Source organism: Lactobacillus juensis (assembly GCF_036246285.1).
GTDB lineage: Bacteria > Bacillota > Bacilli > Lactobacillales > Lactobacillaceae > Lactobacillus > Lactobacillus juensis.
Genome location: NZ_BTTS01000002.1, coordinates 1 through 57,671, shown reverse-complemented (window position 1 = coordinate 57,671; position 57,671 = coordinate 1). Strand labels below are relative to the sequence as shown.

Genomic DNA, 57,671 nt, shown 5'->3' with positions numbered 1-57,671 from the left:
TAAGCAGATTAACACTAAGCTGAGAACTAAAGTGTTAAAGGGAATGCTGCTAAATAAAGAAGAGGACAGTAACGATCTTGGCTTTTTGACCAACGATTTTAAGTTATTAGAAACTAACCGTTATGAAGCTGAAATTGAAATTCTGATCTATACCTATACCGTTATTTTGGCGCTAGGTTATGCTTTATATTTAAATTGGTTTGTTACCTTGATTTATTTCGTGGGCTCAGCAATCCCTACAATTGTGTCCAACTTTTTCCAAAAACCAATTCAAAAAGCTTCAGGTGATTGGACTAAGGCTAACGACAAGTATGTCAGCCAAACCAAAAATATTTTAGCTGGTACTGGAACTTTTAATTTATACGGCAAGCAAGACAATGCTGTTAAGCAAAATAAGCGTGCCGTTGAACGTCTGGAAGAAAAACTGGCCAAAATGAATGTGCTGAATAATAATACTAATACCTACCTTAATATTATCGCGATTGCCAGTGCATTTTTACTACCATTTGCTTTTGGGACATTATTGGTAGTCAATGGTCAGATAACATTAGGAGCATTATTTGCCATCACTCAGCTTTCTAATTCTTTTGTTAACCCTATCCTGCAAATTTTAAATGAACGAAACAATTTATCTACCACTAAGGGCATCGTTAACAAGATCAATCAGTTTATTGCTAAAGGTGAGCAAAAACCGCAAAACGGTGTTGCTACTGCTGACTTTAAGCAATTAGAAGTGAAAAATCTGACTTTAAAACGGCAGGATAAAGAATTAGCTAGTCAAATTAATTTTGCAGTTGCAAAAGGACAAAAGGTTGCGGTCATTGGACCATCCGGCTCTGGTAAATCCACCATGCTCCAATATTTAATGTATGGCGATTATGGTCAGGCACAAGAAGAGTTGCTTAATCAAAAGGCCGTTAAACCAGGTACTTTTACTAATTTGTTTGCATATTCAAGCCAAAGTGCGGTTATCTTTGCCGACTCATTATGGTTTAACCTTACGTTAGGTGCCGACATCCCGCAAGAAGAAGTTACAGATGTGTGTGAACATTTAGAACTGGGACAGCTGGTTAAAGAAAAAGGTTTTGACTACCAATTAGGTGATAATGCCGACCAATTATCCGGTGGTCAGTTAGCACGAATTGAACTGGCAAGGGCTATCTTAGCCAAACGGCCAATTTTATTACTGGACGAAGTTAATGCCTCATTGGACAAGGCAACTTCTCAGGCGATTCATGATTACTTGTTTGCGTCTAACTTCACTTTCATTGAGGTTATTCACCATTATGAACCAGCAGAATTAAAGCGTTATGATGCTGTAATTGACTTTAATAATTATATTTAAGATATGGTTTCAAATAAATGTATGGTAAATAAAAAGCTTACTTTTTGTAAAAATAAAGTAAGCTTTTTTGTATGTATATAAAATAATTAGCTGAACTTTTTGGCAGCATCTTTATTTAATTTCCTCAATAATCAGACCACTCCGGAAATTAAAAATTAATTCAATAAGCAAAAAGATTAAAAAGATAATAATTGCTGAAACATTTTGTGAAAAAGGGACATAGCTTTTAATCATAGGCGGAATTAATAATAAAGCAGCAATCATAACAGCTATTAGGCCTGCTGATTTTGGATTCGGAATAACTTTATAATGAGCGTCAGTATTATTAATAATCATTTTGGCTGAGCGATTTAGTAGGCCTTGAGTTAGTTGCAGCGTGTCCCCTTTTTTTAAATTTAATTTTAAAGCATAGCCAGCCGCAATACCTCCTACTCTTAAACCGTTAACTATTACAGTTGTGGGTTTACCCATTGAAATATTACTTTTTGATCGTTGAACTGTAATCATACCGTTACACTTTCTTTAATAATAGATGTTTAAGATTAGCTTATTAATAAAACAGGTTAATGTCAATCTTGTTTACTAAAAAAAATTATGTTTACAAAACAAAATATATAAACTATAATTTTGGTGTAAGTAAATGTAAGCGATAACAAGAAGGAGGTAATGAATTGTGCAGTTAGTTAATGTGAGAGTTGATAGCCGTTTGATTCATGGTCAAGTGGCTCGTGTATGGACTGGGCAATTAGGTGCAGAACGCTTAATGGTCGTTGGCGATAAAGTATCTAAGGATGACTTGGAAAAAACAGCTTTAAAATTAGCTCGTCCCACTCAAGCAGCTTTAAGTATTTTGCCACCAGATCGTGCAAGTAACAATATTGTTCAAGGACGCTATGCCGACCAAAAAATATTTATTATTACTCGTGAACCAGAGGCTCTGGTTAAGATGGTCGACGCAGGTGTACCAATTAAAGAAGTTAATGTTGGTAACTTGCCAAGTGGTGAAGGCAGACTGCAATTGTTCAAGAGCGTGGGAGTTAATGACGAAGAAATAAAGGCTTTTAAGGAACTTGATGCTCGGGGAGTAAAGCTTTATCACCAGATGGTGCCAAACGATCCTAGAGAAGACTTTATGTCTGAATTAAATAAACGGATGGAGAAATAATAATGAATTCATTGAGTGTAGTTCAAATAATTTTGCTGTCTTTGTTTGCTTTCTTCCAAATCAATGAAATTATCACAGTTGGTATTGGTTTTGGTAACCCAGTTAACGCTGGATTAATTGCAGGACTAATTGTTGGTGATATGAAATTAGGTTTGGCCGTAGGAGCAACATTGCAGTTAATGATATTAGGTGTCGGTACCTTCGGTGGTGCTTCGATTCCTGATTATGCCACCGGAGCAATCATAGGTACTGCAATTGCGCATATTTCAGGAAAAGGCATTAACTATGGTATTGGTGTTGCTATTCCAGTGGGTCTATTGATGGTGCAACTTGATATTTTGGCTCGTTTTGCTAATACCTATTTTGCACACAGAATAGATAAGGCAATCGATCGTAACGATGATAAAGCTGTTGTACGAAATAGTCTTTATGGGGCTATTCCGTGGGGGCTTTCAAGATCGGTTCCTGTACTGTTAGTGTTGATTTTTGGTGAAGCATTTGTCAAAAATGTATTGAACTATATGCCACAGTGGCTAATGGGTGGATTAAAATCTGCCGGAACTATGTTACCAGCAGTTGGTATTGCTATCTTAATGCATTACTTGCCTATTAAGAAATTTGGTGCATACATGATTTTTGGCTTTGTAGCCGCTGCTTATTTAAACGTACCGATGCTTGGTGTTGCACTTGTCGGAGTCGGCTTTGCCATTAATCATTATAATTCTATCATTCATGACAAAAACCAGTCTGGTAGCGGTAGCAATGGCTTAGATACAGAAAAAGCTGCTGAAATGGGTGTTGATGATAAAGGAGTAATTACCGGTGATGAAGAATAATACTACTGAAAAAACTACGACAACACAGAGTCATAAGTTAACTAAAAAAGATATTCGTAGCGCTAACTTACGCTGGATTTTTACCTCCGCACTAAGCTGGAACTACGAAACTATGATGGCTCCAGGCTATGTTGGTTCACAAATGCCAATTTTACGTAAGTTATATGGTGATAAGCCTGAAGATATGAAGAAAATGATGCGTGTGCAGTCTGAGTACTTTAATACCAGTCCGCATATGGGCTCCATTATCCAAGGTGTCGACATTGCTCTGGAAGAAAAAGAGGGAATTGATTCAGTTGATGGTGTAAGAGGTATTAAAACTGGACTTATGGGACCATTTGCTGCTGTAGGTGACACCTTATTAGGTACCGTTCAATCCACTATTTTTGGTGCGATTGCATCATACATGGCTCTTAAAGGCAACCCGTTTGGTGCTATTTTATGGATGGTTGCATTAGGCGTTATCTACATTTGGGCTTATACTTGGATGCCATTTGCCTATAAACAAGGGGTCAACCTGGTAACTTCAATGAGTTCTAAGCTTAACGCATTGACTGATTCAGCTACCCTTCTAGGAGTGACGGTTGTAGGAGCTTTGATTCCAACTGTTATTACTTTAAAAATCCCGTTTATCTTTAGAGCTGGAAAAGTTTCGATGAAGCTGCAGGATATTTTTAATCAAATTATGCCATCCCTACTGCCAGTTTTACTAGTTGCCTTTATTTATTGGCTGCTTGATCGTAAACATATGAACTCTACTAGAGCAACTTGGTTTGTTCTAATACTGGCTATTATTTTATTCAATTTAAAAGTTGTTGCATAAAACATAGAAATTTAAAAATAATCAGATTATCTGCTGAAAAAAGCCTGTTGCAAAATTAAGCGGGTAAATTGAGAAAACGCGGATGTATTGACAATAATGATACAACCGTATTTTCTTTGATTTACAAAAAATATTTGATAGCATAATTGCAAAAATGCTGTAATAGCAGATTGTGTTTAGATTATCAGGTTCTAAAGTTTATATTTTTAAAACGAATTTTAATAGCACCTGTTATTATAACCAAATATGAAAGATGAGAAAATAAAATGGCTAATATCAGACAGGTAGCTCAGTTAGCAGGTGTTTCGGCTGGTACAGTTTCACGAATCTTAAATAATGACACTTCCCTAAGTGTAACTGATCAAACGCGTTTAAAAGTTTTGGCAGCTACTAAAAAGTTAAATTATCATACAAAAAATAAAAGTAAAAAGAGTCCCGTCATTGGCGTGCTGACAACTATGAATTTAGACCAAGTAGCAGAATATACGTATTATCAGCAAGTAAAGCAGGGGATTATTGAAGAACTTAAAAAAGAGAAAATGACGTTAAGTTCGATCTACTATTTGAATAAATCTTTGGATAATTCATTTTGGGACGGACTATATTATTGGGACGGCGTGATTGTTATCGGTAGTCTGTCCGAATCAGCCATTACTGAATTAAAAAAATTGAACTCTAATATTGTAATTATTGAGGCAAGATATAAAAATAATTCCGTAAAACTAGTCAATGCTAATTTAACTGCCGGGGTAAAAGAAGCTTTAGCACAACTTGAAAAGTTTGCCCAAACTAATATCGTATATGTTGGCGGTCCGCGTTATATGACTAACTTGCAAGGAGAAAAGACTCTGGCAAAAGGTGAGGTTCGCTTAAATTGTTACCGAGAGTGGATGAAGCTGCATGATCAGGATGAGTGCTCAATCAGTACTTCTGGGTGGAGTATTGAAGATGGCGTTCAAGCAGGTAAACAAATTGTCCAATTACCTATTTTTCCTAAGGGAATTTTGGCTGGAAATGACCAAATAGCAATTGGAATAATGAGAGAATTGCACACAAAAGGTTTTCGTGCTCCAGCAGATTATCATATTATTGGATTCGATAATATTCAGATGTCTAAATATTACATTCCAAGACTATCATCAGTTTCAGTTCCGGAAAAGGACCTAGGTACAACTGCTGTCCATTTAATTAGAGAAGATATATTAGAAAATAAGGCGCGTGCTGCTACTACGCTACTGGAAGTTAAACTAATTTTGCGAGAAAGTACTGGTAATTAGTTTGGGAGGAAAAAATGGAAAATTATTATCCTAAGCAGTTAAGTGGAGATCAAACGAAGATTTTACTCACAAACCCTGATCGTGGTTTTCGCTTTGAAGTTTATTTGGATGTAAAAACGGGTAAGAGCATATATGAATATGCAGATGAAGATGCTATTGCTGCGTTAAAAAGAGAAGCATCACTGTATACAGACGATCAGCCACAAATAGTACAAGTCTATTTTTACTTAACAGGTTACCAGCATGATCCACTGGATGCACAAGCTTTTAACCATATGAGTGCATTTTTTGAGGAACTGGCTAAATTAAATTTAAAAGCATTGCTTCGTTTTGCTTATATTTCTGAAGATAAAAGGCCTTATAGACAGGCTCCTAGTGTGCAGAGAGTAGAGCAGCACTTGGAACAGTTATCTGGCTGGCTCTACGAACATCGCAAGCAAATTCATGCCTTACAGGCAGGCATTATTGGACCTTGGGGAGAATGGTCTGCCCATGCTCGTGAAACAACTGATGAATCAGCAATTTTACATAGTTTGTTGTTAAATTCTCCTCAAGATCTAACTGTACAAGTACGTTATTTAAATATAAAAAATCGTAATATAGGTGTTGCTGAAAAAGAGAATGAACAACGAATTGGTTTTCACGATGACTTTTTAATTGGTATTGGACATGAGTGGAATACAGCGGGTAAAAATCATGATTCGAATGAGTATCAACAATTAATAAGAGATTCAAAAACGACAATCGTTGATGGCGAAAGTATCTGGCTATTTGCCAATCCTATGTATTTAAAAACAAAATACGTAGATCCTGAATTGACCACACAAAGAATGGTTGAAAATCATTTTACTACCTTAAGTATTGCGCATAATTACCATGAGATAAAAACTAATTCATATTATAATGTGACCTTAGAAAATGAATTAAAAAGAACTGGCAAACCAGAGGGGCTTAAATTTCCTCAAATGGGCTCATTTGAATATTGGAAGCATGTTCCTGTTACGCCTGATTTATTAGATAAAAAGAATTGGCCGTATCAAAAATCATGGTTTTTGGATCAAAAGAATCAGACAATTGAACGTAATTATTTTGAATATTTGCGTGATTATTTAGGCTACCGTTTAGAAGTTAAACAAATTAGTTATAACTCCACTTTAAATGCTGCCGTTTATCTCACACTGAAGAATACCGGCTTCGCCGCTCCTCTGGCTTTGAAACAAATAGAGTTATTTGCTGTAGATCAACAGCAGAATATTATTGGTAAGGCTTTCGTTGAAAAAAGTGCTTTACAAACTAACCGAGAAATAAATACGGTTATCCCATTAGTAAAACATAATCAACCTGATAAAGTCGGAGTTAGGCTGCAGGCTACTAATAACAGCCCAGCACGTCTTGCCAATGTTTGTCAGTGGGCAGATGGTATTAATTGGTTTAAATTGTAACTGGGGAATAACTCATGAAAAAATATTTAAAAAGCTAACTTTAATAACTGCATTTTTAGGGTTACTTTTATTTCAAAATCAGCAAAATTTGTGTTCAGTTAAAGCTGCAACTATTTCTGAATATGACGAAAAGCCTCTAACAGAGCAGCAAAATCCAAGAAATGGCTAACAATAGCGATCGTGGCTTTCGCTTAGAGTTAAATTTGAATGTTAAAACCGGCATGGGACTATGGGGTAATGCGGATAAAACAGGAATAGCGCAAATGCAAAATGCGATAGCTACATTTGCTGATGATAATCCCCGACTTGCACAGGTATACTTTTATCTGACTGATTATAAAGATAAGCCACTAGATCAAACTGCCTTTAATAATATGGATCAATATTTCCAAAAGTTGAAGCAAAACCATTTACAGGCTGTACTACGTTTTGCCTATATTTGGGATGATGCTCATCCAAAATCTCAGGAACCTACAACTGAGCAAGTGGTTGCACATATTAAGCAACTAGCTCCCTGGATTGCTCAGCATCGTGATCAAATAGCTAATTTACAAGCTGGATTTATTGGAGCTTGGGGAGAATGGGACAGCGGAGCCCGCAACCGTATGAATGAAAAAGCAATTCTGCAGGCATTATTAGCTAATACTCCTAAAGATTTATTTATCCAAGTCAGATATTACAATATCAAGTCACGAAATGTTAATCCCCAGAGTTCTGACTGGCAACGAGTTGGATTTCATGATGATTACTTGATTGGTCGCCCTCATGTGTGGAATACTGCAGGTGCAGATCCTAATTCTGCTGAATGGAAGGCGATGGCAGAACAATCTCAGACTGTACCGGTTGACGGTGAAATGATTTGGGGTTCTGCCAATGCATCAGACAATAACGGTCAGTTAATTTCTGCACCACTGATTGCTCACCGTCTTGCAGTTGATCATTTTACCTCATTGAGTATAGCTCATAATTATAAAGAAGATGGCAAAGATTATTCTTTGAGTGCTTGGAAACGGCAACTAGTAACTCCTGCACTTTTAGACCAATATAAATTACCATATCAAAAATCATGGTTTAAAGATACTAATGATAATGAAATAAGTCGTTCTTGGTATGAATATATTAGGGATTATCTGGGTTACAGGTTAGCGGTTAAAGATATTAGCTATCAAGCAGATGGGCAGAACATTGACTATCAAGTTAATCTAACTAATTATGGCCTGGCTGCTCCTGTCTTGATTAATAAAGCAGAACTGGTATTACTGGATGAATCTAAAAATGTAGTGGCTGCTAAGGATGTAACTGATATTGCTCATTTACAGTCTTTGCAAATTTTACCAATCAAATGGCAGGTAGATAAAACCTTAGTTAGTCAGGCAAAATATTTAGCCTTTAAATTTACTGGTTACAGTAATATGGGAAACCACCTGGCAAACAATATAGCTTTTGATGATGGGTATAATTATTTGCTGACGCTTAAATAAATAGTTGTAAAAAAACAAAAACCAATAAATTACGCTTTAAACGATGATTTATCGGTTTTTTTATTTATGATAAAAATTAAAGGCTAAATTCACTTGTTTTCTTAATTCCAATTATCGTTGATGCAATTGTGCTGAGCTCATTGCAAATATTTTAGTGTTTATAAATATATTGTAATAAATTAGCTTTATTTTAAAAAATAAGCAAACTATATAATTGAAAATATATTTGCAAAGTAATGCAGTTATTGCTTTTAGCTATAATAAAGCTAAATAAAATATGATAAAATCATTGTTAATTACTTTTCATTTTTAATAAATCAGGTAGGCATTTCCATGAAGCGAACTTATTTTAAGGCAAATTTTAATATTGCACGCAAATCAAAGAAAAATATTCTGTTAATGGGCGCTTTGGTTTTATTCATGGTTCTCTTTGTACTAGTGGTTGAAGCTCAAAACTTGGGAGATAACTACCGTCAGTGGCGCTCATACTATGATTCTCTTGAGGTTAATATCAGTTATTTTGACAGCAGTTTATTACGCAAACAAGAATATAAAAAGACTTATGACAATTTAAATGCCCAGGAAGGTTGTATTTTCAGTTTGCAAAATGGGGAAGTTTTAAGTGATCCACAAACTTATCTAGACGGGTCGATCACGTTATTTCAAACCATGTTAGATGGCTACCGCAATAATTATCTGGGAGCCAGTACATTGAACGTTCCGCCCAAATATCAATTGCATCAAAGATTAGTTACGTATAAATATCTTTATCGTCATCATATACCTGCAGTTATGAATTCAAAGGCATCAGCAACTTATTTAATCTATATTCTCAATTTTGTGGCTATTTTTATTTTCTTTTATATTTTGCTTATTTCTAATGATGTGTGGATGGTTAAGTTGGATCATGATACGGTTTTACGCAATATCCCTTATCGTGTAGAAGATGAGGTTAAAGGCAAAACCATGATCAATTTGGCTTTAGCCTTGGGTCCTTTACTTATTGGACTAGTTGGTGCATATCTTTTTGCCGGCTTACGAAATGGCTTTCGCAGTTTAAATTATCCTAACGTTTTTTACTTTAATAAAATAATAGCAATCCCTGTCTGGCTGGATTGTTTGCTCTTTTTATTTTATACCGCAGTATTGGTAGTATTTGTGACCAGTTTAACTTTACTTCTTAACCAGATAACAAAAAATGTATATCTCACTACCTTTATTGGTATTGCTCTATATGTATTAACGTATTTGCCTGCCAAAATGCTTAAATTTATTGCTTGGCTGCCATCTGCATATTTAAATGTTAATGATGTGCTTAATGGCACTGTGGCAAGTAAAACAGGATTTGCAGGGCTAAACTTAGTCACCAGCGGCTGTATCCTATTAGTTTGGTCATTTATTTTGATCATCTGGTTCAGACACCTGGTTAATAAAGGAGGTATTGCACGATGAAATGGCGTTATTTCATCTTTCAGTTGAAGGCTTTTTTGATTAATCCCAAAAATATTGGACTGTTTATTGCTACTGTGATTATGTCTTTATATTTTAGTCTGGTCAGTGTGCCTAACCGCCAGGTAATTGAACAGGCCGATGCCAAACCTATCAGAAAGGAATATATTGATGACACGGCCTTTTTAAAAGTGGCTATGCAAGAGATTGCTTATTCCAAGAAGCCAGGTTATTATTCTATTCCTAGCAAAGGGGCAGTGGACGCTGTCAGTACTTACCCACAGGTCTTATCTTATGATAAAAAAATATTGCTTGCTATAAAGAAAAAAGACTGGGATGCTTATGCTAAATACGCCAGTGCTCGTTATCAATATATTGACGAGTTAATCTTTGTAGAAGGTAACCAAAACTTTTTGTATCCAGCTGCGTACAATCAAAATGATAATTTTAAGCAGGATGGTCATTTTGGCTATCAACGGACGTATCACTTGTATAACGCACTTTTAGCCGGTAAAAAGGATAAGCAAACAGAGCTGAATAAAAACATTTTAGAAGAGCGCACAGCATTACAAGTAATTCAAAACTCACTTTCTGGCTGGGCAGTCTTAATAATGGTAGTGATAGTTTGTTTCTTTGCTGCAGACATTGTGACTAATGACAGGAAATATTATACGGTCTTGGAAAATATTCCTTTAAGTAAACGTACCATTTTATGGTTGAAAACTGGAGTCGTTGAAGTAGGGGTTTTGCTTGACTTTGTAGCAGCTGGAATAATTGCTCTTCTTTGTATAGCACCTAGATATGGTTTGGGATCATTAAGACTAAATACTGTTGATTATTTAGGCAAAATAAACTTCAAAGCAACCTTTAGGACTGAAACATTAGGTATGTATTATTTGCAGTTTATCATTTTTGCAATCATTATTTCATTTATCTTTATCAGGTTGACAATTCTGCTATCAATCGTTTTGCGTAACGAATATGTCGCCGGCATGCTTAGCAGTTTGTTTGCTATCAGTGCGAAGATGCTTTACTTCTCGTTGGGCATGGGCTTTGTTTACCCGTTTTTGGAAAAATGGCCCATGACTTATTTTTCAATTGGTGACAGCACTACAGGCAATTTAGCTTATTTAATGGATACTCCTGGCTGGGGCTTTAACTCAGGACTGGGGCCACTACTTGTAGCTATGCTTGCCATCGAAATATTACTGTTTCTGTTTACCCAAATTAAAAGTATTCCTTTAGTTAGGCGGGGTGATTAAAATGTTAGAACTAAAAGATGTCAGATTGGCTTTTGGAAAAAATGTTGTTTTAGATGACATTAACCTCAAATTTAAACAAGGTGAAATAGTTGGCTTGGTTGCTCCTAATGGAACAGGTAAGTCAACTCTGATTAATGTTATTTTGCATAATTTAACACCGCAAAAAGGGTTTGTTGAGTATGAAGGTACACGTTATCAAAGTCAAAAAGATACGATAAAATTGCACCAGCAAATCTGCTCTTTTCCCGAGCAAAGCGATTTATTTCCTTTCATGACGGGACGGGACCATCTTAATTTATATGCTGATCTTTGGCACAATTCTGCTAAACCTGTTGACCAAATTATTGCTGACTTGCAAATGAAAAGTTATGTTGAGCGGAAAGTGCAGACATATTCTTTGGGAATGAAACAGAGACTTTGCTTTGCCATGGTAGTAGCAGCTGATTCTCCAGTAATGCTGTTAGATGAGGTAATGAATGGACTCGACCCCCAGAATGTTGCTTTAATTTCACAAATACTCCTTAAATTAAAAGAGGAAAAGAAGCTGATCATTATGGCCTCACATCTTTTGTCCAACTTGCAGCAGTATGCTGATAGAGTCTTATTTATGGGTAAGGGACATATCATTGAAGATTTAGACAATAAAAAGCAAAAAAAGCGTTATTTAAAAATGCAGTCTAGTCCTGAAGCTACTAAGCTGCTATCTGATTATCATTATGAGACTCTGCCCAATAATCTGCTACTGGTTCCTTTGGCAGAAATTACCCCAGATAAGTTGACTCAGCTGCTAGCAAACCTAGTGCAAGCCGATATTCAGTACGCGGTTGAAAGAATTGATATCGAAGACTTATTTAACAAATTTTATAATTAGTTTAGAGCTTTAACCCGATTTAATATTTGTAAAAAGTAAGTAGCCGTAGTTTGCATGTTCATACTGGTTAAAAAATGAATGATAGAAACAGCTAGATCATCATTGGCAGTATTGTGAAAGCTGAGAATTGCATTTAAAAATTTGCATCCAACAATTAGCAACATCTCATTATCTGGTAAGTCAATCTGATTTATTTGTGTGAGCAGTTTATCTGCAAATTTAAACTGACTATTTGTAATTAAGCCGATTACACCTTCAAATAGTGCTGCTATACCAAAATGGAATGTACCTTCTCCCGCTTTTTTAATAAAAGAAATATTATTGATAACCTGAACAGAAATTTGGTAAATGATTCTGGGACTAATAATAGGGATAACATTGGCAAATAGTGAGAGAAATTCATGACCCCAAACAGTTATTTTACTTAATTGCTGGTTTAATTCATTTTGCTGGGCTATAGGAAAAATATTGTGCTGTGAAGTTTTATAATACAAACTGCAAGCAATTGCTGCATAATCGAGATCAAAAGGATCTTGGCTTAACTTGTATTTATTTAATGCCGATTGAGCTAGTTTTTCCAAATAGTCTTTATCGTGATTACTCCAGGATTTTTCTAAAATAAGTGCAATATGATCCTGCGGGTCTAGTTTGGCAAGCGCAATATATTCAGTTGCTGATAAACTGATTCTTTCGCATAGTTTTAATACCCGGTTAAAGTCCATATGGCCTTGATCATTTTCCCACCGGGATAGCATCTGAATGGAACAAATACCTTTAGCTGCTTCTTTAAGCGTAATATGCTGTTTTCTTCTTAATTGTTTAAATTCAATTCCTGATTGCATGTTGTTTTGTCCTTTTTGCTATATTATGACACTTTTTTCTCATATATGAGAAAAAATATATTCAAAAATTAGTCATGCTTTAATATAGCTAATCAAAAAATATCTTAACTGTTTTAATAATGAAAAAGGAGTAGAAAAATGCAGTCTTCATTAAAATTTGCGCCTAAATGGAAATTAGGTGCATACACACTTTTAGCAATAGTCAGTGCGTTTGGCAATGTTGTGATTGCTTATGTCACCAAGATCATGTTAAATGCAGCGCAATATCGTCAAGGCGATAGTAGTAATTTAATTAAAATTGCTGGCATTGGCGCTGCAACAATCTTAATTATTATGTTGTCTAATTTTGTATACCGCTATATCAAGTGTTCTATTATTCAAGATGTCAATGTTTATCTTAAAGAGAAAACGATGGGTTATCTGATTGAACAACGCAGTGATTCACAAAAGGACGGCTTAAGCCTGATGACCAACGATCTTAAACAAATTGAAACATCTAAGACTACAAATGAACTAATGATCATTGCAGAATTAGCTTCTTTTCTACTGTCAGTTGTGGTTGGTTTAATCAATTCTTGGATTTTAACATTAATTTTTATGGTAACTACTTTAATTCCCGGACTGGTGCAAAGAGCATTTACCAAAACTATTCAAGCCAAAGCAAAAGTCTGGGAGACAAATAATGTTTCGTATACTCAGAGTGTGAATGACGGGCTAAACGGAGCGCAAACTGTTGGATTGTACGATGCTCAAAGTTCGACTATTAGTAAAGTCGTTAACAGTGCCAAAAGAATGGAAGAGGCATTGAAGTCATTAAACTTCACACAAGCTGCAGCGGGAGAAGTCATTATGGCTTTCGCAGATATTTTCAGCTTTATACTACCATTTTTAGTAGGTGCTATCTTAATGCTGCAAGGACAGATCGGTGTTGGTACCTTAATTATGATAGTGCAACTATCAAATGAATTTATTAATCCGATAGTTAATATTTTTCAGCAATTAAATGCTATTAAGTCTACTAAACCAATGTGGAATAAAGTAGAGCAGGCTCTGTCTTTTTCAGCTGACAGTACTAAAAGTGCGAAAACTGGTCAATTTGCTGGTTTGAAAGTTGAAGATGCCACTTATAGTCAAGGTGGAAGAAAGATTTTTGCTCATCTTAACTTGATGGTAGCACCTAACGAAAAAATTTTACTCATGGCACCTAGTGGCTGGGGTAAAACTACACTGTTAAACTTAATGTTGGGTAAAATTAAGCCCAGCGAGGGGCATGTTTTTATTGATGATAAAGATGTTACCGGTAATTGGGCCGCAGCTCACGATAATTTTAGTTACGTCAACCAAAAGCCATTTATCTTTGATGATACAATCAAATTTAATATTTTACTGGGGCGGAAGGCTTCTCCAGCAAGTTTGGCTAAGGCAATCGAAGCGGCGGGACTAACAGAGCTCATAGATGAAAAAGGCTGGGACTATCAAGTTGGTGAAAAGGGGGCAAATTTATCCGGCGGACAAATCCAAAGAATTGAAATTGCACGTGCTTTTCTCTCTGAACGGCCCGTATTGCTGGCAGATGAGGCTACTAGTGCCCTTGATCCGGAGCTGTCACTTGCAATTCATAAAACGTTATTAAAAAAGCCTAATTTGGCAGTAATTGAAGTGGCTCATAAAATTTCTGCCACTGAAAAATCATTGTTTGATCGGATAATTAATTTAAATGGAGAAAATGAAGAATAAAGAAGTATTAATGCGCTATATTGATGATAATGGAGTTGTTAAAGTATGGCCTGGTAAGGCTAAAAACCGGCTGTTGATTTTACAATATTTGGCAACTAAATTTGAACCAGCTAAAAAATATTCTGAGCAGGAAGTGAACCTGATTTTAATGCACTTTGTGTCAGACTATGTTACTAGAAGACGAGATCTAATTGAAAATCATCTTTTAAAGAGAACGGATGATGGTAGAACTTACTGGTTGAATGAAGAAATTGGGGTAAAGGATTAGGATTTAATTTAATATAATTAAGAACAAGTGGCACATTAACTGCTTGTCCTTTTTGTTTGGGCGAAAAGCTACAGGTTAATTTAGTAGACTTGATGCAGAAAAACAACAAAAAGAATAATTTTTCAGGTTAGCAAGTTTGTTCAAGGTTTTAACTTTGACTTTGATTGATCCCGAAAACGTTATAATGCAGCCTTTTTAGTAAAATTTATTTTGTGTAATGACAACTACAATATCAAATAAACTAGAAAGACTAAAAGGAATATTTTTATAACTTTAAATATCAAAAATATGAAATTTAATTGACTGGCATATAAAAATAACATATAATTTTCATAATTATCGTATAATTATCGTACAGTGAAGACTAAAAAATTGACTGTTGTTGCTAAACTGAGAATCTATTTGAAATGAAAATTAGCTGAATTTTAATTCTTAGTTAAATTTGAGTACACCTTTTAGGCGATAAGTTTAAACTATTTCAAAATATTAGGTAATATTCACGGAGATTTCTATATGAAAAAAAGGTTTTATTCGCTCTACAAGATTTTCCTTATTAATGCTTTTAGCAACAAAATTGCTTTAATGTTTAACATTGTCTTTCCAGTTATATATTTTGCTATATCTAACGCTCCGGTTTTTATTAATAACTATACTGTCAGTAAGAGTAAACTAATTAGCGGCAGTGCATACTATTTTGCCTATATTGCTTTAACAACTGTTCTAAACTCAGTGATTCTGGCAATGGTTGAGTATCGTGACTATGGCTATTATAAAGTTATTTACATGGTAACAAATTCAAAATATCTAGTATTAATTAGTCAATTTTTATCGCAATGGACGTTTTTAATAATAGAATTATTTCTATTTAACTTAATTACCGCACTAATGTTTAAGTCTTTTGCCTATCTAGGTTATTTACTGTTAACCACTATCATAGCTGCGACTGTGTTAGTTTTGCCTTTAACTATGGGCTTGTATTTTTTGCTAACAACAAAATTAAAGTTACAAACTTACAATATTGTTATTACATTGATTATTTTGGCCTCATTCATGGTGTCAGCTGTTGAAGCAAAAAATAAAATATTAAATTTGTTATTGCTATGTACACCTGTTAAATACCTAATGAAGGGGTATGAAGTAATAATGCAAATGATGTTTTCTAGAGTAAATTGGGCAACCCTTGCTAATTTATTGATCGTTATTCTAATTTATGTCCTATTTGGGATGATTTTTATTGCGAAACAAAATATTTCTACAATTTTTGAAAAATAGTTGTAAGGAGACAATATGGAAATTAAGCATTTGAACTTTTCTTATAAAAATAAAGAAATCTTTGCCGATTTTAACGCAAAATTTATTGCCGATCAGTTAAATGTAATAATTGGCGGTAATGGTGCTGGTAAAACGACTTTACTTAATCTAATTTACGGCTTTATTGATCGTCCTGCTACAGCTATGATAGGTTTTCCTTCTATGCCTAATATTATTTATAAATTTCAAAATATGTCTTTCTTTGATGAACTGACGGTAAAACGAGTAATAAATTTTTTTAAAGCAATGAATGATCATACTGTTACAATTACTAATGCGCAAACTCGTTTTTATAATGAGATTATAAAAGGCCTGGTAAATACTAAACTAAGGTCTTTATCTGGTGGAGAATACCAATCTGTTATGGTTTATTGTACTAGCATAATGGAGCGGGAATTATATTTATTCGATGAACCTCTTAGTGGAATTGACAGTTATATTGAAAATTTAATTCTAGACTTAATTGTATCTTTAGTTGTTGAGAAAAAGAAAAAAGTTATTATGACTTTACACCAGCTGGATAAATTAGATTCCATGCAGGCGCATATTGTATTCGTTGGGAACAAAAAATGTGTTTTTCAAGGTAATCTTAGCCAAATGTTACAAGCTGCGGATACAGATGACATTGATATTGCCTTTAAGAAGATGCGATCAGGCAATATCTTGTTAAATCAAGAGTAACTATACTTTGATTTATAAGAGGTAATAAAACTGATTGAACTGAATAGACTATTTTGTTTAGGCTTGCAAGGTGTATTGATCAGCAATGCATTACTATATATTAACAAATAGAACTAAGAAGCTAATAACTACTTGGTTCTTTTTTTGTTAATTAAGAAGAGAAATAAGTCCGTGATAACAACTTTGGTGAATTAACTGTGCTACTTTGGCTGGAGCAACTTCTGGATGTTGGGCCCACCATTTTTGTGTTTCTAATAAACTGACAAAATAGAGATTGGTGAAGTATTCCAGAATATTGGTATCAATTTGTTGTTTTTGTAATATCTGCCTGATTTCTTTTTTAACATTATTTTCGATTTCACGACTAGGATTAAATGTTGCGGTTTTAATGTTAAGTAAAAGTGGCAGAAATTTAATTTGTGGCGCTATATCGCTTAGTGCCGCTATAGTTCTAGTCATGTTGTCTTTAGGTTTAAGTTCAAGTGAGTTGCGCAAACCAGCTACAAACGGAATCATATACCGGTTAATAGAAAAACGTAGTAATTCATCTTTATTGTCAAAACATATGTAAAAGGTTGTTCTGGCCACTTTAGTTTTTCTGGTAATATCTGTGATTGTGATCTGTTCATAATCCTTATCATTCAACAAGCTAAATAATGCGTTACTTAGGCGTAACTCTAAACTGGGATTTTGTTTTTCCATAAAGTAATGCCTTCTTCTGACTCGACAAAATTTAAATATTTGTCATTACACTCTAGCTAAGATATCGTTATGCTAATTTTAGCAAATTTATAAGTGATGGAGGTAAAACTAAATGGTAAATAGAGTAAAAAAAGTATTAGGAATTGAAAAGCCCGTGATTCAGGGTGCAATGGCGTTTACTTCACTTTCTCCTTTAGTGTCTGCAGTCTCAAACGCTGGTGGTTTGGGCGTATTGGGTTTAGGTTATATGCCTAAAGACGCCAGCATTGCAGAAATTAACAAAACTAAAAAATTGACTGAAAAACCGTTTGCCGTTAACGCGATCATGCAAGAGGGAATTGTTCAGCAAGCAGATGAAGTATTGACAGCAACCAAGCCACCAGTAGTTTATGCTGATGCTATGCGGCTTAATGGTGCTTTGTGCCAAAAGTATTTTCCCCGTTGGCATAAACTGGGTATGAGAATAATTGTCAAGGCCAGTTTTTTGGCAGATGCAGTTACTGCAGAGAAAGCAGGAGCTGATTTGGTAGTTGTCAAAGGCTGGGAAGGTGGCGGTCATGTTTCTTTTGAATCTACAATGGCTTTAGTACCACAAGTGGTAGCGGCAGTTAATGTTCCTGTAGTAGCTGCTGGCGGTATTGTAGATGGTCATAGTGGTGCTGCAGCATTTGCTTTGGGAGCCGAAGGGATAGAAATGGGTACAGCTTTTTTAGTAGCAGATGAATTACCGATTAATGATAAAGCAAAACAAGCAATTATTGCTGCAGGAGATATGTCTACTGCCGAAGTTTCTTATGCTAATGATGCGCCCTTTAGAATGATCGCTAATAATCTTTCTGATCAGATCAAAGATATAGAAGCAACTCATTTGAAGGCTGAAGCTGCTCAAAAAGAAGCTGGTCTTGATGCTAAAACTATCAAAATGGGAATGTACCAAGGTGACACGAAAAATGGCGCAATTATGGTTGGTCAGGATTTAAGTCTAATTAAAGAAACAAAATCTGTTAAACAAATTATTGCGGATGTGTTGCAAGATACCAAAAATGTTCTGCACTCATTGCAAAACGTCGAGTTGTAATTTGTATGCTAGTTATCCCCGTAGAATGAGGAAATGATTGCAGCACAGAATGATGATGCTGTTAGGTGCATCGCGTATTTAATAAAGATGACGATTAAGAACTATTGCTTTAAAAATTGGTAATGCTCTTTTTGCGACAATTTTATGCTAGAATATAAGCGTATAAATAGTTTAGCGATTCTACTGGAATCACACAAAAAGCTCTATTCTAATAAATAGAGCTTTTTTGCGTGCTAATTATTAAAGAACCAGTTCTCAGCTAGAATTTAATAAACTATCAAGATTTTTGGTTATTACCTTTATTAAGGCAAAAATAGTTTTATATTTATGTAACTATTATAAACCTAAAACTGACTTTGCTGCACGTCTGCCTTGATGAACGATGCCACCGATGGCTGTACCAGAACCAGGGTAGTATGAGCCAAGCCAGCCACCGGCATTGAGTCCTGCTGCGTACAAACCCGTAATAGGTTGATTATAAACATCAAGTACGTTGCATTTCTTATTAATCTTTAGTCCACCTAAAGCGCCTAAATTGCCTGGTGTATTGCGATATGCGTAGTAAGGTCCGGAAAATGGTCTTACGCCATTTGTTCTGTTGTATTCTGGATCCGCGCCATTAGCGGCATTTTTATTCCAAGTATTAACGCTGTTAACAAGGTTTGCTTTAGGAACATTAATTTTGTCTGCTAATTCTTCAGGTGAATCGGCTTTAACTACCAAACCGCTTTTGACGTCGCTCTCTAATGATTCTGGGTTCCATGGACTAGTTTTTTCATTAATAGAATCTGCACCAAAAATCTGATAAGTTGGTTTGTCTAGTTGCTTTTCCTGGTTGAAAATTGCCCGGAATTCATAAGCATAAGTTGCATCTTCATTAACAAATCTTAAGCCATTGCCATTAACAAAAATTGAAGGGATTGTAGGAACACGGTCATCAGTACCATTGCCAGTTCTGGCATCAAAATCAATTGTTCCGCCAAAGCCGGTAACGGCTGCGCCAATTGCCATGCCCATCACAATGCCATCACCTTGATCTGTTAAGACAGACCAGCAATGATGAGCTTTAACATCTTCATAATGTTGAGGACTCAAGTCCTTAGCTAATGCTACATTTTGGTCAATGGAGGCTGTTGCCAGAATAACTCCACGGCGTGCTTTTAAATATTTAAGTTGATGGTCTTTTCCTTCAGTAACAACACCGATCACCTTGCGTTCGGTACCATCTCCAGCCGTAATTAATCCTATTACGGCAGTATTATATGTAATTTCTGCTCCTTGTTTTAAAGCATATTTGAGGAGATGTTGGGTTAGAATAATACCGTTGCCACTGGCACCGCCATTTTCATAAACATGAATCCGATCCGCAAAATGATCTTTAGCATAAGGAATCTCAGTGTGTCCGTAGACATTTGTCCATTTAATGCCCATATTGGCCAGCCACTCAATATTTTTCGGTGAATTTTGGGTAAAATCATGTACTAAATCTTGGTAAACACGACCTTCACCTGCCTTTAAATATTCCTGCTCATGATTTTCAGGGGTATCGTTTTGATATTTAGTAGATTCTTTTTGTAATTTCGTACCCGCTGCTTGAATGACACCTCCGGAATAGTTAGTTGTACCACCAGCGATGCCTTGTTTTTCAATTACCATCACAGAAGCGTGATTTTCTGCGGCCGTAGCAGCAGCGGCTAGACCGGCACCACCGGAGCCTACAACAATTAAATCATATTCACCGTCATATTCGTCTACATCATAATCGGTAACTGTTTCTTTAAGTAAAGGATAATTTGCAATCTCGGGAATACCGTTTTCTTTTGTGTGAGAATCAGGTTGCGAGGCACCTGATACAGCATCTACATTGGTTTTTGTCTTAATTCCTGCTTCGTTAGCAGCCTTGATAGCAGCCTTTCTTAAAGCACCAGTTGAAATTGAAGCACCTGAAATGGCATCAACTTCAACGGAATTTTCTTCATTGGCTTTTTTCAGCCAAGTTGCAATTCCCGCTGCGCCTACCGTATTGGGCGTAACATTTTCAGCCCAAATCTGCTTGATTTTGTTTTTATTTTCATCAACGTCAATCACAGCTTTAATTATGCCGTGAAAACCTTTTTCTTCTGCACTATATTGACTCATAGTTTTACCTCCTTAAATTTATCTGCTTGTACTTTCCATGCCATTATCGATTCGTACTGCACCGCCATTAATATGACTTGCTTGATCAGATGCTAGAAAGACCGCTACATCAGCCACTTCTTTTGGAGTAGCGTAACGATTGTCAAGATAAGCAGCTGCGTATTTCTTGTATACTTCTTCATGGGTAAGATTAGGAAAAGCCATTTTTTCGATTCTTTTCATCATATCCGTGTCAATAGCACCAGGTGACACTGCATTAACGTTAATGCCATGGGGACCAAGTTCTAACGCAACGCTTTTAACTAGACCAAGTGTTGCATGCTTAGAAGAACAATATTGTGACATTGCCGGCGCTCCAACCATTGATCCGTTTGACGCTATTACAACGATATGTCCTGAATTTTGTTTAATCATTTGTGGTGCTGCATATTTCATACAATACATGACTCCAAAGACATTAACTGCAAAAGTATGCTCAAAATTTTCATAAGTTTGTTTTTCAATTGGCAAGGATTTGCCTTCATCACCAGCATTAGGTACTAAAATATCTAAACTACCATAATGCTTAATTGTTTTTGAAATGAACTGTTTAACCTGATCTTCTTTGGTCACGTCAACTGTTGACGTTAACAAATGATCTGAATCAATATCTAAAGTAGGCAAAAATTTATCTAATTTTTCTTGACTAGTTGAAGAAATGGAAAGTTTTGCCCCTTCTTTTGCAAACTCTTTTACCAGAGATTGACCAACTCCACCCGTTGATCCAGTAATTACAACAACTTTATTCTTTAAACCAAAATCCATAATTATCTATTTCCTTTCGCAAAAAAACTAAAAGTAGCGCTTACAGTATTAATTATATGGAATTAATTCTATAATAGAAATAGAATTCTTTTATGGTAAATAAGGAAAATTGATTATGGATATTAATAAACTGAAAATTTTCGTAAATTTGGTAGAAACTGAAAATTTCACACGAACTGCCCAGAATTTAAATCTCACTCAGCCAAGTGTTAGTTATATTATTAAGTCGATAGAAGATGAAACAGGTCAAAAATTGTTTGTACGAAATAAACGACATGTAGTACCAACAAAAAATGGTCTTATTTTTTATAATCAAGTTAAGCCATTAATAAATAAGTATTATTTAGCCCTTCAAAGTATAAGATCTAATGAAGAAAAAGAAGCAGATATTATTAATATTGGCTGTACAGTAACTCCTTATAATCTAAATAATATCCCAAAATGGATAAAAAAATTTAATATACAATATCCTAAAACCAAATTTAATATAACAATTTTAGATCATAATAAGTTAAAACAATATTTGGAAAATGAAAATATTGACTTGTTTTTGACAAGCAAAGGGGATGCATCGGATCTTAAAAATATACATTTTTACCCTTTACTTGAAGATAAATTTTTTGCTATTGTTCCATATAATAATTCTCTGTCCAATAAATCTGAGCTTTCTATTACAGACTTTACTAAGCAGAATCTGATTTTTGTTGACAATGACTTAACTGGAATTGAAATGATTAATTTACAGAATAAAATTATTAATGCAAATGCAAACCTAAACGTAACATTTACAAATGATTTGGCCGGTGCTCTTATTTTAGTTAGTGCTTTACAAGGAATAACAATAGGTTTGAAATTTATTTATACAGATTTTGATGAACAACTAAGAAAGGTGTCATTGGCCTTAAGCCCAACTATTAGTTATGGAGCTGTCGTTAAAAAAAATAATAAAAGGCAGGTGGTAAAACAATTTATTGATTTCCTGCAAAATGAATTATAGAAAAAATCCTCTAATATTATATTGGAGGATTTAATAATTTATGCTTGCATTGAAGCTCCAGAATCAGCATCTGTAGCTTTTTTATTCTCGTCAGGTACTAATTTTTGACCTGTTTGCTTTAAATACCAATTAATGATTGGCAGTAAATCAACAATCCATTCAGTAACACCAGCATATTGATCATTTTTATCAGTCATATTTTTAAAGGAAGCAACCATGTACTCATCAGCACTTGGCTTGATAAGCTTATATGTTTTACCAGTCTTGGCGTAATCCATTATTTCTTGAACATGAGGCATTGAAGTTTTTTTGTGAACTTCTGATAAAGTTTGTCCCAATTTTTCTGGCCACCGTGGTGAAAGCAGCATTTTTTTAGGAATTTCGTTATTGCAATATACATAGCGATCATCTTTGTCAATAGTAATCAATTCAAGTGGCAGGCAATTGAGCAGCGCATCTAATTGATCAACTGTTAGCAGCCCTTGATCCAATTCTACATAATCTGAACCTTTAGCAGCCTTAACTTTTGTAGCAGTTTCTGTAATCCATGAACTTGTAGCTTCTTCTGTATGTTTAACCATTTTAATCTCCTTATTTGTTATATAAGCCATTTACAAAAATAGTATATTTTATTTATACTTATAAGTGAAATTAATATCAGTTATTAATAATAGAAATAGATTATAAGAGATACATATGGATATTAAAAAATTAGTTACTTTTGTTAATTTAGTAGAAACAAAAAATTTTACTAAAACGGCTAAAGCAATTCATGCTACGCAACCAACCGTTACGCATGATATAAATGCTATTGAAGATGAGATCGGTGTTAAGCTGTTTAACCGCAATAAGCGCTACGTTAATGTGACGAAAAATGGTAAAGACTTTTATCATAAAATTAGGCCATTAATTAATAGCTATTATTCTGCCGTGCAGGATATTCAAGAAAAGGATAAAAAAGAAAGCTTAAAAATAAATTTTGGCTATTCATATAATCCGTTTAATGATAAATATATTCCCCTGTGGATAAAACAATTTCAAATAACCTTTCCACAAGTTAAATTTGAATTGGTAAATTTAAACCGCAATGAATTAAAACAGCAATTAGTATCTAATGATTTGGATATTATGTTGACAACCGGGTTAGAAGCAACAGACTTAAGTAATATTAAAATTTATCCAATAGAATCAGAGTTCTTTAAAGCAATCGTACCTCGAAATAACCCTTTGAGTAAAAGAGCAATGATCAAGCTGACTGATTTACAAAATGAAAGACTGTTATTTTTAGATAACAGATGGGCAGCACAGGATATTATTAATCTTCAAAACAAAATTATTCATTCGAATAAAAATCTGACCATTACTTATGCGGATGAAATATCTTCATTAAATGTTTTAATTAGGGCTCAACAAGGAATAGGATTAGGACTATATTGTATTTATCCTGAACTTGATAGCAGCTTGATTTATGTTCCTCTTGATTGGGAGCCGCAAGTTGATTTAGTAGCCATTACGCAGAAAAATAATGAAAAAAGAATTGTTTATCAGTTTATCAAGTTTATTCAAGAATTCGAATTTGATTTTAACTAGTACAGAAAATATAAAAAGAAAGGCTGACAGGTCAGTCTTTCTTTTTGTATTAAGCTATATTAATAAAGCCAGTGATTCATATGGTTGTAAAGCTAAAGTTTTAGGCACTTCTTGTAAATTTTTATTATAGTTGCTAATTAAAGTTTGTGCTTTTTGCCCTTGATAAGAAGCGGGTAAACTGTAAGTTACTTTTTGTCCATAAAAATTGTTAATTACTAGTAAGGTTTGTCCCTGGTAAAGTCTGCAATAAGCAAAAATTTGTGGGTGATTCAAGTCAATGGGTTCATAGCTTCCCTTAGCGATGATAGGATAATGTTTTCTTAAGTAAATCAGCTTTTGATAATATGGGAAAATTTCACCATGATCAAGTTCAGCCGCAACGTTAATTTGCTCTTGATCTTTTGGCTTTAGCCAGGGGGTTCCAGTAGTAAAGCCTGCGTTAACGGTGTTATCCCAATGCATTGGCGTTCTGCTATTATCGCGAGATTTTGCCTGAATAATTGCCAGAGCTTTGGGGTCACTTAAGCCTTGCTTTTTAAGTTCATCATAAGCATTGAGTGTTTCGACATCGACATAATCCGTGATCTTCTGATAATTGGGATTGATCATGCCGATTTCTTCGCCCTGATAAATATAAGGGGTACCGCGTAATAAGTGCATTACGGTAGCCAGCATTTCAGCGGATTTTTCCCGAAAATGAATGGGATCACCAAAACGGCTCAGTGCCCATGGCTGGTCGTGATTATTCCAAAACAGGGCATTCCAGCCACCACCTTGACTCATTCCAATCTGCCATTTATTAAGAGCATTTTTTAAAGCGGAAAAGTCAAAGGGTATTTTGGTCCATTTCTGACCATTTTGATAATCAACTTTTAGGTGATGAAATGTGAAAACCATTGATAATTCGTGATTACTTTTTTTAGTATAAGCAACAGAATTAGCAACAGTTGTTGAGGACATTTCTCCCACAGTAATTGCATCTGGCTCCTGACCAAACGTTTTTTGATTTAATTCTTTTAGGTATTGATGCACTATCGGCTGGTCTGTATACATTAATTTGCTGGCAGTATTTTTAGGCGCATCAGTGAGTTTTTCATCTTTACCAATAACATTAATCACGTCAAAGCGAAAACCTTTAACTCCTTTGTTACGCCAAAAATTAACAACCTTAAATAGTTCCTTCCTAACTGCAGGGTTATGCCAGTCGAGGTCAGCTTGAGTTTTGTCATATAAATGAAGGTAATACTTGCCCGTCTTGCCAAATGGAGCCCAGGCTGGCCCACCAAACTTAGATGTCCAATTGTTAGGTAAGCTGCCATCTGGTTTGGGCTCTCTGATGTAGAAAAATCTTTGATAATATTTGTCTCCGGCCAAAGCTTTTTTGAACCAAATGTGATCAGTGGAACAATGATTTAAAACCATATCGAGCATTACACCAATGTGATTTTGAGCCAGCTTTGCGACTAACTCTTCGAAATCGGCCATTGTGCCAAATAATGGATCAATTTCATAATAATTAGCGATGTCATAGCCACTGTCATTTTGAGGAGATACAAAAAATGGATTAAACCAGATCATGTCGATATTTAGTTTTTTTAAGTAGGGTATTTTTGCGATAATTCCCCTTAAGTCCCCGATGCCATCACCATTACTATCGTAAAAAGATTTAGGATAAATTTGATAAATCACTTTGTCAGCTAAACTCATAATATAAGTCCTCCATTTTTAGCTTTTCTATGTGCGAAGTCTACGAATTTGAATTTATCAGGCCGGTGTTGAGAAATAGTGTATTGAAAAAAAGATGTATCCTTTAGATAAGTTAAACTACGAACTACTACCACTAAGTTAGTATCAGTAAGATGCAACTGATCCATTACATTTTTACTTGCCGGTTCTACGGTAATAGTTTTAGTTGCATAATCGATTTCAAGTCCTAAATCATGTTCGAAATAGTGGTATAAGGAACTCTTTGCCTGGCTAGCTGATATGATGGGCACGTATTTTTTTAAAATATAATCTTCGTCAACTACTATTGGCTCCTGATTTATTAACCGTAAACGTTCTACGTAGGTTGCAGCAGTTTCTGTTAAGGATAAGTGCTTGCGGATTACAAAAGGCATCTGGGCATCTTTTAAGGCCAATATTTTAGTTGCAGCATGCATTTGCTTTTGCTTATTGAGCTCATCAAAAGATTCAATATCAGAAATAGGGAAGGCAATCCTTGCTGCATTAATAACTACTGAGCCTTTACCCTTTATTTTTTGAATTACGCCATCGTCTAAGAGTTCGTTTAAAGCCTTTCTAATTGTTTCACGTGAAACATTATAAAGCTCTGACAGAGCAGGCTCACTCGGTAAAAAATCACCGGCGACATATTGTTTGTGCTTTATTTTATTTGTTAGATCCACTGCTATTTGTAAATATTTAGCTCTCATTATTAGTTATCCACCTTTTAACATTAATCATACCACCTTACGTTTATTTTTAACCTGTCTAGACCGATTAAAAATAAAAAAATATCTGTTACTACAGTATAATAATCAATTTATTGACACCTGTCTATACAAGAACTATAATTTTAAGGAAAGCGTTATCAATATATGATGACTTTTTATGTTGTAATTTTCTGGAGGCTAAAATATGAGTAGTACGATTAAAATACTGGCACCTGTTGCTGGTCAGGTCATTAATCTCAGTGATGTTAATGATCCGGTTTTTTCCCAGAAAAAGCTAGGTGACGGCTTTGCTGTTAAACCTAGTTCTGGGAAAATAGTTTCGCCGGTAACGGGTAAGGTAGTAATGGTTGCTGAAACTAAACACGCACTCGGCTTGCAAACAGCAGAGGGTGTGGAAGTGATGATTCACCTGGGTATAGATACCGTTGAACTTGATGGTAAACCATTTGACTGGCAAGTAGCAGCAGGATCTGAGGTAAAAGCAGGACAGCAATTGGGGACAATGAATCTGCAAGCAATTAAGGATGCCCAAAAAGACGATACAGTTATCTTGGCAATTACTAATACCGCTGATGTTTTAGCTGGTATCGATCTTGCTCTTGGCACTAAGTCTGCTGGTGAAACTGCAGCCACTATCACATTGAAGCAAACTAAGACTGCACCTGCAGCCACTATCACATTGAAGCAAACTAAGACTGCACCTGCAGCTAACAAAAATGAAAATAAATACCAAACTACGGCACGTGAAATTGTTAAGGCAGTTGGTGGTGCTGACAATGTTAAAAATGTTATGCACTGCTTTACCCGTCTGCGATTTACTTTGAAGGATAATAGTATTCCACAGGATGACGAAGTTAATAATATTAAAGGAGTTATTGATGTTACCCGTGCTAATAACCAATATCAAATAGTTATTGGTCAAACGGTAGAAGATGTTTATGATGAACTAATTAAACTACTCGGGCCAGAATATGCCGGACAAGGGGAGACTACACCTGATGCTCCAGTTACGGAGGCTGACCAATCTATCGGTGGCAAGATTAAAAATGGCTTCTTCCAGTTAATAGGCGTAATTACCGGCTCTATGATGCCTGTAATTGGTTTGCTGGCCGCCAGCGGTATGCTAAAAGGTATTCTTAACATTTTAACTAACTTTTGCCACATGTCTACGGCTTCGCCAACCTACACTATTATCAATGCGATGGGAGATGCGTCGTTTTACTTCCTGCCTTTAATTGTTGGTTTTACAGCTGCTCAAAGATTAGGTTCTAATCCGGTAGTTGTTTCTATTATTGGCGGTTTTCTGATTTACCCTGATTTAGTAAAAATTTATGCCAGCGGTAAATTCAGTTACTACTTAGCTGGTGTAGGTATTAATGCCAATTTCTTTGGTATTCCAATTCATATTCCACAATATACTTATTCGATTTTCCCAATGATTTTTGCGGCTTGGATGGCTGCTAAAATTGAACCGTGGATTAAGAAGTGGATGCCAGTCACATTAAGACAAATTTTTACTCCTCTAGTGGAAATCTTTTTAGTAGGGATGACAGTCTTAATTATCGTAGGACCCGTAATTTCATTTATTTCTACGGGAATTGCCAAAGTATTGCAATGGCTGTTAACTGTCAACACCGCACTTTCCGGTTTAATCATCGGTGGTCTTTACCAGATACTGGTTATCTTCGGACTGCACTGGGCAGTAGTTCCAATTATTGCGAATGATATTGCTGCCACGGGACACAGTATTTTAAACGGTATTGTTTCAGTAACTATGATTGCACAAGGTGCTGGTGCCCTTGCCGTCTGGTTTAAGACCAAGCACAATCCTGACCTAAAGGGACTATCTTTAAGTGCTGCTATTTCTGCAGCTGTAGGTATTACTGAGCCGGCAATGTATGGTGTTAACTTAAAGTACGGTCGTGTATTCATGACTTCCAGTCTTGGTGCTGCCATTGGCGGTTTGGTAAACGGTCTGCTTAAAGTTGATATGTATGGCTTTACTGGCAGTTTGATTGGATTTCCATCCTTTGTTCCTAAAGCCGGACAAGGCAATCCTAATAACCTGCTGAACTTCTGGATTGCTTCTATTGTGACTATTGTTGCTGCTTTTGCTTTGACATACTTCTTTGGTTATAAGGAGAATGACGCTGATAGTCCTAAGACTGCACCCAAGAAAAAGAATTTAGCTAATTTATAATAGGTGGGGTTGTTTAATAGATTAATTTTTTAAAAATATTGAATTATATAAAAGGGTTCTAAAACTAATAGTGATTAGTCAAGAGCCCTTTTATAATGTATTTTGAAATATTCGGTTGAACTATAATAAAATGAATTATTGTGGATGGAGTGATTGAAAATGAAAGTTCTGATAATTGGTGCTCACGGACAGATTGGGCAATTATTGGTAAAAATTCTACAAGAAAGTACGAATTGCCAGGTCATAGCTGGTTTGCGCTCTCATGAGCAGGAAAAAGCATATCAAGAAAAAGGAATTACTACTGCTTTTATTGATCTAGCAGGGCCGCAAAAAGAATTGGCAAAAGTAATGCAAACAGTCGATACAGTAGTGTTTGCGGCCGGTTCAGGTGGTAAAACAGGTGCTGATGCAACAATGATGATTGACCTTGACGGTGCAGTCAAAGCAATTAACGCTGCAAAAGAAACTGACATTCAACGTTTTATCATGATTAGTGCGATTAAATCTGACGATCGCAGTTTTTGGTCGGATAATGCACCAGCAGCAGGACCACAAAATTATTACTATGCGGCAAAATATTATGCTGATCAATGGTTGTTACACAGCTCACTGGACTACACAATTTTACGACCAGTTGCACTGACTAATCAAAAGGCAACAGGGAAAATTAAAGTAGCGAGTCATTTTACTGATTCTATTGCAGATATGACAATTACTCGTCAAGATGTGGCCCAGACAATTGCAGATATTATTTTAACGGGAAAATTACACCAAAAGGAATTTGATATTGCTAATGGCACAGTACCTATTAAACAGGCAATTACAAACTTCCACTAAAAATATTTAATCATAAACTATAACAGGCTAATAAATTAATGTTTCATTAACATGATTTATTAGCCTTTTACTTTGGGCTAAAACCCAGTAAAAGATCAATGACAGAGTACGGCAATTATTGCTGCTTTAAGTTTGATTAAATTAAAAAAGTATTGCTTTTACATGAATGCATATAGTAAAATCAACTTATGTTATTATTAGAATAAAGGAGGGAGCTATGCTAAAAGTAGAACATTTAAGTAAGCGCTTTGGTGATTTTCAGGCTCTTAAAGATGTCAACTTTACCATTCAGCCTGGTGAAATTATGGGTTTGATTGGTCAAAATGGTGCAGGAAAAACCACCACTTTTCACAGTATTTTAAATTTTCTTCATTACAACGGAAAAATCACCTGGAAAGATCAGCCTATTACTGAAAAAACTTTTGATACAATAGGCTACTTGCCGGAAGAACGCAGTTTACTACCCAAAATGACTATTGAGCAGCAAATTGTTTATTTGGCGGAGCTAAAAAGCCGCCCTGCAAAAGAGATAAAACCGCAAATTGATAAATGGTTAAAACGATTTGATGTCCAGGGCAAGAAAAGCGACAAAATAAAAACACTTTCGAAAGGTAATCAGCAGAAAGTGCAGTTAATTTGTACCTTAATTCATCAACCCCAATTAATTATTTTGGATGAGCCCTTTAGTGGTTTGGATCCGGTAAATGCAGATTTGCTCAAAAACGCAGTTTTAGATGCTAAAAAGAATAATGCAGCAATTATCTTTTCCAGTCACGATATGTCAAACGTTGAAGAAATCTGCGATAGTTTGATCATGTTGAAAAAGGGACAAGTTGTTTTAAGTGGTACAGTTGACGCTGTTCGTGACTCATTTGGTAAAACGGAAATTTACTGCAAAACTACTAAGTCGCTTGCAGAATTGCAGCAGCTCCCTCACGTTAAAAAAGTGGCAAAGAAAGCGCATGGCCAATATCTTTTGCGGATTGACGATGAAAACAGCGGCCCGGAAGTTTTTGACGCATTGACAAATGGTGAATATGTTGAAGAGTTCCGGCAACAACCACCAACACTTGACGAAATATTTAGAATGGAAGCTGGTGAACAACATGAATAAATTATGGACCGTAACGCTGCAAACTTATTGGCATCAAGTTAAATCTTGGTCTTTTCTGCTTTTGATTTTGGGACCATTTTTCATAATTGGCTGTAGTGCTTTAGGAGGAGCTATCGGTGCTAGTTCTGGTTCAGACAGCCAGATTGCAGTTATCAGTTCCAATGAGCAAGTTCGTCAAAACTTTATTAAAAACAATGGCAAATATGTTGATTCTAAAATTAAAACCGCTGAATCTGCTAAAAAGGCTGTCAAAAAAGAAAAAGTTGATGGCTACTTGGTATTTGAAACGCAAAAAAACCAGGTTAAGGCCATTTATCATGGAGCGTCACCTATTGATGATGAATTGAAACCCAAAGTAAAAAGCTATTTACAAGTCTTGCAGAGTCAGCTTAATTTGCAGCAAGCGCAATTAGCGCCACGCCAATTTAAAGCCTTACAGCAGCAGCCAAAATATCGCGAAGTACTTCAGAAAAATCATCAGGGAGATAAATTGGTTAAAATGGTTTCTTTAATTATTGTGATTATGGTCGTTTACATGGTTTTGATGTCCTACAGTAGCATTACAGCTCAAGAAATAGCTTCTGAAAAGGGCACGAAGATTATGGAAATCATTTTTTCCAGTACAACTGCTGCTAAATATTTCTTAGGCAAAATTTTGGGTATTTTCGGCGTAATTATTACTCAACTCGTAATCTATATTGTTGGCGGCTGGGCATCTTACCGTTGGGCATTGCATGCAAAAATTACGGCTTCTTTCATGCATAACAACCAGGTAGTAATAAATAAAATTTTGGGCAATTTGTTAAATGTCAATCTCATTTTTCTGATTCTTGGTGTAATTATTTATACTATATTGGCAGCTTTTTCAGGAGCTTTAGTAGCTAAGCCTGAAGATTCTTCAAAAGCTGCTCAAGGTACTACAATGCTTTCCCTCATTGCATTTTTCCTGTCATTTGCGCTTATTACTAACCCAGAACAAATTCTGCCGCAAGTATTATCTTACGTGCCATTCTTTTCCTCATTCATGATGCCAATTCGTATAATTAATGGTCATGTTGGTAATATGGAAGTTATTTTGTCGCTGGTAATTTTAATAGTAAGTATTGTTGGTTTAACAGTATACATTAGTAAAATCTATCAAGGCGTAATTTTACAAACTGAAGATACCAGCTTTTGGAAGAGACTAAAACGAGGACTGGCATATAGTAAAGCATAAGTAATAATAAAGACTAGGACGAAAAAATCCTAGTCTTTTTATGTGAAACTAAACTGCTCTTAATTGGTTAGTCCAGCTATAATTTGTTTTTTAATCAAACCGTAATCGGTAGTAGTGTCTCCTTGGTAGTTAAAGAAGTCTGTTTGTAAGGCAAAGGCTCCTATAGGTCCAATAATTATTCTAATTATTTCAATTGGAGTTAAGTTTGAGTCAATTTCAGAAAATTTTTGTTTCCAACTGTTGAACACATTAATAAAATCAGGTTCCTTACTGATTAGATCTTTAAAATATTGCAATAATTTGGGGTCAGTCAGTATTTCTTGTAAAAGCAGCTTTATAAAATCAAAGTTGGTTTTAATAAATTCAAGTCGGTCTTTGACAATAAAAGTGACCAATGCGTCCAAAGTTTGATATTGGGAAAGACTGCCAATAAAGTCTTGTTGTAATTCAATAAATAAGGGACTGAGCAGTTTTTTAAGCAAATCATCTTTAGACTGAAAATACTTGTAAATTGTGGCTTCGCTCACTCCAGCCGCTTTTGCGATTTTAGAGGTAGTAGTAGCATGAAAGCCTTGATTTGAAAATAAATCAAGTGCTGCTAACAATACCTTCTTTTTCCCGGCTGGAATTTTTTCATTGTTTAGTTCTTTTTCATATGCGGAAATAACTTGGACCAAAAATATCACCTTTTTCTGCTTTTAGCTTAATTATACTTTGCGGTACCGTTTTAAGCCAACAATGTTTAATGCTACTAAGACAACTATAAATATTAATAAAGCTAGCATATCGCCAGCAAATGATTCAAATCCGCGGCCGTAAAGTATTACTTGATTTAATGCGTCTCCCGCATAAGTTAGTGGCAGTATTTTACCCAGGTAAGATACCCAGTTCGCCATTGAATCGAGGGGAATAATACCTGAGAAGAATATTTGTGGCACAACTACAAGTGGGATGAACTGCATCATTTGAAATTCTGATTCTGCAATGGTTGATAGCAAGAAACCGAAAGCTAAAGCAACCATTGCTACTAGAATACTAATTAAAATTACCCACAACACATTGCCTGCTACTTCAATATTTAATAACCAGATTGTGACACCAATAATGATTATTGATTGAATGACAGCAACTATGCCATAACTAATCATATAACCATAGATGATCTCACTTCTTTTAACGGGAGTGGCCAATAATCTGTCCAAAGTGCCTGTGGTTCTTTCTTTTAACAATGCCATTCCTGAAATAAGAAAAACAAACAGGAAGATAAAGAAGGCAACTAAGATAGGCTCAATCTTATTAAAAAAGCCTGTATCACTGTTACCGTAGTAATACTTATTGATGATCTTAGCCTTTTTTGCCTTCTTTTGTTTAGGTTCCTTTTGCGCACTTGGTTTAGTCGGTACCTGCATACCATTTTTTTGCGCTACAACTGCTAATTGTTTAGACAGTTTAACTAACTTCTTCTGACTCTGGGTTAGTGCAGATTTCATTTTAGTAATTGACTGCCCCGTAATTGCTGCTTTCAAAGCTTGTTTGGTCAGAGCAGTTTTGCTCGAATCCGTATTAGCATAATCTACATAGTATTTATTGTGGTGGTAGTAGATCACACCGTCGATTTTATTTTGTTTTAGTTTCTTTCTGGCTTGAGTTCTGTCGGTATATTTTTTTATGGAAACGTGATCCACTTTGTCTAAGTTTTTGTTTACTTGATGAGGGACATCAACCACGGCCAGCTTAGCATTGGTTGATGAATTGGAAGCAAACATTACATTCATCAACCACAAGACTAAAATTGGTGCCAGAAAAATCATTGCTAAAGTTCTTTTATCACGAAAAAGTTCTTTTAAAACTTTTTTGACAATTGCTGTTACTCTCATTATTTTTCTCCTTCCTTCTGTTCTGCTTTTAAAAAGACATCTTCAATAGTTGGTACGCCATAATTCTGTTCAAGAACTTGCGGATGATCAAAAGCAATAATTTCACCATGAAGAAGCAAGGCGACACGGTCAGTTTTTTCAGCCTCATCCATAACATGAGTGGTGATTAATACGCTGCAGCCTTGACTACGTAAATTATTTAATTCATGCCAGATTTTTCTACGTAAAGCGGGATCAATTCCGACAGTGGGCTCATCTAGAACAAGTAATTTAGGATAAGAAAGTAGGGCAATTGCTAGCGACAGGCGGCGCATCATGCCTCCGGAATACTCTTTAACATATTTATCTAATGCATCTGTTAAATCAACCACTTCAGCGACATATTCAATTTGTTCTGCTATATCTTTCTTAGCAACACCCTTCATTTCACCAAAAAATTCCAGGTTTTCTGCTCCTGTTAGTGAAGTATATAGGGCGTCTGATTGCGCCATGTAGCCAATTTCACCTAAAATTTTTCTATTCGGCATCTGCTTTCCTAAAACTAAGGCAGATCCCGAGTCCGCCTTTTCCATTCCTAAAGCAGTTTTAATTGTGGTAGTTTTTCCTGCACCAGAGGGACCAATTAGACCGATGATTTCGCCTTTTTTAAGTGTTAGATCAACATTGTTCAAAATGGTTTCTTTACCATATTTTTTAACTAAGTTATGAATTTCAATGAAATTGTTCATATTTCCTCCTAAAGTGAGTAATCACTCACAAAGAAATATTATAGTAAGTGGTTACTTACTTGTAAAGAAAAATAAGTTAGAAAAACTTAAATTTGGTCAATGTAGCAAAAATATTTTTAAATAATTAGGACTCATAGCTACTTTTTTGAATGTTAAACTTGATGTATAATAAAATACTATTCAAACCAAATACTGTATTTTTATGATTAGTCTTTAGTGGATTTCATTTGAATACATTTAAACTTTGTATGTCCAATGGCTGGATTTTAGTAACTGAACAACTCATAGTTATTGATAATAAATATTTCTCTGACTTTTTAATTGTGGCTGCAAAGACCAAAATATTAGTAATAGTTTTAGACTATGTTTTTCATATGGAGGAAGCATGATTATCAGTAATATTTGGTTGATTATTTTTGCCACCATTTCATCATTTTCCAGGGGAATAATATCAGTTATTGACCGTTATCAAATGGGGTATCGGAAGCAAAGCTCAATTGATGTGAACTTTTTAAATAATATTTGCAGTTCGGTTTTAGTGACTTTCTTCCTGATTTACGTCCTGCACAGTTTTCCCAGTCCCAGAATAACCAACAACTATCTTATTAAAGTCCTTTTATATGCTTTTTTGGCGCAGATAGTTGCCTATGGTTACAGCTATGTGTTCAAAAAAGTTTCAATTATGCAGTCTGTGCTTTTGAGCAAGGTGACCGATCTTTTTATTCCTTGGGCCATCTTGCTGACTATGGGCTACTTTAGCAAATCCTCATATCTGGTTTCGATTATTTCCACTGTAATAGTAGTTATTTATATTGTTTTCGAGCAGCGTCATAATAATTTAAATTTGAAAAACCTGTTGACGACTTTTGCCGTAATTGCGCCCTTGTTGATTATCCAAGCAGCACTTTCACCGTTATTAACTAAAGGCCTAATCAAACCGATTGATCTGGTCTTTTTTACTATTATGACAATTTATGTGCGTTGTTTAATTACCTTAATTACTTTTATTTATAAAAACAGGACTCTCAAAATCAGCGCCGAAAATCTTAAAGGCAAGGTTTACCTGATTTATGGCTCCCGGGCGGTTCTAACGCTTTTAGCGCAAGTAACTTATACTTTGGCAACATCTTCTCCCAATTCAAGCATTGCCTGGATCTTTTTAAATATGACCTCTTTATACAGCGTCATCTTTGGCGATATTTTCCTTAAAGAAAAGATGAAATTTGCAGATATTTTGGTAATTGTTGCCATTTTTATCTTGGCTTTATTTTCAAAGTAACTGCAGGAGTTTGGAAAAATAAGAATTAAGCGCTATAATTGCGCTATGATTTGGAAACGCCGGTTCAAGGTGAGTGCTGGTTTTATTTAGGGATGAAACCTGCGTTTTAATTAAACCCGTCAATCCTTTATTTCAGCTTGTTAATGAACGTGTGGATGAAGATGCGTGGGGCGTTTTAGTTGTTGCGCTATTGCTGTTAATAATTGTGGATATGCAGTTGCATAATCCGTGGTATATCACGGTCATGTTTATTTTTATTTCAATTTTTACTTCACTCATCTTTTTGGGATTGGCCGTATTAGGTAACATAGTTTCGCTTTTGTCTAATGGCTTAGGCGACTTGGCAGAAACAACGTTTGACTTTTTTGACATGAGTAAATATCCCTTAGCGATCTATTCATCGGTTTTAAGGATAATTATGACTTTTATCTTGCCAATCGGCTGGGTTGCTTCAATTCCACAAGAAAAAATTGCAGTTAAACTTGAGTGGATATGGTTGCTATTAATTCCTGGCGCCTGTGTATTCTTTTTTGTCATAACTTATCAGTTATGGCGAGTATTTTTACAAAAATACCAAAGTACTGGCAGTTAACACTAAAAAAGCTCTCTAGCTTATAGCTACAGGGCTTTTTAAATTTTAATTACTCTTTTCCTTTCATTTGTTCTGCTGCTTGATGAATAACTTGTACGCTGTTAATAACAAAGGGAAAGCCAATGTAGGGCAGTAATTGAATTGTTGACCAAATCAGTTCACTTTCACTGTTGCCGGCTTTCAGACTGCCACGTGCATGTGCTTTAATCTGAAAGTCTACATTCATGGTGATTAATGCCAGCAGCTCATAGCGTTCTCTGTCGCGAACATCTAATTCTTGGCGTTTGTAAAAGTCATTGAAGAAGTGCTCTGTTAAAGCATGCGGAATAAAACTGCCGGCTTTATCAGGCAAGTCATGCAATAATGTTTTTATTTCAGTACCATAAAGCTTTTCCTGCACTTTTGCCCCATAATTTGGATCTGAATCAATCTGCGGGAAGTTTAATACTATCTTTCGTTGACTAAAAACAGTTTGCACTTGCTCTAAGGCTTGTTCAACTTTTAGTGTTCCGATCACAGGAGCTAATTGGAATAACATTTCTAATAAAACTTCTGGTTTTATTTTAGCATCCAAAATTTTTGTAACTTGGTCGGGAATAACAGTTGTTACTCCTTGAACCGTGCTGGCAATTAACGGTATTAGCACGCGGTCTTTTTGCAAATGCTTTTTACAATTATGTGCTACATCTGTTGCATAACTTTCTATCAAGTCTTGAAATTGATTTGACACATCTTTATTCATCAAAAAACCTCTTTTTATCTGGTTTAGTAAATCATAAGCTCGTTTAAACCAGTTGTATAATACTTTTTATTCATTAATTGTAAAAACTTTTTGCATTAAATTCTTTTACTCTAAAATTGATTCCTGCAGTAATTTTAAAAATAATTCTGCCACTGGTGATAAATTAACACCGTGTTTCCAAACCACTTTGATAGCTTGATGCAGCGCTGGCTGTAATTTTCTGAATGTAATGCCTGAACCTTTAGATGTATCAGCTAATTTATCTAGAGTAAGCATTAATGCTGCATGATTTTTAACCATCAAGGTACCGTTAAAATTTAAATTATAGCTGCCAATAAAATTGACTGAATCATAGTAATTTCCTAACCAATTTTGAAAAAGGTGCAATTTTTGCGCTTGCTGTGAATTTAATAAAGAGCGCCCTGGTAAATCTTCTGGTTTAATCACTGCTTTTTGCGCTAGGGGATCATTAGCGGGCATTAAAATTCCCCAAGTATCTGTTTCGGGTAAAGTTAAAGAAGCATAATTAGCTAAAGGAACATTCCCAATAATGACTGCAAAGTCAACAGTTCCGTTGTCCAACTTGCGCTCGGCATAACTGTAGTCCCCACTTAATAGGTGAATTTTAACAGAAGGATGCTCTTTAATAATTGCGCTGACCACATTCATGACTCGCTGCATCCCAATGCTTTCTCCCGCAGCGATTGTCAAATCGCCACTAATAAAAGAAGCTTTTGTTAGATTACTTTTGGTTTTAGCAGATAGGTCTAAAATTTCCTGCGCTTGTTCAAGTAAATAATGACCTGCAGGGGTAAGAGTTAAATGTCGCGACTTGCGACTGAATAATTTAACACCGAGTTCAGCTTCCAATTCAGCAATTTGTCTTGATAACGCTGGCTGAGAAATAAGCAATTTTCTTGCAGCACGGGTCATATTGCCTTCTTGGGCCACAGCTACAAAGTAATTTAAAACTCTTAATTCCATGTTATCTGCTCCTTGCTAAATTGTTTATGCCTCTAAAAAATTTCTTTAATGCAAACAGGTTATATTATTTCATGTTTAATAAGTATTTTACATAAAAAAGTGGTGTGACTAAAATTTTAACTAATCGGAAAAATAGAAATATAAAAAGTGCCTGTAACTATTAATTATGGGCCACTTTTCAATCAGTATTAGGTAAAACAAGCAAGAAAGATTGCCGTGTTTAACTTAATATATTTTAGCTAATACTTAAACTTAGATCTAAGCTTAAGTCACCAGAAAGAAGAATAATAATGAAAATCTCAGAAGTAGCAGAAAAGGTAGAATTAACTCCCGTAACTCTCAGATACTATGAAAAGATGGGCTTAATACCTGCGGTGAAGAAGGAACACGGTGTCAGAAACTACGAAGAAAAAGATCTTACCTGGATTAGTTTTATTAAGTGCATGCGTCAAGTTAAAATTCCAGTAAATGATTTGCTGGAATATACTAAATTGATGCAGCAGGGCAGTGATACTAAGAAACCCAGGCGGCAAATTTTAGTCAAAGAATTGCATAGGTTAGAAAAGCAAGATCAGAACATTCAGGCTACTATTGTTCGTTTGAAAAATAAGATTAGTTTGTACGACCAAGGCAAAATACAATAAGCTAATTACCAGAGAAAGTTAACTAATAAACGGTCAACCTTAGTATTTTCGTGTAGTTTACTGTGTTGAGCTTTAGATCCACGTATTTCTTTTTCCTGATATGAGCGGGCGCGTTTACCGACTAAGTAACGATAAGAACGAGCTGAGTTAACGGTAACGTCACCATCACTGCCGCCTCCCGTATCACCAAAAATATTCAAAACCTCTGCGTTTTGAGGAAATTTTTTTCTCAAATTTAGAAGTCCGCGGTAGCCTGCACTCATTTTTTGCGGTTTGCCTGCATGATTAAGAACAGTTGTTTTAGGAGCCCCCACTTCACCAATATAACCATTATAGTGACCGGCAATTGAAACCTGTTTATTTAAGTGAGGCATGTGCGAATTAGTGGCATTATTGCGCAAGTAATAGGCAATTTGTAAATTACCCATTGAATGTCCTACTAAATTGATGCGATTAAAACGGTACCTTTTTTGTAGTGCATTAATTACGTCTTTAATATAATTGCTGCTCTTGTTCATGGTAGCAATTTGATTATTTGTTCCAGCAAAAATGTTCTTATTATTTTGGAGGTTGACTTCAACTATCGGGTTCTTGGCCCGCTTTTTTATTGTCCCTCTTAAGGTGACTTTACCTGTAGAGCTAACGTCGGCACGAATAACAGAATTAGTAGCATGCTGTTTTTGGGCATAAGCCACCATACTTTCTTCGGCATGGTAACTGCTGCCCCAGCCATGTACAAAAAGTGTTGGCGTATCGATGTGAATGCTAGCACCATTTTCTTTTTGGTAATTATTTTTGAAAAAGTAAATTCCTAATAGCAGTATGACTATTATTAATGTACTAAAAAGAATGGCCTTACGTTTTCTGGTCATTATTAATCAGCTCCTATTGTAGCCATAGTTTGCAATTACAAAAGCTGTTGCACATCCGCCACAATTTGCTCAGTAGTTAAATGATTTTGCTGGTAAATTTCTTTAACTGGAGTTTGGTCAGTATAAACGCGGTTTTGACCGTAATTAAGTACTTTAACTTTAGTTTTACCAAGGTAGGATGCCACTTTTTGTCCAAAGCCGCCATCTAACGAATTATCCTCAAGCGTAACAATTACTCGATGATTGGCTGCTAATTCGTCTAAGGCTTGTTTATCTAAAATATTGGCAGAGAGTGGATTAACTAGGGTAGCTCCTAATTTAGTTGCCACGTCTTTACCTAATTGATAAAAATCTCCCAGCGCTAAGACAGCCACATCTTTACCTGGTTTAACTTGATATTTAATTTCTGAATAATCAGTCGCTACGGTTTGTTCGTCTGAATCTGGCACATTAGCCGGCATTTTAATAGCAACGGGGTGTTTTCTTTGGCTAATTGCCCACTTAATCATTGCTTGTTCTTCTTCTAGTGTAGTAGGTGCTAGGTAAATCCAATTAGGTAAATTAGAAATCATTACTTGGTCAAAGATTCCCAAGTGAGTTTTTGATTGATTAGAAATTCGTCCGCCAGCTACCAGCATTACAACTGGCAGGTCATTGGCAGCCGTATCGTGAGAAAGTTGGTCAAAAGCACGCTGTAGGAAAGTAGAATTTTCCATTAATACAGGGATGCCACCTTCTTTAGCAAAACCAGTGGCGAAAGCAACTGACTCTTGTTCAGCAATACCCACATCAGTGTAATTATTGGGATATTCTTTTTTGAATTCTTCAAGATCAAAAACACCCGGAATGGCGGCATCTATGGCCATGACATTTTTTCCTGCTTTAATCTCATTTTTAATCACGCTAAGAGCCACTGAATTAGGGGTAGGCTCCTGACTTTCTGGAGCAAGTGGCTGATCATTTTGCAAATTAAAAGGTGAGACCCAGTGGTGAGCTTCTTCATCAAGAACTGCGGGCTTATAGCCTTTGCCTTTAAGAGTATTAATGTGTAATAAAATTGGGTGGTCAACGTCTTTGACCGCTTTAAAAGCGGCAATCATATCAGCAAGGTTGTTACCGTCTGCGACATACCGGTAATCAAAGCCCATTGCCGTAAACGGATTTTCGGCAGTCTGGCCATTTGTGTCTCGTAATTTTTTCAGAGCAGTCACTAAGCCGCCAACGTTTTCATCAATTGACCATTGATTATCATTAACTACAACTACCAGGTTATGTTTTTCAATTGCGGCATTGTTTAAACCTTCAAAGGCCAGTCCGCCGGTCATGGAACCATCACCAATTAAAGCCATGATGTTTTCATGGTTGCCCATTAAGTCCCGCGCTTTAGCCATACCTGTTGCTAGAGCAATAGAAGTTGAAGTGTGACCAATTGAATAGTAATCATAAGGACTTTCGTCCGGATTAGAATATGGAGTAACGTCTTCATAGTGGTCAGGATCAAGCCAGGCCTGTGCCCGTCCTGTTAACATTTTATGGGGGTATGTTTGGTGCGAAACGTCCCAAATAATTTTATCTTGGGGAGCATTAAAGACGTAATGATAGGCAATTGTAGCCTCCACAATCCCTAAATCGGGACCAAGGTGTCCGCCTTCAGCTGCATCTTTTTCTAAGATTAATGTTCTGATTTCCTGGGCTAATTTTTCCATTTCAGAGATACTTAATTTTTTTAAATCCTTAGGTCCGGCAATTTGGTTTAGTAAAAAATCTTCATGTTTATTCATTATCAAGTGCCTCCTGCACTAATTTATTCAATCTTTATTAATAATTATAAAATACTTTCCTTTAAGAGTGAGCTAGCAATTGGATAAATTGCTCTCACCTGCAACATAAATTTTATAATTATTAAAATTGTAGTACTTAAAGTTAAGGTTAAGTCAAACAGCAAACTAAAATTTTTTATTTAAAAAGAACTTGATACCATTTAAACTATAATTATTGAGTAAGTCGCAAAACACGAAAACTAGTTAAGGAATCAAAATGACAATCGGAGAACTACTAAAAGAATTTCGCATTAGAAATTTAAAAACGCAAAAAGAGTGGACAGCGGGAATTGTTAGTCCTTCTTATTATTCAAAAGTAGAAAAAGGGATTCATCGCATTACTGCAGAAGATTTGTTGGCGATTTTAACTGCTAATCAGATTAAGCCATGGGATTTTTTTAATAAATTAAGTCCAGATCAAGCTCAAGATAATGTGGCTAGTTTTATAGAAGATGAAGTAAACAGGGCGTATTATCAAAATGACATTCAGAAAATTAGACAAATCAGGCAGTATGTAGCAGAGAGTGATTTCAAAGATCAAGAAAAAATGCTCTTGCTGATTGACTTTGAATTAGCTGATGCGGAAAATAAGGTGGCAGATTTAAGTGAAGTTAAAAAGAATAAATTAAAAAGCTGGCTCTTTGATCAAAATGATTTTGACGAAAAAGCATTACGGATCTATATTAATTTGATTCCTATTTATGATTTGAAAAGCAATTTGCTAATAGGTAAAAAGGTAGTTGAAAAATTAAAGAACGTTTCAAAGCCGCGCCAGCAAGAAGAACTATTAGGAGTGATTTGTAATCTCTTAATGATCTGCATTGAACAACAGGCTTATAATGAAGCGCGTTATTTTGTTAAAGCTGCTAAAAACGTTAAGACGAGGCCTGAATTGTTTTTCTTAAAAAATGTATTAGTATTGCTGGAAAATATGATCAGCTATCATTTTGAGCATAAGTCAGAATATTTATCCAAGTGCAAATGGGCTGTTAAAAATTTTACATTGCTGGGGATGCCGGAATATGGTGAACAAATAAAAATATTTTTTAATGAAAACCTAAATAAATAAAAAACTTGCTTATTAAAGATAAGTTAGTGGTATGATTAAGTTGTCGAGAAAACGCTTTTATAAGGGAGATGTTGATGATGAAAATAGGTTTTATTGGCACTGGCGTAATGGGCAATGCAATTTGTCTAAATTTGTTGAAAGCCGGTCATCAGTTATGGGTCTATAATCGGACAAAAAGCAAGACGGATAATTTAGTTGCTCAGGGTGCTACTTGGTGCGAGAATCCTAAAGCTGTTGTTGAACATGCAGACACGATTTTTACAATTGTAGGTTTTCCGAAAGATGTTGAACAAGTTTATTTTGGTGATAACGGCATTTTGCAGGCAGATGTTAAAGGTAAAAATTTGGTTGATATGACAACTTCAAAACCGGCTTTAGCACAAAAAATATTTGCTGCAGGTGAAAAGCAGGGCGCCAAAGTATTGGATGCTCCTGTTTCTGGTGGTGACCTGGGCGCTAAAAATGGTACTTTAACCATCATGGTTGGAGGAGATGAATCTGCTTATCAAAACTTGGAACCTGTTTTTAAGGATTTTGGAAAGCAAGTTCACTATTTTGGACCAGCTGGTGCGGGTCAGAATACCAAAATGGCAAACCAGATTATGATTGCAGGTACGATGACTGGTATGACAGAAATGCTGGTTTATGCTAAAAAGGCAGGCCTTGATTTGGAAGCGGTCCTCAAAACTGTCGGTGCGGGTAGTGCTGCTAACTGGAGTTTAAGTAATTACGGTCCGAGAGTTTTAAAAGGGGACTATACCCCAGGATTTTTCAGTAAACATTTTTTGAAAGATTTACGCATTGCTTTGGAGACGGCTAAAGAAATGAAAATTAAATTGCCTGCCACTGAAGAAGCTAAAAGATTGTATGAGACTTTGGTTGATGAAAAGCATTTAGGTGACCTGGGTACACAGGGATTGATCAAACTGTGGTGGCAGTAAGTATTAATTTTAAATGAACTAAAAACGGAATAGTTTCGTAATTGAAACTACTCCGCTTTTTTAATATGAGTAAGCTTATTTGATTTTACTTTTGACCTCTGGCACACCATCTAATACGTTGGCGTAGCGTGCTAAGATAAATAGATAATCTGATAGGCGATTAATATATTTTAAACAAGCAGGAGCAAGCTTTTGCTCCTCAGCGTTCAATTTTGCCAGCGAACGTTCTGCTCGTCTGGCAACTGTACGTGCATAATGCAGATGTGTGGCAGTAATCGAACCGCCAGGTAGAATGAAATGGGTTGTTTTAGGAATTTGTTTATTGAGGTCATCAATTTGTTTTTCCAGATTTTCTACTTTTTCTGTCGTAATTTCTTCATGCCTTTTGACAACAATGTCACTTTCAAGTTCATATAAGTCACGTTGCAAATCTTGTAAAGGATCATGCAATTTTTGACATTTAGCAGACAAGTTGGCAATTACAACGCCTAGATATGAATCAAGTTCATCAATATCACCAACGGCGACAATTTGCAAATCATATTTAGGAACCATTTTACCGGTAACCTGTTTAGTGAAACCTTGATCACCGACTTTGGTATAAATTTTAATTGTCATAACAGCCTCCGTTTATAATGATCTAGAGCAATGTTTAGTGGTTTGTATAAAATGGGATAAAATACCAAATCACCAATTGCATGATAAGTGTCAAAGACTAGGCTGCCGGCCCAGTATGCTAAGAAGGCGTTAAAACCACCGAAAATAGACATACCGAAGTCGACAAAGCAGCCATATTCCCAGCCAAGAAAAACGGCGAGAATTAGTTGTAAAGTAAAGTGTTTTTTAAGCGGTGTAAATTTACCTAGCAAAGCAACGGTTAAAACGCAGCCGCCGTAAGCTAAAACCTGTGACACAGTCCAGATGCCAAAGCCTAAGTAAATGTTGGAGACGACCATGGTTAAAAGAGCTAAGGCAAAGCCAAAACCAAAACCAATATTTAAAGTTACAATCATTAAGATATCAGTTACTGGCTGGACATTAGGTACAGGTATGATCTTAAAAATTCTTAGTGCCACGCACATGGCAGTTAAAATCGCTAATAATGCTAACTTCTTGGTTGAATTACGTACCATAGCAAACTTTAGAAGTTAGTTTTTGCTAAAGTAAATTTAACCTTGTCTTTGTTTGCCAATTTTTGAATTGCTGCGCCTTTTTGAGCGAACTTACCATTAATTCTGTAGGTCCAATAGATTTTTTTACTTGGTTTTTGGCTCTTGCCAGCAATAGAAGTAATAAAACCATTCGTACTCTTTACTTTCCAGCACTTCTTTAAACCACGCATTACTGTTGAGTGCTTAGGCAATTTAACAGTCTTCTTTTTGTAAGTCTTGTTGTGTACTTTCAGAGTATAAGTGACTTTAATCTTGCTGCTGGCATCAACCTGTTGGACGTTTTGGGTTGTTTCAAGACCTGCAAACGTAAAGGTAAAAATAGTGGCAATTCCGGTTAAAACAGATAATTTGCTTTTTTTCATATAAAAACTCCCAATCTATAAATTTTTTGTGCAAGCACTAAAATATTTCGTACTTAGTCGCTTGCACGGACTTTTTTATTTCATTTTTGCTAAAGTGAATTTTACTTTATCGTTACTTGCGACTTTTTGCTGGTTAGCACCTTTGGTAGCGTATTTTCCGTTAACGGTGTAAGTCCAGTATATTTTCTTTTTGGCATTTTGCTTTTTACCATCAATTGCAGTAATGAACCCTTTATTGCTGTCTACTTTCCAAGCCTTTTTTAGACCGGTCATAACAGTAGACTTTTTAGGCACTTTGACTGTCTTTTTTTCTGTATCTTTTTTCGTAGCTAAAACATAGCTAACAGAAATATTAGTGTTTGTTTTAGGTTTTTGCTGGGTCTGATTGTTCTGACAACCAGATAAAGTAAAGGCAAAAATGGTTGCAACACTGGCAATAATTGGCAATTTGCTTTTTTTCATGATTAAAATTTCGCCTACTTAAATTATTTAAATAATTTATTTAACAGGACATGCACCGGATTCACAATCGGTTTGATCAACTAATTCCAAGTCTTTTTGATCATCGTTTTGCTCGGCAAAGACTTGAGCAACGTCACCGGTAATCTGGGCTTTTCTTTCTTCATACTTCTTCTTGTCGATCGGCTCTTTTGGCGCTTGCTTGAGTGAACCACCATAGTATGGCAATAGTGAAGTTGACTTAATTACATGACGGTATTGCTTAAAGAGTGAAGTGATCTTGTCGCCTTCGTCGCTTTGGAAAGTGACGGTACAGCTGACTGCGTTGTCTGACCAGTAAGTTTGCAGAAATGCTTGCGTTGCAAATTGTTCTTCAATTGAAACTGTGCCAGCTGAAGCGAAGTTTTTACTATCAGCGTGAGCAGCACGTAATGGAAATTCAACACAAGTTGTGTTTGGTGAATAAATGTCTGGTTCTGAGTAGTAACCACATGCATCTAGTGCTTTAAGCAGAGGATCAGAAGCTTGGAATCTGATTCTTTGAATGAGGTAGCCGGCATAGTGGAAATGCATTCCCTCAGAAGCTCCAGCCAATTTCGCAACAGTACCCGAAGGCTTAACAGTTGTGTGCTTGATTGATTCGTTGCATTTTAAAGTCTTGCTGTATTCTTTATCAGCAGCAATAACGGCTTGGTAAGCATCAGTAACCATTTTAATTCCCTGAGGATCGTAAATCGGTTTCTTAATCTTTTCACCGCTTTCTTCATCAGTGCTGTCTTCAAAGCCGGTAACAACGCGGTGACCCAAGTCATTTAAGAGCCAATCTTGGATACCTGACATTGAAACGCCGATTCTGCGGTTTTTATAAATGATGTTACGGGAAATTTCCCAATCATAGTCACTAAAGGTTACGCGTTTAGCGAAGCGAGTTGCTAATCTGAAAACGTCTTTTAAATCCCAATTTTCTTGTTCGGCAATATATGGAAATACTTCAAACAGGTTGCATGGTTCACCGTTACCCAAGGAAATTTCTCCACAAGGGTTAGTACCTTCAACATCACCGTCAATATCTTTTTGATAGCCGTCAATAATCCGGCCATAATTACGGGACAAATCTAGGTTGACTACACCTGGTTCACCGTTTTCTCTAATACCATTAGCTATTGGTTCATACTCATTAAAGTTAGAGTCAATAGCTACACTGTTATTTGAAGCCCAACGGTGGTGGTAGAGTTTATCTTTATCTTGTTTCATCGTGATAAAGTCTTGGTCAGTACTCGTACCTAAAGCCAGTTCAGCTGACCTTCTTACATTACCGGCAACGACTGTTTTACCAATTAAATTGCAAATATCAGTACAATCAACAGAAGTTAAATTACCGCCGACCCGGTTATTAATGATGTTGTTAATGTCAAAAAACATTTCCACTAACGGCATTGGACCAGAAGCCGTACCGCCAAAGCCGTGAATTTTAGCACCGTAAGGACGAATTCTGCTGATATCTAATACCAATTTGGTTTTATTTTCGGAATTGGTTTGGTTAAAGTGCATATCAATTAGACGTGCGTTAGCTAAAACCCAGCCTTCACGAGTATCAGGCAAGTTGTAATAAACATAATCTGACTTACCTTCGTTTTGTTTGGCCCATTCAGCTTTGTCTGTTGCACCCAGCTTAATTGAATCTGCATATGAAGCACTTTTTTTGTCAATTACGACTGTCAAGTCGATTTTATTATCAACTGCAGGAATCTTTTTAATATTGTCTTGCACAACAGAAAAGCCAACGCCGCCGCCTTTCATTGATTCGTCAAAAAGAAATGAAAAAGGCATTGAAACGGCTTCTTGTTCTTGGCCTAAATAATCTGGCACTATATGACTGTCACCGTATTTTTGCGGTCGAATAGCTATGAACCAGCAATTATTCAGAGAGTCACCATTACGCTTTTGGTAGTCTGTCCCGGAAACCCACAGGTTTCTTCCAGAAGGAGTTGCACCTAAACCGTAAACCAGTTTAAATAAATCCTTAGCCTCGTTTGTTAGTTCATCAACTACTTCTTTTGAAGGAGTGCCTTTGAGACGAGGATCAAGATTAATGTTGCCCTCAATTACGCGTTTAACCGTTTCGTCCCAATTTTCGGAACGATTTTTTTCAGGAAGCCATCTGGCATAGGTCCTTTTATAAGTAACCCAGCCAAGTTCTCCCCAATGGGGGGTGACATTTTGTTTCACTTGATCAATGTAACCCTGATCCAACGTTATACTCGTATTTTTCATATTCAAAGTCACTCCTTAAAATTAATTATTGTTCCACAGACACATCATCTATGGCCTTCAATAGAACTATACCACAATATCTTGTATTTTCTAGAGCAAAGATTGCACGCAAACACGAACAAAAGTCTTAAATTGATGTGCGAGTAGGTTATTGGGACTGAGAAAAAAATATATAGAATTCAGGGCCAGAAAAAAAGCACAATAAGTTGAATCTAATACTTATTATGCTTGAATATATCTTTAATTTTTAAAGTAAAACTAATGCCTGACTGCTGCGAAGAAAAGGCAGATTAAGCCCAGAAAAATGATTGCCGGAATGAATAAGTGAATTAAGAAAAAGAAAGCAAGAGCACAAGCTAAAAGGAAAAATAGGATTTTGACAATCCCAATTCCCATTTTGACTAAAAGCCAAATGAGAAACAAAATCAATAATAATGTAAACATGCCCAATCACCCCTTTTGCTTAAATTAAAGGATATTATATCTTATTTAGTGAAATAGCAGTAGCAATGTAAGCAAAATTTAAAAATAGTTAATTATGTTCTTTATCAGTGAAATATTGTTATAATGAATCTCCACACTAATTTTAGTGAATACGCATTATATTCTGAGGAATATTTGGAGAGGAAGAAATTGCTTGCGTTATAAACAAATAATTTTTGACGTTGATGATACTTTAATTGACTTTGCTGCTACGGAGAGTTTTGCACTGCACAGTCTCTTTAACGCACATCATTGGCAGTTAACTGATGAGATGCAACGTGATTACCATGCATATAATCAAGGACTGTGGCGTAAGCTGGAACAAGGCAAGATCAATTATGAGCAGCTGAGTAGAATGGCTTTTACCAATTTTATTAAAGAAAATTTGGGTATTGCAGTTGATGGCTTAGCAATAATGAATGAATATCGCTCTTATTTTGGTGAGTCGTACAAGTTGTTACCGGGGGTTATGGATACTTTGCGTTATGCCCGTAAACAAAATTATTGCTTAACGGTCTTAAGCAACGGTGAAACCTTTATGCAGAGGCATCGCTTGGAATTAGCGGGGATTAAGGATTATTTTTCTTTAATTGTGACATCTGAAGAAGCTGGTTTTTCTAAGCCTGATACCCGGATTTTTGATTACTTTTTCGCTCATACTAATATTAGTCCAGAAGATACAGTCTTTTTTGGTGACGGACTGCAGTCAGACATATTAGGAGCAGAAAACTATGGTTTTGACAGCATCTGGTATAACCATCGCAGGCGCAAGAATAAAATGAATCTGCATCCGCTGTATGAAGTAACTACTTATCCGCAATTTGTAACTTTACTCAAAAGCGACTTTCAAAAACAGCCGCAATAATTGCTATTTTTTGCTGTAGAAGTATAGTCCAGTTCGGTATAATAATGGTGAGAGGTAAAAAATTATGACTAGTAAAATTCAATCTTTAAATGACACTTATGAATTAAATAATGGCGTCAAAATACCAGTTATCGGACTGGGAACTTGGCAAACTCCTGATGGTGAAGTTGCTCAAAAAACCGTCGAGGATGCTCTAAGTCTCGGTTATCGTTTAATCGATACGGCTGCTGCTTACGGCAATGAGGAAAGTATTGGTCGGGGCATTAAAAGAAGTGGGGTTAACAGAGGTGACTTATTTGTAACGACTAAGTTATGGAATGATCATCACGGTTACCAGAAAACTAAAGCTGCAATTGATGAAAGTTTAACTAAACTAGATTTAGATTATCTTGATTTATACTTAATCCATTGGCCTAATCCCGCTCCGGTGCGTGATCACTGGGCTGAATTGAATGCAGAAAGCTGGCAGGCAATGGAAGAGGCAGTGCAAGCAGGAAAAATTCGCGCAATTGGCGTTTCCAATTTTAGACGTAAACACTTGGATGAACTTCTGAAAACTGCTAAGATTCGTCCTGCTGTTAATCAAATTTATCTTAACCCTAGTGATATGGAAAAAGACGTAACGGCTTATAATAAAGAACTTGGCATTCTAAGCGAGGCATATTCACCACTAGGCAGAGGTGGTTTGTTTGCTAATGACACGGTAGTTTCTATTGCGCAGAATTATGATAAGAGTCCGGCACAAGTTTTATTACGCTGGTCATTGCAACATGGTTTCGTTCCACTACCAAAATCAGTTCATCGCGAACGCCTAGAAGCTAATTTGCAGGTCTTTGACTTTACTATTACTGAGGCTGATATGGCAAAACTCGATGGCTTGCATGGAGCAGCCCAAGTAGCAAATGATCCAGATCAAACAGATTTTTAAAAGGTGATTGCTGATGAAAATTGGATTTATTGGAGCTGGTAAGATTGGCTCTGCGATTATTAAGGGCTTGTTAAATGCTCAAAATCCCAGTGAGGACATTTATGTCTTTAATGGTGGACGCCATCACACTGCTCAAAAAATGGCAGCTGAACTTCACTTAAGTTTGATTAATAATTATGAGGACTTTAATGCTTGTCAAGCAGTTATAGTAGCAGTAGGTGGTTCTGCCACTGAAACAATCATCAAAAATTTAGGTCAAAAATATCACGGCATTATTCTGTCAACTGGTGGTGGCGATCTGACTCAAATTAATCAAAAGTTGCCAGCAGAAACTTCTTTTGGCAAAATTGTGCCCAATACACCGGTGCAAATCGGTGCCGGTATCACAGTTGCCAGCTTTGTACCTGATGAAAAGCCGGCAGTAATCACTACTGTCAAAAATATTTTTACCCAAATAGGAGCTGTTTACGTTGTACCTGAAAATCTGCTGGGCATTTACGGCACTGTAGCTGGTTGCACACCTGCCTATGTTGATTTAATGGTTGAAGCTCTCAGTGATGCCGCAGTACAGAATGGAGTTAACCGAGCCGAATCATACGAAATAATTAACCAGATGCTTTTAGGTACCAGTAAGCTGGCAATCGCTAGTAAAAAATTGCCCGAGGAGCTAAAAGATGAAGTTACAACACCGGGCGGTTCGACAATTAGAGGCGTAACTAAACTTGAAGAAGAAGGGTTTAGGAACGCGCTGATTCAGGCAGTAAACGCTTCTGCTAATTAAAATAATCAATTAAAAAGACACCAGATGATTTTATCTGATGTCTTTTTTGACAATAAAGTGTATTTAAGAAGGGAAATAAGTTAAGAGACTAAAACTCTTTGTCTAAATCAACTGGAGTATCAGCTTTTTCACCCTTAATTAGCTTCAAGTTGTTGTCGAAAGCCTTGATAACCATGTTACGAACAGCATGAGTAGTGTAAAAGGCTGTATGTGGAGTTACCAAAACATTTGGCCGTGCAATCAAGTCAGCTAAACGTTTGTCAGGAAAGTCCTTACCACTGAAGTCACTGTTGAAAATACCAACTTCATTTTCGTAAGTATCCATTACGAAGCCAAAAACTTTACCTGAGTCAAGACCACGAACAACTGCATCCGTATCAACTAATGGTCCACGGGAAACGTTGACAATAACAACGCCATCCTTCATCTTCTTAATTGAATCATCGTTAATCATGTGAACATTTTCTGGAGTATCAGGAACGTGAAGTGAAATAACGTCAGACTTAGCGTAAAGTTCATCTAAGTCATCAACGTAGTAACCCTTCTTTTCTAATTCTGGGTTCTTGAAGATATCGTAGGCAATAACCTTAGCGCCAAAGCCTTCCATAATTCTCATGAATACTTGACCAATATGACCAGTACCTACAACGCCAACAGTTTGGTCACGTACTTCGCGACCAATTGTAGGTGCCCAGCGCAGATCATGCTTAGCAACTTTTTCGTCCATAACCTTGTCTTGGCGCAAAACTCTGGCAGCTTGAATAGCAGCGTGTTCAGCGATGGCATCTGGTGAGTATACCGGAACATTAGTGATCTTAAAGCCTAATTCCTTAGCTTTCTTTAGGTCAATATTGTCAATACCAACGTTACGGATTGACCAGTTGTGAATACCTAATTTGTCTAAAGCCTCAATAGTATCAGCCTTGTAATCCAGTTGCTGGTAAGTTACAACACCATCAGCACCTTTAGCTAATTCAGCCGTTTCAGGGGTGAGAAGTTGATCAGTGAAATCAACATCAACATCCTTGTGAGCTTCCTTCCATTCATGTACATATGGTTCTTCATCTTTACGAATGGCGTAAGCATAAATTTTAGTCATAAAATCTAACCTCCAAAGATTATTATTGTTGTCTCTTGTGCTATTATACACTTGCTTAACGTGATTGAAAAATATAAAAATGTGAAAAAATTATTTTTTAAAAAATACTGCTATATAGGTAATCGCTTACATTTATACTGCAAAAGGGATTATAGCAAAATAAAAAAATTACAAATATTTTTTGCTAAGGTAGTGAAAAAAATAACAGCAAATTTAATGGAATTACGTGCAAGTTGGTAAAAAATAATACTGCTAGAGTCATAGAAATTTTGAGTCCCTGTGAAAAAACTATATAATGAAAGAAATGATTAATAAGGAGAAGAAAATGATCTTAATTTCGTGGAATATTGATTCACTTAATGCAGCTTTAACAGGAACTTCCTCACGTGCCGTGGCAACACGCCAGGTTTTAGAAAAAATACATGCTCAAAATGCTGATATTGTCGCAATTCAAGAAACAAAATTGCGCTCAACAGGACCTACCAAAAAACATTTAGAAATATTAGCCCAAGAGTGTCCAGAATATGATATAGTATGGCGCTCATCAGAAGAACCGGCCCGTAAAGGATATGCCGGTACTATGTTTTTATACAAAAAAGAACTTAAGCCTAAAGTAACTTATCCTGTGATTGGTGCACCAGAACCAATGGATCATGAAGGCAGAATTATTACGTTAGAGTTTCCTAAGTATTTTGTGACCCAGGTTTATACACCAAATTCAGGTAATGGCCTTAAGCGCTTAAGTGAACGGCAAGTATGGGATGCAAAATACACTGCCTATTTGCAAAAATTGGATCAGGAAAAACCGGTTTTGGCTAGTGGTGATTATAATTGTGCTCATCATGAAATTGACCTGAAACACCCGGATACTAACCATCATTCGGCTGGTTTTACAGATGAAGAGCGAGCAGATTTTACCAAAATGCTTAAAGCCGGTTTTACAGATACTTTTAGAAAAGTTAACGGCAACGTTGAAGGGGTCTATTCTTGGTGGGCTCAAAGGGTAAAAACTGCCAAAGCTAATAACTCCGGCTGGAGAATTGATTATTGGCTGACAAGCAATAGAGTTGCTGATAAGGTTAAGCGTTCTGAAATGATGGATACTGGAGAGCGTGCCGATCATTGCCCAATTTTATTGGAAATAGATTTATAAATAGTAGTAAAAAGAGATCCAAAGGGTTGGGTTTCTTTTTCTTTTGTGTAAAATAGCTTTGAGGTGATATTGAATGAATGAGCCTTTGCAGGATGCCATTCTTAACGGTTTGTATGATCCCATCTATCCAGGACATGAATTATTAGGACCAAAACTGTTGCAAAATAATAAACAGGAGAATATCTGGCTAACGCTGCGTCAAGAGCTTCTTAGCTGCCAAAGTTTTACCTGGGCAGTGGCCTTTATTACTCAGGATATGCTTGTTCCGTTTAAAGTAGTCATGGCTGATTTGGCTAAAAGAAATATTACGGGTACTTTAATTACAGGTGACTACTTAGGATTTAACAACCCTAAAGTTTTCCGTGAATTGTTAAAAATTCCCAATTTAAGCGTTAAAATCACCTCTAAAAACGGTTTTCATGCTAAAGGCTATCTTTTTGAACACGAAGATTGGCAGACTTTAGTTATCGGCAGCGCTAATTTTACCCGGGCAGCTTTGCTCAGCAACTGTGAGTGGGCTTTGAAGATCAGCTCGAAGAATAATGCTACATTAACTGTGCAGATTGCCCAGCAGTTACATGAATTAAAAAGAAACAGTATGCCTTTATCTGAAAGTTGGATAGCAGAATATGAGCAAAATTGGGTAAAACCACAAATGCATTCACAGGAACAATTAAATGAAAAAGCTAAAATTGTGCCTAATGAAATGCAGAAAGAAGCTTTGCATGAGTTAAAAGGACTAATTGCTAGCGGGCAAAAACGCGGCCTGGTAGTTTCAGCGACAGGGACAGGCAAAACATATTTGGGAGCATTTGCAGTCAAAGACTTTAAGCCTCATAAATTTCTTTATGTTGTCCACCGCGAGCAAATTGCCAAAAAGGCTTTAAAAAGTTTTTACCAAGTGATTGGTGGTAAGTTATCTGATTATGGGCTATTAACAGGACATAAGCATCAGATTGACTGCAAATATGTTTTTGCAACAGTGCAAACTTTAAGCCAGCCAGATATACTTGACAGCTTGGAGGCAACAACTTTCGATTACATTTTGATTGATGAGGCTCACCGGGCGGCTGCGCCAAGTTATCAGCGCGTTTTTGCCAAATTCAAGCCCCAATTTTGGCTGGGAATGACTGCCACGCCTGAGAGAATGGATGATCAGGATGTCTATAGATTGTTTGACTATAATTTAGCCTATGAGATCCGTTTGCGTGAAGCATTGGAAGAAAAAATGCTTGCACCTTTTCATTATGTTGGCGTTGAGGACTATGAAGTAGATGGTGCAACGATTGATGAAACTACTAACTTGCGTAGACTGCTTGCACCCGAACGGGTAGATTATGTCTTAAAGCAATTGGATTACTATGGCTACTGTGGTTCACAAGCCAAAGGGTTGGTTTTTTGCAGTCGCCAAGAAGAAGCGCGTCAATTAGCGCAAGCTTTTTCAGAACGCAAACATCCCGCTATCGCTTTAACTAATGAAGACAGTGAAAAAAGAAGACTGCAAGTTGTCAACCAGCTGGAACAAGGCAAAATTGACTACATTATTACGGTTGATCTTTTTAATGAAGGAATTGATATTCCAGCTTTAAATCAGATAATTATGTTGCGCAATACGCAGTCCAGTATTGTTTTTATCCAGCAGCTGGGTCGCGGCTTGCGTAAATATCCCGGTAAAGATTATGTCACGGTCATCGACTTTATTGGTAACTATAAAAATAATTATTTAATTCCAATTGCTTTAAATCAGGATGACAGCCGCTCGCAGGATAAGGCACGCGAGGAAAGCGTACTCCCCAGTTTTATCGATGTTTCAACAATTAACTTTAGTCAAATTGCTTCTGCCCAAATTTTGGCTTCGCTTGATAAGATTAAATTGGACAGCATTAAAGAATTACGGCAGTCATATCAAGAACTAGCGCAAAAGATAGGGCGTCCACCCCTGTTATTTGATTTTTACCGTTATGGTTCAACTTCACCTATGGTTTTTGCGAATAACCATAGTCTTAAACATTATGGCGACTTCTTGATTAAAATGGGTGAGCCTGTGAAGCTAAGTGATTATGAAGATGGCGTTTTGTCTTTTGTTACCAAGGAATTATTAAATGGGAAAAGACCACATGAACTAATACTGTTGCAGCTGCTTTTAGAAAAAAAGCAGGTTAGCCAAGAAGAATTTGAACAAGCTCTGCATGACTATGGCGCCTATACTAATGAAAAGGTGCTGACTTCTGTTGAAAATATTCTTTCTTTAAGCTTTTTTGACATCAAACAAGGCAAGACAACGAAAAAAGAGCAATATGGCGGACAGCCGCTTATAGTCAAAATTGATTTGTTTGATTATTCATTAGCACCAATATTGGCGCAATCTCTTAATCAAAATGAAACTTTTAGGAAATTGTTTAGAGATGTGATTAAAACGGGTTTGGCACTTAATCAAGACTATGATAATCAAAAGCAATTTACGCTTTACCAGCAATATGATCGTAAAGATGTTTGCCGTTTGTTAAACTGGCCCTTAGATGTTTCCGCACCAATGTATGGCTACCGTGTGGACGAACATGAAACGCCTATTTTTATCACTTATCAAAAAGATTCGTCTAAAAAGCGCAATGCTTTGTACCATAATACGCTGGAAGACGGTCGCTGTTTGCGCTGGTATACGAGATCGCCCCGTCATCTAGAATCAGATGAAGTACAGAGACTGCTTAATACGCCGCAGATGAAGTTATTGCTGTTTGTTAAGAAGAGCGATGCGATTGGCAAACAGTTTTACTATTTAGGACAGGTAGATATTCAAAAGAATACGGTCAAGGAAGAATTACTAGGGCCAAAGAAAAAAGCTGCGGTAGGGATGAATTTGCTACTGGAAAAGCCATTGAGTACAAAAATGTATGAGCTACTATTTGATGAATAAGAAAAAGTCTAAGAGTTGAACTTCTTAGACTTTTTGAGTTAGCAAAGAAAGTAATATTTTTAAATATTAAAAGGATTATTACAAAACAAAGGACCAACAAATCACGTCGATAGACACTGACTTATTGGCCCTTTTGAAATATAACAATTTAGTACTTAAGTGAAAAAGTTTTTTTTAGAATTTTACGGTTAAAAACTTAGCGCTCTACGAAAGTATTAGGTTTAATATGTTGCAGGATTTCGTATCCCACATCTTTTTGATCATTTTCATTATCGTTAGTTTGATTTAAAAACATAACAATTCCGTTTTGATTATCAGCAGTTAGTTGCACCCAGGTGCCAAAATGCTGTCCCTTAAAGCTGCCGTAAGCGTTCTTAATATTATCATTATTGTATAGGTACATTCCACCTGAATAGTTAACTACTTTGCTTTTTAGGTGAGTCAAATAATAGAAATCATCTTTATTTAAAATCGAACCGTCCGTTAAGCCCACTTGAATCTTGTAATATTCTGCTGTGGTAGTAAAAAGATTACCAGCACCAGGAATTTGTGAAACTAAGCTTTTTTTGAGATAAGTTGCTTTTTGATAGTTCTTGCTCCCATTTGAATAGTATGAAATTGGATCAGTCATTTTCTTAGGGATGTTTTGATAAAGATAGGTATTTTTCAAATTTAACTTATCAATAATACGGGTCTGCAAGTTGTCTTCGTATGACTTGCCTGTAACTTGGTTAATGATACCGGTAAGTAAAATATAATTACTATTATTGTAGTGATAATTACCTATTGTGTCAGACGCTGAGGCATTGATATTATTGACGACCCAGTTAATAGCGTTGTCTTCTGAATAATTATAGCCTCTATCTATTTCTGTTTTAGTAGCCATAATTCCTGAAGTATGGGTCAACAGATTGCCCACGGTAATATTATCAGCATTTTTGAGGTTAGGGTACCAGCGGGATATCTTGGTGTATTGAGTAAATTCGTCTTTGGTGCCCTTGGTTTCATTAATTAGTTGCACTATCATCGCACCAGTAATTACTTTTTGCAGCGAAGCTGTGGGATAAACAACTTTGCTGCTGCCATTACCAATTCTTTTACCATACCAGGCATAACCATAACTGATTGTCTGTGGTACCCCATTTTGCACCACTGTAACTATGCCACGGACATTGTGTTTCTTAAAAGTACTCCTGACAAAATTATACATTTCAGTCTGCTTATTATTAGTGGTAGTTGCTGCATTAACTTGACTAGTTGCAGTGACTAAAGGTGTGGCGGCAATAACTAAAGAAGCCACCATTGTAATAAATTTATGCTTCAAAATGATTTTTCTCCTTAAAATATAGTTGTATTATAAAACTTTAAAATTAATTAGGGTATACGAAAAGATTAAATTTAGATAACGTTTGTGATTCATCTGAAAATATTTTTATTTGTTTTGATATTGAAAAGTGCTGCTTTTGATCACTTAAAATTCTTACAAAAGGATGCAAGCGAAATATTTGACCAACAAGGCCGAATTTTTTTCAGAAGTGCTAGACAGATAGGACTTTTTGCTTTAACAAAAAAATAATAAAAAATACTTGCAAAAGGGAAAAATAATTGCTAGTATTAATAACTGTCGTCGGGCAATGAGCCGCAAGGCAAGAGGCCCCTAAGGGCGGCAAAAAAATCGAGCAAAAGCAGTTGACAAAAGCGAGCTGCTTT

The 57,671-nt window shown here is 36.0% G+C and carries 56 protein-coding genes (1 of these 56 running past the window's edge); 33 read left to right on the top strand and 23 right to left on the bottom strand.

From position 1 onward, the window contains the following. A protein-coding gene (locus tag AAA926_RS04580; RefSeq protein ID WP_338211970.1) for an ATP-binding cassette domain-containing protein crosses the window boundary here: on the top strand, window positions 1–1,345 show its 3' portion. It extends 227 nt beyond the left edge of the window; 1,345 of the gene's 1,572 nt are visible here — the last part of the coding sequence; the start codon falls outside the window, past its left edge; it ends in the stop codon at window positions 1,343–1,345. A gap of 111 nt (window positions 1,346–1,456) precedes the next feature. Here the strand turns inward: AAA926_RS04580 and AAA926_RS04575 are convergent, their stop codons facing one another. Next, window positions 1,457–1,852: a hypothetical protein gene (locus AAA926_RS04575; RefSeq protein WP_338211969.1), complete on the bottom strand. Its 396-nt coding sequence runs from the start codon at window positions 1,850–1,852 to the stop codon at window positions 1,457–1,459. A gap of 166 nt (window positions 1,853–2,018) precedes the next feature. Here AAA926_RS04575 and AAA926_RS04570 point away from each other — a divergent pair, with 166 nt between their 5' ends. The 10 genes from AAA926_RS04570 (at window position 2,019) to AAA926_RS04525 (ending at window position 11,951) form a co-directional block, all read left to right on the top strand. Next, complete coding sequence (locus AAA926_RS04570) at window positions 2,019–2,510, top strand: PTS sugar transporter subunit IIB (RefSeq protein WP_045927284.1); 492 nt, start codon at window positions 2,019–2,021, stop codon at window positions 2,508–2,510. Between the two features lie 2 nt (window positions 2,511–2,512). Next, window positions 2,513–3,346, top strand: coding sequence for a PTS mannose/fructose/sorbose/N-acetylgalactosamine transporter subunit IIC (locus tag AAA926_RS04565; protein ID WP_045927285.1), 834 nt, complete (start codon window positions 2,513–2,515; stop codon window positions 3,344–3,346). Beyond that, window positions 3,336–4,169, top strand: coding sequence for a PTS system mannose/fructose/sorbose family transporter subunit IID (locus AAA926_RS04560; RefSeq protein WP_045927286.1), 834 nt, complete (start codon window positions 3,336–3,338; stop codon window positions 4,167–4,169). The genes AAA926_RS04565 and AAA926_RS04560 overlap by 11 nt, the downstream gene beginning before the upstream one ends. A 266-nt stretch (window positions 4,170–4,435) precedes the next feature. Continuing rightward, a complete protein-coding gene (locus AAA926_RS04555) occupies window positions 4,436–5,446 on the top strand; it encodes a substrate-binding domain-containing protein (RefSeq protein ID WP_338211968.1) in 1,011 nt (336 codons plus the stop codon). A 14-nt stretch (window positions 5,447–5,460) separates the two neighbouring features. After that, complete coding sequence (locus AAA926_RS04550) at window positions 5,461–6,888, top strand: DUF4874 domain-containing protein (RefSeq protein ID WP_338211967.1); 1,428 nt, start codon at window positions 5,461–5,463, stop codon at window positions 6,886–6,888. After that, window positions 6,863–7,057: a hypothetical protein gene (locus AAA926_RS04545; protein ID WP_338211966.1), complete on the top strand. Its 195-nt coding sequence runs from the start codon at window positions 6,863–6,865 to the stop codon at window positions 7,055–7,057. Before AAA926_RS04550 ends, AAA926_RS04545 begins: the two co-directional genes overlap by 26 nt. Then, window positions 7,050–8,369, top strand: a complete 1,320-nt coding sequence (locus AAA926_RS04540; protein WP_338211965.1) for a DUF4874 domain-containing protein — start codon at window positions 7,050–7,052, stop codon at window positions 8,367–8,369. The genes AAA926_RS04545 and AAA926_RS04540 overlap by 8 nt, the downstream gene beginning before the upstream one ends. Window positions 8,370–8,702: 333 nt before the next feature. After that, window positions 8,703–9,821: an ABC transporter permease gene (locus AAA926_RS04535; RefSeq protein ID WP_338211964.1), complete on the top strand. Its 1,119-nt coding sequence runs from the start codon at window positions 8,703–8,705 to the stop codon at window positions 9,819–9,821. Then, entirely contained in the window at window positions 9,818–11,080 is a 1,263-nt protein-coding gene (locus tag AAA926_RS04530) for a tellurium resistance protein TerC (RefSeq protein WP_338211963.1), read from the top strand. The genes AAA926_RS04535 and AAA926_RS04530 overlap by 4 nt, the downstream gene beginning before the upstream one ends. 1 nt (window position 11,081) lies before the next feature. Then, a complete protein-coding gene (locus AAA926_RS04525) occupies window positions 11,082–11,951 on the top strand; it encodes an ATP-binding cassette domain-containing protein (protein ID WP_122037077.1) in 870 nt (289 codons plus the stop codon). On the opposite strand, the gene AAA926_RS04520 is transcribed toward AAA926_RS04525, so the two are convergent. Beyond that, window positions 11,948–12,793 carry a helix-turn-helix domain-containing protein gene (locus AAA926_RS04520; protein WP_122037078.1) on the bottom strand — a complete coding sequence of 282 codons (846 nt, stop codon included), beginning with the start codon at window positions 12,791–12,793 and terminating at the stop codon, window positions 11,948–11,950. The genes AAA926_RS04525 and AAA926_RS04520 overlap by 4 nt on opposite strands. A gap of 138 nt (window positions 12,794–12,931) precedes the next feature. Between AAA926_RS04520 and AAA926_RS04515 the strand changes: the two genes are divergently transcribed. The 4 genes from AAA926_RS04515 to AAA926_RS04500 all read left to right on the top strand — a co-directional run bounded on the left by AAA926_RS04515 (window position 12,932) and on the right by AAA926_RS04500 (window position 16,790). Further along, window positions 12,932–14,530: an ABC transporter ATP-binding protein gene (locus tag AAA926_RS04515; protein ID WP_122037079.1), complete on the top strand. Its 1,599-nt coding sequence runs from the start codon at window positions 12,932–12,934 to the stop codon at window positions 14,528–14,530. Continuing rightward, a complete protein-coding gene (locus AAA926_RS04510; protein ID WP_158595971.1) occupies window positions 14,520–14,798 on the top strand; it encodes a DUF2087 domain-containing protein in 279 nt (92 codons plus the stop codon). Before AAA926_RS04515 ends, AAA926_RS04510 begins: the two co-directional genes overlap by 11 nt. A gap of 513 nt (window positions 14,799–15,311) precedes the next feature. Further along, window positions 15,312–16,070, top strand: coding sequence for a hypothetical protein (locus AAA926_RS04505; RefSeq protein ID WP_122037081.1), 759 nt, complete (start codon window positions 15,312–15,314; stop codon window positions 16,068–16,070). A 15-nt stretch (window positions 16,071–16,085) separates the two neighbouring features. Then, entirely contained in the window at window positions 16,086–16,790 is a 705-nt protein-coding gene (locus tag AAA926_RS04500) for an ATP-binding cassette domain-containing protein (protein ID WP_122037082.1), read from the top strand. Between the two features lie 147 nt (window positions 16,791–16,937). Here the strand turns inward: AAA926_RS04500 and AAA926_RS04495 are convergent, their stop codons facing one another. Next, entirely contained in the window at window positions 16,938–17,492 is a 555-nt protein-coding gene (locus AAA926_RS04495) for a TetR/AcrR family transcriptional regulator (RefSeq protein WP_338211962.1), read from the bottom strand. Between the two features lie 112 nt (window positions 17,493–17,604). Here AAA926_RS04495 and AAA926_RS04490 point away from each other — a divergent pair, with 112 nt between their 5' ends. Then, window positions 17,605–18,570, top strand: coding sequence for an NAD(P)H-dependent flavin oxidoreductase (locus AAA926_RS04490; RefSeq protein ID WP_338211961.1), 966 nt, complete (start codon window positions 17,605–17,607; stop codon window positions 18,568–18,570). Window positions 18,571–18,906: 336 nt separating this feature from the next. Here the strand turns inward: AAA926_RS04490 and AAA926_RS04485 are convergent, their stop codons facing one another. Together AAA926_RS04485 and AAA926_RS04480 are read right to left on the bottom strand one after the other, a co-directional pair. Continuing rightward, entirely contained in the window at window positions 18,907–20,709 is a 1,803-nt protein-coding gene (locus AAA926_RS04485) for an FAD-dependent oxidoreductase (RefSeq protein ID WP_338211960.1), read from the bottom strand. A gap of 18 nt (window positions 20,710–20,727) precedes the next feature. Next, window positions 20,728–21,513 carry an SDR family NAD(P)-dependent oxidoreductase gene (locus tag AAA926_RS04480; protein WP_338211959.1) on the bottom strand — a complete coding sequence of 262 codons (786 nt, stop codon included), beginning with the start codon at window positions 21,511–21,513 and terminating at the stop codon, window positions 20,728–20,730. A gap of 115 nt (window positions 21,514–21,628) precedes the next feature. Between AAA926_RS04480 and AAA926_RS04475 the strand changes: the two genes are divergently transcribed. Further along, window positions 21,629–22,510, top strand: a complete 882-nt coding sequence (locus AAA926_RS04475) for a LysR family transcriptional regulator (protein ID WP_338211958.1) — start codon at window positions 21,629–21,631, stop codon at window positions 22,508–22,510. Between the two features lie 38 nt (window positions 22,511–22,548). On the opposite strand, the gene AAA926_RS04470 is transcribed toward AAA926_RS04475, so the two are convergent. Next, a complete protein-coding gene (locus AAA926_RS04470; RefSeq protein ID WP_338211957.1) occupies window positions 22,549–23,091 on the bottom strand; it encodes a PAS domain-containing protein in 543 nt (180 codons plus the stop codon). A 115-nt stretch (window positions 23,092–23,206) separates the two neighbouring features. Between AAA926_RS04470 and AAA926_RS04465 the strand changes: the two genes are divergently transcribed. Then, the gene (locus tag AAA926_RS04465; RefSeq protein WP_338211956.1) at window positions 23,207–24,100 is read left to right on the top strand and encodes a LysR family transcriptional regulator; all 894 of its coding nucleotides are present in this window, start codon (window positions 23,207–23,209) and stop codon (window positions 24,098–24,100) included. 54 nt (window positions 24,101–24,154) lie between these two features. On the opposite strand, the gene treC is transcribed toward AAA926_RS04465, so the two are convergent. Then, the gene (treC, locus tag AAA926_RS04460) at window positions 24,155–25,807 is read right to left on the bottom strand and encodes an alpha,alpha-phosphotrehalase (protein ID WP_338211955.1); all 1,653 of its coding nucleotides are present in this window, start codon (window positions 25,805–25,807) and stop codon (window positions 24,155–24,157) included. Then, complete coding sequence (gene treR, locus AAA926_RS04455; protein WP_338211954.1) at window positions 25,804–26,535, bottom strand: trehalose operon repressor; 732 nt, start codon at window positions 26,533–26,535, stop codon at window positions 25,804–25,806. The genes treC and treR overlap by 4 nt, the downstream gene beginning before the upstream one ends. Window positions 26,536–26,740: 205 nt before the next feature. Between treR and AAA926_RS04450 the strand changes: the two genes are divergently transcribed. From AAA926_RS04450 to AAA926_RS04435, 4 genes are all read left to right on the top strand, one after another. Further along, window positions 26,741–28,756, top strand: coding sequence for a PTS sugar transporter subunit IIABC (locus AAA926_RS04450; RefSeq protein ID WP_338211953.1), 2,016 nt, complete (start codon window positions 26,741–26,743; stop codon window positions 28,754–28,756). Between the two features lie 159 nt (window positions 28,757–28,915). Beyond that, window positions 28,916–29,593, top strand: coding sequence for an SDR family oxidoreductase (locus AAA926_RS04445; protein WP_338211952.1), 678 nt, complete (start codon window positions 28,916–28,918; stop codon window positions 29,591–29,593). Window positions 29,594–29,810: 217 nt separating this feature from the next. After that, complete coding sequence (locus AAA926_RS04440) at window positions 29,811–30,707, top strand: ABC transporter ATP-binding protein (RefSeq protein ID WP_338211951.1); 897 nt, start codon at window positions 29,811–29,813, stop codon at window positions 30,705–30,707. Then, window positions 30,700–31,923: an ABC transporter permease gene (locus AAA926_RS04435; RefSeq protein ID WP_338211950.1), complete on the top strand. Its 1,224-nt coding sequence runs from the start codon at window positions 30,700–30,702 to the stop codon at window positions 31,921–31,923. Before AAA926_RS04440 ends, AAA926_RS04435 begins: the two co-directional genes overlap by 8 nt. Before the next feature lie 59 nt (window positions 31,924–31,982). Here the strand turns inward: AAA926_RS04435 and AAA926_RS04430 are convergent, their stop codons facing one another. The 3 genes from AAA926_RS04430 to AAA926_RS04420 are packed head-to-tail and all read right to left on the bottom strand — an operon-like array spanning window position 31,983 to window position 34,528. Further along, on the bottom strand, window positions 31,983–32,600 hold the full coding sequence (locus AAA926_RS04430; protein WP_338211949.1) for a TetR/AcrR family transcriptional regulator: 618 nt from the start codon (window positions 32,598–32,600) through the stop codon (window positions 31,983–31,985). 30 nt (window positions 32,601–32,630) lie between these two features. Next, entirely contained in the window at window positions 32,631–33,800 is a 1,170-nt protein-coding gene (locus AAA926_RS04425; protein ID WP_338211948.1) for an ABC transporter permease, read from the bottom strand. After that, entirely contained in the window at window positions 33,800–34,528 is a 729-nt protein-coding gene (locus AAA926_RS04420) for an ABC transporter ATP-binding protein (RefSeq protein WP_338211947.1), read from the bottom strand. The genes AAA926_RS04425 and AAA926_RS04420 overlap by 1 nt, the downstream gene beginning before the upstream one ends. Before the next feature lie 227 nt (window positions 34,529–34,755). Between AAA926_RS04420 and AAA926_RS04415 the strand changes: the two genes are divergently transcribed. From AAA926_RS04415 to AAA926_RS04405, 3 genes are all read left to right on the top strand, one after another. Next, on the top strand, window positions 34,756–34,917 hold the full coding sequence (locus AAA926_RS04415) for a hypothetical protein (RefSeq protein ID WP_338211946.1): 162 nt from the start codon (window positions 34,756–34,758) through the stop codon (window positions 34,915–34,917). Further along, on the top strand, window positions 34,914–35,807 hold the full coding sequence (locus tag AAA926_RS04410; RefSeq protein WP_046332667.1) for an EamA family transporter: 894 nt from the start codon (window positions 34,914–34,916) through the stop codon (window positions 35,805–35,807). The genes AAA926_RS04415 and AAA926_RS04410 overlap by 4 nt, the downstream gene beginning before the upstream one ends. 73 nt (window positions 35,808–35,880) lie before the next feature. Continuing rightward, complete coding sequence (locus AAA926_RS04405; protein ID WP_198180772.1) at window positions 35,881–36,399, top strand: ABC-2 family transporter protein; 519 nt, start codon at window positions 35,881–35,883, stop codon at window positions 36,397–36,399. Window positions 36,400–36,448: 49 nt separating this feature from the next. On the opposite strand, the gene AAA926_RS04400 is transcribed toward AAA926_RS04405, so the two are convergent. Further along, window positions 36,449–37,141 carry a carboxymuconolactone decarboxylase family protein gene (locus AAA926_RS04400; RefSeq protein WP_294764241.1) on the bottom strand — a complete coding sequence of 231 codons (693 nt, stop codon included), beginning with the start codon at window positions 37,139–37,141 and terminating at the stop codon, window positions 36,449–36,451. Window positions 37,142–37,246: 105 nt separating this feature from the next. Then, window positions 37,247–38,125 (bottom strand): LysR family transcriptional regulator, encoded by an 879-nt coding sequence (locus AAA926_RS04395; protein ID WP_338211945.1) that lies wholly within the window; start codon window positions 38,123–38,125, stop codon window positions 37,247–37,249. Window positions 38,126–38,415: 290 nt separating this feature from the next. Between AAA926_RS04395 and AAA926_RS04390 the strand changes: the two genes are divergently transcribed. Beyond that, the gene (locus AAA926_RS04390) at window positions 38,416–38,769 is read left to right on the top strand and encodes a MerR family transcriptional regulator (protein ID WP_338211944.1); all 354 of its coding nucleotides are present in this window, start codon (window positions 38,416–38,418) and stop codon (window positions 38,767–38,769) included. 5 nt (window positions 38,770–38,774) lie between these two features. Here AAA926_RS04390 and AAA926_RS04385 read toward each other — a convergent pair whose 3' ends face one another. Both AAA926_RS04385 and AAA926_RS04380 read right to left on the bottom strand, forming a co-directional pair. Beyond that, a complete protein-coding gene (locus tag AAA926_RS04385) occupies window positions 38,775–39,641 on the bottom strand; it encodes an alpha/beta hydrolase (RefSeq protein ID WP_338211943.1) in 867 nt (288 codons plus the stop codon). A gap of 35 nt (window positions 39,642–39,676) precedes the next feature. Beyond that, window positions 39,677–41,422, bottom strand: a complete 1,746-nt coding sequence (locus tag AAA926_RS04380) for a 1-deoxy-D-xylulose-5-phosphate synthase (RefSeq protein ID WP_338211942.1) — start codon at window positions 41,420–41,422, stop codon at window positions 39,677–39,679. A gap of 256 nt (window positions 41,423–41,678) precedes the next feature. On the opposite strand from AAA926_RS04380, the gene AAA926_RS04375 reads away from it, so the two are divergent. Together AAA926_RS04375 and AAA926_RS04370 are read left to right on the top strand one after the other, a co-directional pair. Beyond that, window positions 41,679–42,530 (top strand): helix-turn-helix domain-containing protein, encoded by an 852-nt coding sequence (locus AAA926_RS04375; protein WP_338211941.1) that lies wholly within the window; start codon window positions 41,679–41,681, stop codon window positions 42,528–42,530. Window positions 42,531–42,607: 77 nt separating this feature from the next. After that, on the top strand, window positions 42,608–43,471 hold the full coding sequence (locus AAA926_RS04370; protein ID WP_338212256.1) for an NAD(P)-dependent oxidoreductase: 864 nt from the start codon (window positions 42,608–42,610) through the stop codon (window positions 43,469–43,471). Between the two features lie 75 nt (window positions 43,472–43,546). On the opposite strand, the gene AAA926_RS04365 is transcribed toward AAA926_RS04370, so the two are convergent. The 6 genes from AAA926_RS04365 to AAA926_RS04340 all read right to left on the bottom strand — a co-directional run bounded on the left by AAA926_RS04365 (window position 43,547) and on the right by AAA926_RS04340 (window position 48,182). Continuing rightward, on the bottom strand, window positions 43,547–44,089 hold the full coding sequence (locus AAA926_RS04365; RefSeq protein WP_338211940.1) for a cob(I)yrinic acid a,c-diamide adenosyltransferase: 543 nt from the start codon (window positions 44,087–44,089) through the stop codon (window positions 43,547–43,549). Next, a complete protein-coding gene (locus tag AAA926_RS04360) occupies window positions 44,086–44,604 on the bottom strand; it encodes an ECF transporter S component (protein WP_045927323.1) in 519 nt (172 codons plus the stop codon). The genes AAA926_RS04365 and AAA926_RS04360 overlap by 4 nt, the downstream gene beginning before the upstream one ends. An 8-nt stretch (window positions 44,605–44,612) precedes the next feature. Continuing rightward, entirely contained in the window at window positions 44,613–45,005 is a 393-nt protein-coding gene (locus AAA926_RS04355) for a DUF4430 domain-containing protein (protein WP_109585681.1), read from the bottom strand. A gap of 75 nt (window positions 45,006–45,080) precedes the next feature. Next, on the bottom strand, window positions 45,081–45,467 hold the full coding sequence (locus AAA926_RS04350; protein ID WP_338211939.1) for a DUF4430 domain-containing protein: 387 nt from the start codon (window positions 45,465–45,467) through the stop codon (window positions 45,081–45,083). 36 nt (window positions 45,468–45,503) lie between these two features. After that, a complete protein-coding gene (gene nrdJ / locus AAA926_RS04345; protein WP_338211938.1) occupies window positions 45,504–47,738 on the bottom strand; it encodes a ribonucleoside-triphosphate reductase, adenosylcobalamin-dependent in 2,235 nt (744 codons plus the stop codon). 258 nt (window positions 47,739–47,996) lie between these two features. After that, entirely contained in the window at window positions 47,997–48,182 is a 186-nt protein-coding gene (locus AAA926_RS04340) for a hypothetical protein (protein ID WP_338211937.1), read from the bottom strand. 193 nt (window positions 48,183–48,375) lie between these two features. Between AAA926_RS04340 and AAA926_RS04335 the strand changes: the two genes are divergently transcribed. From AAA926_RS04335 to proC, 3 genes are all read left to right on the top strand, one after another. Further along, window positions 48,376–49,086, top strand: a complete 711-nt coding sequence (locus AAA926_RS04335) for a YjjG family noncanonical pyrimidine nucleotidase (protein ID WP_338211936.1) — start codon at window positions 48,376–48,378, stop codon at window positions 49,084–49,086. A gap of 64 nt (window positions 49,087–49,150) precedes the next feature. Further along, window positions 49,151–50,014 carry an aldo/keto reductase gene (locus AAA926_RS04330; RefSeq protein WP_338211935.1) on the top strand — a complete coding sequence of 288 codons (864 nt, stop codon included), beginning with the start codon at window positions 49,151–49,153 and terminating at the stop codon, window positions 50,012–50,014. Window positions 50,015–50,027: 13 nt separating this feature from the next. Then, the gene (gene proC / locus AAA926_RS04325; RefSeq protein WP_338211934.1) at window positions 50,028–50,795 is read left to right on the top strand and encodes a pyrroline-5-carboxylate reductase; all 768 of its coding nucleotides are present in this window, start codon (window positions 50,028–50,030) and stop codon (window positions 50,793–50,795) included. 88 nt (window positions 50,796–50,883) lie between these two features. Here the strand turns inward: proC and AAA926_RS04320 are convergent, their stop codons facing one another. Beyond that, a complete protein-coding gene (locus AAA926_RS04320) occupies window positions 50,884–51,894 on the bottom strand; it encodes a D-2-hydroxyacid dehydrogenase (RefSeq protein ID WP_338211933.1) in 1,011 nt (336 codons plus the stop codon). A 325-nt stretch (window positions 51,895–52,219) separates the two neighbouring features. Between AAA926_RS04320 and AAA926_RS04315 the strand changes: the two genes are divergently transcribed. Continuing rightward, a complete protein-coding gene (locus tag AAA926_RS04315; protein WP_338211932.1) occupies window positions 52,220–53,047 on the top strand; it encodes an exodeoxyribonuclease III in 828 nt (275 codons plus the stop codon). 73 nt (window positions 53,048–53,120) lie between these two features. After that, window positions 53,121–55,961 carry a DEAD/DEAH box helicase gene (locus AAA926_RS04310; RefSeq protein WP_338211931.1) on the top strand — a complete coding sequence of 947 codons (2,841 nt, stop codon included), beginning with the start codon at window positions 53,121–53,123 and terminating at the stop codon, window positions 55,959–55,961. A 196-nt stretch (window positions 55,962–56,157) separates the two neighbouring features. On the opposite strand, the gene AAA926_RS04305 is transcribed toward AAA926_RS04310, so the two are convergent. Beyond that, window positions 56,158–57,285 carry a serine hydrolase domain-containing protein gene (locus tag AAA926_RS04305; protein WP_232347646.1) on the bottom strand — a complete coding sequence of 376 codons (1,128 nt, stop codon included), beginning with the start codon at window positions 57,283–57,285 and terminating at the stop codon, window positions 56,158–56,160. Between the last annotated feature and the right edge of the window lie 386 nt (window positions 57,286–57,671).

Bases quoted from the DNA above. Each gene is read 5' to 3' on its own strand.
- AAA926_RS04575 (WP_338211969.1), bottom strand. From the start codon at position 1,852: ATGATTACAGTTCAACGATCAAAAAGTAATATTTCAATGGGTAAACCC.
- AAA926_RS04565 (WP_045927285.1), top strand. From the start codon at position 2,513: ATGAATTCATTGAGTGTAGTTCAAATAATTTTGCTGTCTTTGTTTGCT.
- AAA926_RS04560 (WP_045927286.1), top strand. From the start codon at position 3,336: ATGAAGAATAATACTACTGAAAAAACTACGACAACACAGAGTCATAAG.
- AAA926_RS04555 (WP_338211968.1), top strand. From the start codon at position 4,436: ATGGCTAATATCAGACAGGTAGCTCAGTTAGCAGGTGTTTCGGCTGGT.
- AAA926_RS04550 (WP_338211967.1), top strand. From the start codon at position 5,461: ATGGAAAATTATTATCCTAAGCAGTTAAGTGGAGATCAAACGAAGATT.
- AAA926_RS04545 (WP_338211966.1), top strand. From the start codon at position 6,863: ATGGTATTAATTGGTTTAAATTGTAACTGGGGAATAACTCATGAAAAA.
- AAA926_RS04540 (WP_338211965.1), top strand. From the start codon at position 7,050: ATGGCTAACAATAGCGATCGTGGCTTTCGCTTAGAGTTAAATTTGAAT.
- AAA926_RS04535 (WP_338211964.1), top strand. From the start codon at position 8,703: ATGAAGCGAACTTATTTTAAGGCAAATTTTAATATTGCACGCAAATCA.
- AAA926_RS04530 (WP_338211963.1), top strand. From the start codon at position 9,818: ATGAAATGGCGTTATTTCATCTTTCAGTTGAAGGCTTTTTTGATTAAT.
- AAA926_RS04525 (WP_122037077.1), top strand. From the start codon at position 11,082: ATGTTAGAACTAAAAGATGTCAGATTGGCTTTTGGAAAAAATGTTGTT.
- AAA926_RS04520 (WP_122037078.1), bottom strand. From the start codon at position 12,793: ATGCAATCAGGAATTGAATTTAAACAATTAAGAAGAAAACAGCATATT.
- AAA926_RS04515 (WP_122037079.1), top strand. From the start codon at position 12,932: ATGCAGTCTTCATTAAAATTTGCGCCTAAATGGAAATTAGGTGCATAC.
- AAA926_RS04510 (WP_158595971.1), top strand. From the start codon at position 14,520: ATGAAGAATAAAGAAGTATTAATGCGCTATATTGATGATAATGGAGTT.
- AAA926_RS04505 (WP_122037081.1), top strand. From the start codon at position 15,312: ATGAAAAAAAGGTTTTATTCGCTCTACAAGATTTTCCTTATTAATGCT.
- AAA926_RS04500 (WP_122037082.1), top strand. From the start codon at position 16,086: ATGGAAATTAAGCATTTGAACTTTTCTTATAAAAATAAAGAAATCTTT.
- AAA926_RS04495 (WP_338211962.1), bottom strand. From the start codon at position 17,492: ATGGAAAAACAAAATCCCAGTTTAGAGTTACGCCTAAGTAACGCATTA.
- AAA926_RS04490 (WP_338211961.1), top strand. From the start codon at position 17,605: ATGGTAAATAGAGTAAAAAAAGTATTAGGAATTGAAAAGCCCGTGATT.
- AAA926_RS04485 (WP_338211960.1), bottom strand. From the start codon at position 20,709: ATGAGTCAATATAGTGCAGAAGAAAAAGGTTTTCACGGCATAATTAAA.
- AAA926_RS04480 (WP_338211959.1), bottom strand. From the start codon at position 21,513: ATGGATTTTGGTTTAAAGAATAAAGTTGTTGTAATTACTGGATCAACG.
- AAA926_RS04475 (WP_338211958.1), top strand. From the start codon at position 21,629: ATGGATATTAATAAACTGAAAATTTTCGTAAATTTGGTAGAAACTGAA.
- AAA926_RS04470 (WP_338211957.1), bottom strand. From the start codon at position 23,091: ATGGTTAAACATACAGAAGAAGCTACAAGTTCATGGATTACAGAAACT.
- AAA926_RS04465 (WP_338211956.1), top strand. From the start codon at position 23,207: ATGGATATTAAAAAATTAGTTACTTTTGTTAATTTAGTAGAAACAAAA.
- treC (WP_338211955.1), bottom strand. From the start codon at position 25,807: ATGAGTTTAGCTGACAAAGTGATTTATCAAATTTATCCTAAATCTTTT.
- treR (WP_338211954.1), bottom strand. From the start codon at position 26,535: ATGAGAGCTAAATATTTACAAATAGCAGTGGATCTAACAAATAAAATA.
- AAA926_RS04450 (WP_338211953.1), top strand. From the start codon at position 26,741: ATGAGTAGTACGATTAAAATACTGGCACCTGTTGCTGGTCAGGTCATT.
- AAA926_RS04445 (WP_338211952.1), top strand. From the start codon at position 28,916: ATGAAAGTTCTGATAATTGGTGCTCACGGACAGATTGGGCAATTATTG.
- AAA926_RS04440 (WP_338211951.1), top strand. From the start codon at position 29,811: ATGCTAAAAGTAGAACATTTAAGTAAGCGCTTTGGTGATTTTCAGGCT.
- AAA926_RS04435 (WP_338211950.1), top strand. From the start codon at position 30,700: ATGAATAAATTATGGACCGTAACGCTGCAAACTTATTGGCATCAAGTT.
- AAA926_RS04425 (WP_338211948.1), bottom strand. From the start codon at position 33,800: ATGAGAGTAACAGCAATTGTCAAAAAAGTTTTAAAAGAACTTTTTCGT.
- AAA926_RS04420 (WP_338211947.1), bottom strand. From the start codon at position 34,528: ATGAACAATTTCATTGAAATTCATAACTTAGTTAAAAAATATGGTAAA.
- AAA926_RS04410 (WP_046332667.1), top strand. From the start codon at position 34,914: ATGATTATCAGTAATATTTGGTTGATTATTTTTGCCACCATTTCATCA.
- AAA926_RS04400 (WP_294764241.1), bottom strand. From the start codon at position 37,141: ATGAATAAAGATGTGTCAAATCAATTTCAAGACTTGATAGAAAGTTAT.
- AAA926_RS04395 (WP_338211945.1), bottom strand. From the start codon at position 38,125: ATGGAATTAAGAGTTTTAAATTACTTTGTAGCTGTGGCCCAAGAAGGC.
- AAA926_RS04390 (WP_338211944.1), top strand. From the start codon at position 38,416: ATGAAAATCTCAGAAGTAGCAGAAAAGGTAGAATTAACTCCCGTAACT.
- AAA926_RS04385 (WP_338211943.1), bottom strand. From the start codon at position 39,641: ATGACCAGAAAACGTAAGGCCATTCTTTTTAGTACATTAATAATAGTC.
- AAA926_RS04380 (WP_338211942.1), bottom strand. From the start codon at position 41,422: ATGAATAAACATGAAGATTTTTTACTAAACCAAATTGCCGGACCTAAG.
- AAA926_RS04375 (WP_338211941.1), top strand. From the start codon at position 41,679: ATGACAATCGGAGAACTACTAAAAGAATTTCGCATTAGAAATTTAAAA.
- AAA926_RS04370 (WP_338212256.1), top strand. From the start codon at position 42,608: ATGAAAATAGGTTTTATTGGCACTGGCGTAATGGGCAATGCAATTTGT.
- AAA926_RS04365 (WP_338211940.1), bottom strand. From the start codon at position 44,089: ATGACAATTAAAATTTATACCAAAGTCGGTGATCAAGGTTTCACTAAA.
- AAA926_RS04360 (WP_045927323.1), bottom strand. From the start codon at position 44,604: ATGGTACGTAATTCAACCAAGAAGTTAGCATTATTAGCGATTTTAACT.
- AAA926_RS04355 (WP_109585681.1), bottom strand. From the start codon at position 45,005: ATGAAAAAAAGCAAATTATCTGTTTTAACCGGAATTGCCACTATTTTT.
- AAA926_RS04350 (WP_338211939.1), bottom strand. From the start codon at position 45,467: ATGAAAAAAAGCAAATTGCCAATTATTGCCAGTGTTGCAACCATTTTT.
- nrdJ (WP_338211938.1), bottom strand. From the start codon at position 47,738: ATGAAAAATACGAGTATAACGTTGGATCAGGGTTACATTGATCAAGTG.
- AAA926_RS04340 (WP_338211937.1), bottom strand. From the start codon at position 48,182: ATGTTTACATTATTATTGATTTTGTTTCTCATTTGGCTTTTAGTCAAA.
- AAA926_RS04330 (WP_338211935.1), top strand. From the start codon at position 49,151: ATGACTAGTAAAATTCAATCTTTAAATGACACTTATGAATTAAATAAT.
- proC (WP_338211934.1), top strand. From the start codon at position 50,028: ATGAAAATTGGATTTATTGGAGCTGGTAAGATTGGCTCTGCGATTATT.
- AAA926_RS04320 (WP_338211933.1), bottom strand. From the start codon at position 51,894: ATGACTAAAATTTATGCTTACGCCATTCGTAAAGATGAAGAACCATAT.
- AAA926_RS04315 (WP_338211932.1), top strand. From the start codon at position 52,220: ATGATCTTAATTTCGTGGAATATTGATTCACTTAATGCAGCTTTAACA.
- AAA926_RS04310 (WP_338211931.1), top strand. From the start codon at position 53,121: ATGAATGAGCCTTTGCAGGATGCCATTCTTAACGGTTTGTATGATCCC.